Source organism: Ensifer sp. 4252 (assembly GCF_050434565.1).
Lineage (GTDB): Bacteria > Pseudomonadota > Alphaproteobacteria > Rhizobiales > Rhizobiaceae > Ensifer.
On sequence record NZ_JBNDIU010000006.1, the window covers coordinates 169,334 to 227,004 of the forward strand.

The 57,671-nt window shown below is 62.0% G+C and carries 47 protein-coding genes and 1 pseudogene (2 of these 48 running past the window's edge); 32 read left to right on the top strand and 16 right to left on the bottom strand.

Features of this window, described 5'->3' with window-relative positions; all coding sequences use genetic code 11:
- From ABIE33_RS15230 to ABIE33_RS15290, 13 genes and pseudogenes are all read left to right on the top strand, one after another.
- Positions 1–163, top strand: the final stretch of a protein-coding gene (locus ABIE33_RS15230) for a hypothetical protein (protein WP_429126283.1). Its footprint begins 170 nt before the window's first position; 163 of the gene's 333 nt are visible here — the last part of the coding sequence; its start codon lies beyond the left edge, outside the window; its stop codon occupies positions 161–163.
- Positions 156–1,235, top strand: a complete 1,080-nt coding sequence (locus ABIE33_RS15235) for a CobW family GTP-binding protein (protein WP_429126285.1) — start codon at positions 156–158, stop codon at positions 1,233–1,235. The genes ABIE33_RS15230 and ABIE33_RS15235 overlap by 8 nt, the downstream gene beginning before the upstream one ends.
- On the top strand, positions 1,232–2,452 hold the full coding sequence (locus tag ABIE33_RS15240; protein ID WP_429126287.1) for an ABC transporter substrate-binding protein: 1,221 nt from the start codon (positions 1,232–1,234) through the stop codon (positions 2,450–2,452). The genes ABIE33_RS15235 and ABIE33_RS15240 overlap by 4 nt, the downstream gene beginning before the upstream one ends.
- A gap of 12 nt (positions 2,453–2,464) precedes the next feature.
- On the top strand, positions 2,465–3,832 hold the full coding sequence (locus tag ABIE33_RS15245; RefSeq protein ID WP_429126289.1) for an amidase: 1,368 nt from the start codon (positions 2,465–2,467) through the stop codon (positions 3,830–3,832).
- Positions 3,833–4,071: 239 nt separating this feature from the next.
- Entirely contained in the window at positions 4,072–5,043 is a 972-nt protein-coding gene (locus tag ABIE33_RS15250; protein ID WP_429126291.1) for a helix-turn-helix domain-containing protein, read from the top strand.
- Positions 5,044–5,168: 125 nt separating this feature from the next.
- Entirely contained in the window at positions 5,169–7,208 is a 2,040-nt protein-coding gene (locus ABIE33_RS15255; RefSeq protein ID WP_429126293.1) for a hydantoinase/oxoprolinase family protein, read from the top strand.
- Positions 7,201–9,156 carry a hydantoinase B/oxoprolinase family protein gene (locus ABIE33_RS15260; RefSeq protein ID WP_429126295.1) on the top strand — a complete coding sequence of 652 codons (1,956 nt, stop codon included), beginning with the start codon at positions 7,201–7,203 and terminating at the stop codon, positions 9,154–9,156. Before ABIE33_RS15255 ends, ABIE33_RS15260 begins: the two co-directional genes overlap by 8 nt.
- Before the next feature lie 55 nt (positions 9,157–9,211).
- Positions 9,212–9,655 (top strand): N-acetyltransferase family protein, encoded by a 444-nt coding sequence (locus ABIE33_RS15265; protein ID WP_429126297.1) that lies wholly within the window; start codon positions 9,212–9,214, stop codon positions 9,653–9,655.
- Positions 9,656–9,696: 41 nt separating this feature from the next.
- Complete coding sequence (locus ABIE33_RS15270) at positions 9,697–11,052, top strand: aspartate aminotransferase family protein (RefSeq protein WP_429126299.1); 1,356 nt, start codon at positions 9,697–9,699, stop codon at positions 11,050–11,052.
- 306 nt (positions 11,053–11,358) lie between these two features.
- Positions 11,359–12,245: pseudogene (locus tag ABIE33_RS15275) on the top strand (ABC transporter ATP-binding protein).
- Between the two features lie 23 nt (positions 12,246–12,268).
- Positions 12,269–12,745 (top strand): GNAT family N-acetyltransferase, encoded by a 477-nt coding sequence (locus ABIE33_RS15280; protein WP_429126301.1) that lies wholly within the window; start codon positions 12,269–12,271, stop codon positions 12,743–12,745.
- An 11-nt stretch (positions 12,746–12,756) separates the two neighbouring features.
- Complete coding sequence (locus ABIE33_RS15285; RefSeq protein WP_429126303.1) at positions 12,757–14,787, top strand: beta-N-acetylhexosaminidase; 2,031 nt, start codon at positions 12,757–12,759, stop codon at positions 14,785–14,787.
- A gap of 144 nt (positions 14,788–14,931) precedes the next feature.
- A complete protein-coding gene (locus tag ABIE33_RS15290) occupies positions 14,932–16,554 on the top strand; it encodes an ABC-F family ATP-binding cassette domain-containing protein (protein WP_429126305.1) in 1,623 nt (540 codons plus the stop codon).
- Positions 16,555–16,684: 130 nt separating this feature from the next.
- On the opposite strand, the gene pepT is transcribed toward ABIE33_RS15290, so the two are convergent.
- Both pepT and ABIE33_RS15300 read right to left on the bottom strand, forming a co-directional pair.
- Complete coding sequence (pepT, locus tag ABIE33_RS15295) at positions 16,685–17,917, bottom strand: peptidase T (RefSeq protein WP_429126307.1); 1,233 nt, start codon at positions 17,915–17,917, stop codon at positions 16,685–16,687.
- 197 nt (positions 17,918–18,114) lie between these two features.
- Positions 18,115–19,650: an MFS transporter gene (locus tag ABIE33_RS15300; RefSeq protein ID WP_429126309.1), complete on the bottom strand. Its 1,536-nt coding sequence runs from the start codon at positions 19,648–19,650 to the stop codon at positions 18,115–18,117.
- 169 nt (positions 19,651–19,819) lie between these two features.
- Here ABIE33_RS15300 and ABIE33_RS15305 point away from each other — a divergent pair, with 169 nt between their 5' ends.
- On the top strand, positions 19,820–20,728 hold the full coding sequence (locus ABIE33_RS15305) for a LysR family transcriptional regulator (RefSeq protein ID WP_429126310.1): 909 nt from the start codon (positions 19,820–19,822) through the stop codon (positions 20,726–20,728).
- Positions 20,729–20,831: 103 nt separating this feature from the next.
- Here ABIE33_RS15305 and ABIE33_RS15310 read toward each other — a convergent pair whose 3' ends face one another.
- The 4 genes from ABIE33_RS15310 to ABIE33_RS15325 form a co-directional block, all read right to left on the bottom strand.
- Positions 20,832–21,083 (bottom strand): hypothetical protein, encoded by a 252-nt coding sequence (locus tag ABIE33_RS15310; RefSeq protein WP_429126311.1) that lies wholly within the window; start codon positions 21,081–21,083, stop codon positions 20,832–20,834.
- 367 nt (positions 21,084–21,450) lie between these two features.
- Positions 21,451–22,692 (bottom strand): saccharopine dehydrogenase NADP-binding domain-containing protein, encoded by a 1,242-nt coding sequence (locus ABIE33_RS15315; RefSeq protein WP_429126313.1) that lies wholly within the window; start codon positions 22,690–22,692, stop codon positions 21,451–21,453.
- Between the two features lie 143 nt (positions 22,693–22,835).
- On the bottom strand, positions 22,836–23,933 hold the full coding sequence (locus ABIE33_RS15320; RefSeq protein WP_429126314.1) for a carboxynorspermidine decarboxylase: 1,098 nt from the start codon (positions 23,931–23,933) through the stop codon (positions 22,836–22,838).
- Between the two features lie 62 nt (positions 23,934–23,995).
- The gene (locus tag ABIE33_RS15325) at positions 23,996–24,814 is read right to left on the bottom strand and encodes a hypothetical protein (protein ID WP_429126316.1); all 819 of its coding nucleotides are present in this window, start codon (positions 24,812–24,814) and stop codon (positions 23,996–23,998) included.
- 857 nt (positions 24,815–25,671) lie between these two features.
- On the opposite strand from ABIE33_RS15325, the gene ABIE33_RS15330 reads away from it, so the two are divergent.
- The 9 genes from ABIE33_RS15330 to ABIE33_RS15370 all read left to right on the top strand — a co-directional run bounded on the left by ABIE33_RS15330 (position 25,672) and on the right by ABIE33_RS15370 (position 36,738).
- Positions 25,672–26,718, top strand: a complete 1,047-nt coding sequence (locus tag ABIE33_RS15330; protein WP_429126318.1) for a LacI family DNA-binding transcriptional regulator — start codon at positions 25,672–25,674, stop codon at positions 26,716–26,718.
- 3 nt (positions 26,719–26,721) lie between these two features.
- Positions 26,722–27,699, top strand: a complete 978-nt coding sequence (locus ABIE33_RS15335; protein ID WP_429126319.1) for an ABC transporter permease — start codon at positions 26,722–26,724, stop codon at positions 27,697–27,699.
- Positions 27,699–28,595, top strand: coding sequence for a carbohydrate ABC transporter permease (locus ABIE33_RS15340; RefSeq protein WP_429126321.1), 897 nt, complete (start codon positions 27,699–27,701; stop codon positions 28,593–28,595). The genes ABIE33_RS15335 and ABIE33_RS15340 overlap by 1 nt, the downstream gene beginning before the upstream one ends.
- Positions 28,596–28,644: 49 nt before the next feature.
- Positions 28,645–30,069 (top strand): extracellular solute-binding protein, encoded by a 1,425-nt coding sequence (locus ABIE33_RS15345; protein ID WP_429126322.1) that lies wholly within the window; start codon positions 28,645–28,647, stop codon positions 30,067–30,069.
- Positions 30,056–31,240: an ADP-ribosylglycohydrolase family protein gene (locus ABIE33_RS15350; RefSeq protein WP_429126324.1), complete on the top strand. Its 1,185-nt coding sequence runs from the start codon at positions 30,056–30,058 to the stop codon at positions 31,238–31,240. The genes ABIE33_RS15345 and ABIE33_RS15350 overlap by 14 nt, the downstream gene beginning before the upstream one ends.
- 17 nt (positions 31,241–31,257) lie before the next feature.
- On the top strand, positions 31,258–33,366 hold the full coding sequence (locus ABIE33_RS15355) for an ADP-ribosylglycohydrolase family protein (RefSeq protein WP_429126326.1): 2,109 nt from the start codon (positions 31,258–31,260) through the stop codon (positions 33,364–33,366).
- A gap of 86 nt (positions 33,367–33,452) precedes the next feature.
- Positions 33,453–34,508: an ABC transporter ATP-binding protein gene (locus tag ABIE33_RS15360; RefSeq protein WP_429126328.1), complete on the top strand. Its 1,056-nt coding sequence runs from the start codon at positions 33,453–33,455 to the stop codon at positions 34,506–34,508.
- Positions 34,505–35,713, top strand: a complete 1,209-nt coding sequence (locus tag ABIE33_RS15365; protein WP_429126330.1) for a CaiB/BaiF CoA transferase family protein — start codon at positions 34,505–34,507, stop codon at positions 35,711–35,713. Before ABIE33_RS15360 ends, ABIE33_RS15365 begins: the two co-directional genes overlap by 4 nt.
- Before the next feature lie 683 nt (positions 35,714–36,396).
- Positions 36,397–36,738, top strand: coding sequence for a hypothetical protein (locus ABIE33_RS15370; RefSeq protein ID WP_429126331.1), 342 nt, complete (start codon positions 36,397–36,399; stop codon positions 36,736–36,738).
- A gap of 140 nt (positions 36,739–36,878) precedes the next feature.
- Here ABIE33_RS15370 and ABIE33_RS15375 read toward each other — a convergent pair whose 3' ends face one another.
- The 3 genes from ABIE33_RS15375 to ABIE33_RS15385 form a co-directional block, all read right to left on the bottom strand.
- Positions 36,879–37,262, bottom strand: coding sequence for a hypothetical protein (locus ABIE33_RS15375; protein WP_429126333.1), 384 nt, complete (start codon positions 37,260–37,262; stop codon positions 36,879–36,881).
- Positions 37,263–37,436: 174 nt separating this feature from the next.
- Positions 37,437–37,844, bottom strand: coding sequence for a VOC family protein (locus ABIE33_RS15380; protein WP_429126335.1), 408 nt, complete (start codon positions 37,842–37,844; stop codon positions 37,437–37,439).
- Between the two features lie 2 nt (positions 37,845–37,846).
- Positions 37,847–38,863 carry a threonine ammonia-lyase gene (locus ABIE33_RS15385; protein WP_429126337.1) on the bottom strand — a complete coding sequence of 339 codons (1,017 nt, stop codon included), beginning with the start codon at positions 38,861–38,863 and terminating at the stop codon, positions 37,847–37,849.
- An 86-nt stretch (positions 38,864–38,949) separates the two neighbouring features.
- Here ABIE33_RS15385 and ABIE33_RS15390 point away from each other — a divergent pair, with 86 nt between their 5' ends.
- The gene (locus ABIE33_RS15390; RefSeq protein ID WP_429126338.1) at positions 38,950–40,284 is read left to right on the top strand and encodes a PLP-dependent aminotransferase family protein; all 1,335 of its coding nucleotides are present in this window, start codon (positions 38,950–38,952) and stop codon (positions 40,282–40,284) included.
- 120 nt (positions 40,285–40,404) lie between these two features.
- Here ABIE33_RS15390 and ABIE33_RS15395 read toward each other — a convergent pair whose 3' ends face one another.
- Positions 40,405–40,842 carry a hypothetical protein gene (locus ABIE33_RS15395; protein WP_429126340.1) on the bottom strand — a complete coding sequence of 146 codons (438 nt, stop codon included), beginning with the start codon at positions 40,840–40,842 and terminating at the stop codon, positions 40,405–40,407.
- Positions 40,843–41,064: 222 nt separating this feature from the next.
- Between ABIE33_RS15395 and ABIE33_RS15400 the strand changes: the two genes are divergently transcribed.
- Positions 41,065–41,400 (top strand): hypothetical protein, encoded by a 336-nt coding sequence (locus ABIE33_RS15400; RefSeq protein WP_429126341.1) that lies wholly within the window; start codon positions 41,065–41,067, stop codon positions 41,398–41,400.
- A 183-nt stretch (positions 41,401–41,583) separates the two neighbouring features.
- On the opposite strand, the gene ABIE33_RS15405 is transcribed toward ABIE33_RS15400, so the two are convergent.
- A complete protein-coding gene (locus tag ABIE33_RS15405) occupies positions 41,584–41,976 on the bottom strand; it encodes a hypothetical protein (RefSeq protein WP_429126343.1) in 393 nt (130 codons plus the stop codon).
- Positions 41,977–42,625: 649 nt separating this feature from the next.
- Here ABIE33_RS15405 and ABIE33_RS15410 point away from each other — a divergent pair.
- The gene (locus ABIE33_RS15410; protein ID WP_429126345.1) at positions 42,626–44,572 is read left to right on the top strand and encodes a hypothetical protein; all 1,947 of its coding nucleotides are present in this window, start codon (positions 42,626–42,628) and stop codon (positions 44,570–44,572) included.
- 32 nt (positions 44,573–44,604) lie between these two features.
- Complete coding sequence (locus ABIE33_RS15415) at positions 44,605–44,823, top strand: hypothetical protein (RefSeq protein WP_429126346.1); 219 nt, start codon at positions 44,605–44,607, stop codon at positions 44,821–44,823.
- 381 nt (positions 44,824–45,204) lie between these two features.
- Here the strand turns inward: ABIE33_RS15415 and ABIE33_RS15420 are convergent, their stop codons facing one another.
- Together ABIE33_RS15420 and ABIE33_RS15425 are read right to left on the bottom strand one after the other, a co-directional pair.
- A complete protein-coding gene (locus ABIE33_RS15420; protein WP_429126348.1) occupies positions 45,205–45,681 on the bottom strand; it encodes a GNAT family N-acetyltransferase in 477 nt (158 codons plus the stop codon).
- A gap of 597 nt (positions 45,682–46,278) precedes the next feature.
- Entirely contained in the window at positions 46,279–47,595 is a 1,317-nt protein-coding gene (locus tag ABIE33_RS15425) for a dicarboxylate/amino acid:cation symporter (protein ID WP_429126350.1), read from the bottom strand.
- A 358-nt stretch (positions 47,596–47,953) separates the two neighbouring features.
- On the opposite strand from ABIE33_RS15425, the gene ABIE33_RS15430 reads away from it, so the two are divergent.
- Positions 47,954–48,385, top strand: a complete 432-nt coding sequence (locus ABIE33_RS15430) for an OsmC family protein (RefSeq protein ID WP_429126352.1) — start codon at positions 47,954–47,956, stop codon at positions 48,383–48,385.
- 87 nt (positions 48,386–48,472) lie between these two features.
- On the opposite strand, the gene ABIE33_RS15435 is transcribed toward ABIE33_RS15430, so the two are convergent.
- A complete protein-coding gene (locus tag ABIE33_RS15435; protein WP_429126354.1) occupies positions 48,473–49,495 on the bottom strand; it encodes an LLM class flavin-dependent oxidoreductase in 1,023 nt (340 codons plus the stop codon).
- A 156-nt stretch (positions 49,496–49,651) separates the two neighbouring features.
- Positions 49,652–50,623 carry a GlxA family transcriptional regulator gene (locus ABIE33_RS15440; RefSeq protein WP_429126355.1) on the bottom strand — a complete coding sequence of 324 codons (972 nt, stop codon included), beginning with the start codon at positions 50,621–50,623 and terminating at the stop codon, positions 49,652–49,654.
- 126 nt (positions 50,624–50,749) lie between these two features.
- Between ABIE33_RS15440 and ABIE33_RS15445 the strand changes: the two genes are divergently transcribed.
- Positions 50,750–51,370 carry a cysteine hydrolase family protein gene (locus tag ABIE33_RS15445; protein WP_429126357.1) on the top strand — a complete coding sequence of 207 codons (621 nt, stop codon included), beginning with the start codon at positions 50,750–50,752 and terminating at the stop codon, positions 51,368–51,370.
- Positions 51,371–51,519: 149 nt separating this feature from the next.
- Here ABIE33_RS15445 and ABIE33_RS15450 read toward each other — a convergent pair whose 3' ends face one another.
- Positions 51,520–52,719: an MFS transporter gene (locus ABIE33_RS15450; protein WP_429126359.1), complete on the bottom strand. Its 1,200-nt coding sequence runs from the start codon at positions 52,717–52,719 to the stop codon at positions 51,520–51,522.
- Between the two features lie 110 nt (positions 52,720–52,829).
- On the opposite strand from ABIE33_RS15450, the gene ABIE33_RS15455 reads away from it, so the two are divergent.
- The 3 genes from ABIE33_RS15455 to fdxH all read left to right on the top strand — a co-directional run.
- The gene (locus ABIE33_RS15455; RefSeq protein ID WP_429126361.1) at positions 52,830–53,768 is read left to right on the top strand and encodes an AraC family transcriptional regulator; all 939 of its coding nucleotides are present in this window, start codon (positions 52,830–52,832) and stop codon (positions 53,766–53,768) included.
- Positions 53,769–54,108: 340 nt separating this feature from the next.
- A complete protein-coding gene (gene fdnG, locus ABIE33_RS15460) occupies positions 54,109–57,204 on the top strand; it encodes a formate dehydrogenase-N subunit alpha (protein ID WP_429126363.1) in 3,096 nt (1,031 codons plus the stop codon).
- A protein-coding gene (gene fdxH / locus ABIE33_RS15465) for a formate dehydrogenase subunit beta (RefSeq protein WP_429126365.1) crosses the window boundary here: on the top strand, positions 57,204–57,671 show its 5' portion. 501 nt of this gene lie beyond the right edge of the window; 468 of the gene's 969 nt are visible here — the first part of the coding sequence; the start codon lies at positions 57,204–57,206; its stop codon lies beyond the right edge, outside the window. Before fdnG ends, fdxH begins: the two co-directional genes overlap by 1 nt.

Consider the following 57,671-nt stretch of genomic DNA (forward strand, 5'->3'; position numbering starts at 1 on the left):
TTGGCAGGGCGCATCCTTCGTGCTTGCTACTCGCACCGGCAAGAGCGAGATCATCGAGGACCTCGGCCATCTCTGGCCGACGGCCGAAAGGCTTTGCGGCCGGCCCTGCGACCCGCTCGACTTGGGCCTGATTGACGCCGCTGAGGCCGCGATCGATGGCTGAGCTGCAGATCCCGCTGCTGACCCCGATCAACCTGCTCACCGGCTTCCTCGGCTCCGGCAAGACGACGCTGCTTGCGCGCCTGCTCGCCGATCCAGCACTTTCGGACGCTGCCGTTCTCATCAACGAGTTCGGGGAGGTTGGTCTCGACCATCATCTGGTCGAGCGCATCGACGACACCATGGTGCTCCTGCAATCCGGCTGTCTCTGCTGCACCGTGCGCGGCGAGCTTGCCGAGGCGATCAAGGATCTGCATTCGAAGCGGGAGCGCGGGCTGGTCCCGCCCTTCCGCCGTATCGTCGTTGAAAGCACCGGGCTCGCCGATCCGTTCCCGGTGCTGTCGACAATCAAATCCGACCCGGTTCTGCGCCACCATTTCCGCCCCGGCAACGTCATCACCACCGTCGATGCGGTCAACGGTCTCCGCCAGCTTGAAACCTATGTCGAATCCAACCGCCAGGCCGCGGTTGCCGATCGGTTGGTCATCACCAAGGCCGACCTGGCGCCAGCCGGCGACGTCGTCAGTCTTGTCGAGAAACTGCGCGGCATCAATCCGGATGCGCCACTTCTGACGACGACCGATCCGTCTTTCGATGTCAGCGACCTCGTCGACGAAAATCTCAGCCTGCGCGCAGCGGCGCTGCAATCGGCAAGCGGCTTTTATTGCGAGACACCTGTGCAACTGGCAACGGCGGACGGCGCCGTTCATCAGTCGGCGGTGACATCCTTCGTGATGACCGTGGAGCGCGCCGTCGACTGGACGGCCTTCGGTATCTGGCTAACGATGCTGTTGAACCGCCACGGCGAAAAGGTGCTGCGGGTGAAGGGCATTCTCAATATTGCCGGCGAGGAGCGCCCGGTCGCCATTCATGGCGTTCAGCATCTGGTTCATACGCCTGTTCATATGGAGCGCTGGCCGGACGAGGATCGCCGGTCGCGCATCGTCTTTATTGTTGACGGTCTGGATGTCGAGCTGCTGAAACGATCGTTCGAGGCCTTCGCCCTCGATCGGTCGCCCGTCGGAACGGTGGCCGTCCCGAAACACAGTCTGCAGGAACGTCAGTCGTCTTCATGAGCAAACACCAGCCTGACCAAGCGACAACAGCGACACCATCCCTTCATCTCGCAGGTCGCCCACGCCTGCGCGTGCTCGGCACGGCGATCTCGCTGCTCGAAGAGTTGCGGGTCCGCGCCGAGGCGGATCTCGGCATCGATGTCGTGTTCGACAACAACGATTTTCTGACGACCCAGCACAAGGCGGCGCAGGAGCCGGATAGTTACGACATCTACGACCAGTGTTTCCACAATCTGGATATCGTCTGGTATTGGCGGGCGATCCAGCCGATCGAGATCGGCCGCATCGCGCTTTGGAACGAGATCAACGATCTGACCAAGACCGGCCATATCGGCCCGAATGCCCGCCTGGGGCAGGGGGATGCGCCGGTCAAGAAGCTGTTCGTGCAGCCCAATCTCGAACTGGGCGACACGCCGTCGAGCACCATTTCGATGCTGCCGACGACGCATAATTTCGACAGCTTTGCCTACCGAACCGATGTTGCCCCCAATACGGTGGCGATGAACAGCTGGGCGGCGCTGCTCGACGAACGCTGGGCTGGGCGCGCTGCGCTCGTCGACGAGCCGGCGATCGGCATCTTCGATGCGGCCCTTGCCGCCCAGGCTTCCGGGCTGATGTCGTTCGACAATATCGGCGCCATGACGGTCGACGAGATCGACCGGCTGATCGGGCTGCTCGAAGAGCGCAAGAAGAACGGTTATTTCCGCGCCTTCTGGCGCACGGCCGAGGATGCAGCGCGGCTGATGGTGCGCGGCGAGACCGATATCCAGAGCATGTGGTCGACCGGCATTAGCATCCTCAACGGCCAGGGCGTCCCTGTGGAACAGGCGGTGCCGGCCGAGGGCTATCGCGCCTGGCATGGCGGACTGTGCCTCGCGCGTCATCTGTCGGGCCGCATGCGCGACGTCGCCTACGACTATCTCAACTGGTGGATTTCCGGCTGGCCGGGCTCGGTCGTCGCGCGCCAGGGCTATTACATCTCGACACCGGAGCGCTCGCGGCAATTCATGTCGGTGGCCGAGTGGGACTATTGGTATGGCGGCCTGCCGGCGACCTGCGATCTGCCGGGGCCTGATGGCACCATGCGCATTCGGGCCGGATCGGTCCGCAGCGGCGGTTCCTACTGGCAGCGCGCCAACTGCATCGCGGTCTGGAACACCACCATGGACGAACACAATTATCTGGTCCGCCGCTGGATGCAGCTGGTCGAGCGATAGAAGGACGACGGCATGACGCAGGATCTGGGTGGACGGTCGGTCGCACAGCTGTCGGCGTTGCTGCAATCGGGTGCGCTCGATCCGCGCGACCTGACGGGCTGGACGCTTGACCGGATCCGCAGCCACGACGATCAGGCGATCTTCACCGTGGTCCTGCCGGAGCGTGCAATGCGCGAGGCGGATGCTTCCGCCAGGCGCATTGCCGCCGGGCGTCCGCTCGGCCTTCTCGACGGAATTCCCGTTGCCTGGAAGGATCTGTTCGCTATGTCGGGCGTGCCGACGACGGCGGGATCGGTCGTCCTCAAGGACACGCCGGCCGCACAAGACGATGCTGCGGTGGTGACGGCGCTCAGCCGTGCCGGCATGGTCAGTGTCGGCCTCGTCAACATGAGCGAGTTCGCCTTTTCCGGGCTCGGCATCAACCCGCATTACGGCACGCCGCGCAATCCGCGGGCACGGGATGTCGACCGTTTGCCGGGCGGCTCGTCCTCCGGTTCCGGCGTCGCCGTTGCCGCCGACCTCGTACCGGTATCGATCGGCACGGATACGGGCGGGTCCATCCGCATCCCCGCCGCCTTCAACGGCATCGTCGGCTACAAGGCGACGCGTGGCCGCTATTCCATGCGCGGCGTCTTTCCGCTGGCCAAGAGCCTCGATTCGCTCGGTCCCCTTTGCCGAACGGTACAGGACGCCGTCTGGATCGATGCGGCGATGCGTGGCCTGCCCGCGCCGGAAATCCGTCGCGGCAATCTCGAGGGCCTGTCGATCGTGGTGCCGACGACAGTGGTGTTCGACGGTGCCCAAGACGGGGTTGTTTCCGCTTTTGAAGCCGGCGTCGGCCGGCTGCAATGGGCGGGCGCCCGTGTACGTCGTCAGCCGTTTCCCGCATTCGAGCGCATCTTCGAGGCCATGGCGCAGCATGGGCCGCTGGTGACGGCCCAGGCCTACGCCCTACATCGAGACCGGCTCGAAGGCCCGCAGGCGGTATCGATGGACCGGCGCGTCGTAGCGCGGGCCCGGCTCGGGCAAAAGATCAGCCTTTCCGATTACATCGCCACGCTTGAGATACGCGAGGCGCTGGTCGCCGAGATCGCCGCCAAGATCGGGCCGAACGAGCTGATCGCTTATCCCACAGTTGCGCATGTCGCGCCTCCGACGTTGCCGCTTCTCACTGACGATGCTTTGTTCGTCGAAACCAACGCCAGAACCTTGCGCAACACGTCGATCGGCAATTTTCTCGACTGGTGCGGCGTCTCGCTACCCTGTGGCAGCGGGGATGCCGGCATGCCGGTCGGCCTGCTCCTTTCCGCCCAACCGCATCATGACGCGCACCTGTTGTCGATGGCGCTTGCGGCGGAAGCAGTGGTGCGCGCCGATTGAGGTGCTCATTGCCGTGCGAACACGCCCAGCGACAAGAGCGAGCGCACTTTGCGACTAGCCGGAGCGGCAAAGGCATAGTCTACTGCTTGTAGACCTCCGGGAACGCCGGTTGCAAAAGCCCTTAAGAGGTAGCGACGTTCAAGGCGACCGGTCAGGAATAATGGGCCGCAATCGGCCGTCGCTTCGGCAACATGGGAACAGCCGAAGCGAACGGACGGCGGACGGGATGGGAGCTTCGCATGGACGTGAGTTATTCCACGGCAGGCACGGCTGCGCTCGAGCGCAAGCGGTATTGGGACGAGGCGGTGTCGAGCACCTATTTTCCGCTCGACCTGCGCTTCCAGAACGCGGCGGAGTTTTCCGGCGAGCTGAACGTCTGGGACCTCGGCGCCGTCTCGCTGTCGCGGCTCGATTCCGACGGGCTTCTCTACCGCCGACAGAAACGGCATCTGCTGCATGAGCGCGAAGAAAGCTACCTGATCACCGTGCCGGAGAAGGCGGAGATCAGCTTCGAGCAGAGCGGCAAGGCGGTGCGCTGCAAGCCGGGCGCCTTCCTCGTCGAGCGCAGCCATCTGCCTTACGAGTTCAGTTACACCACCAAGAACACGCTCTGGGTGCTGAAGGTGCCGATCGCCACGCTGCGGCCGCGCGTCGGCCTTCCCGAACGTATCGCGTCGCTGAGCTTCGATTCCACCCGGGGAACCGGCGCATTGTTCGTCGACATGATCCGGCTGATCGCGCCACGGCTTGTCGAAATGGATGCTCCCGCCCGAGACATGACCGGCAAGCATCTTGTCGACATCCTGGCGATGTCGCTCACCTCCGACGAGCGCATGCTGATGTCGGGTGCCGGTTCGGTGCAGGTCGGCCACCTGCACCGCGTCGAAAGCTATGTCCGTGCCAATCTTGCCCGGGCTGACCTCGGGCCACAGGCGATTGCCGATGCCTGCGGCATCTCGGTGCGTTATCTGCACCAGCTGATGAAACGGCAGGGCACGTCCGTATGCCACTGGATCCGGCTCCAACGACTTCTGCGCTGCGACGAGATGCTGCGCGATCCGTGCTGCCGCAAGCTGGTTTCGGAAATAGCCTACGCACTCGGGTTCAGCGACCACGCTCAGCTCAGCCGTCACTACAAGGCGCATTTCGGCTACAGCCCGAGCGAAGCGCGCGAGCGCTACAGCCTGACGAGCCCGAGCGGCTCGGGCTGAGCCGGCAGCCGGCAAACTCCAGACAGACATGAGGTGAGCGCACGCCCGACCGGGCGAGGGGCGAAGCCTTGCCCGATTTTCAACGGATGCCCGCTTTTCAGCGGAAGATAGACAGGAGACGGATTTTGCAGAACCTTCGCGTAGCGGTCGATGTCGGTGGTACTTTTACCGACATCTGCATTATGGACGAGACCACGGGCCGGATCCGGGTCGAGAAAACCTCGTCCTCCGTCGATCCGATCGACGGCATCATGTCCGGCGTCGAAAAGGCCGGCATCGACCTGTCGAAAGTGGCGCTGTTTTCGCACGGCACCACCGTTGCCACCAACGCCCTGATCACCCGGCGGTTGCCGCGTACGGCAATGGTCTGCACCCGCGGCTTCCGCGACGTGATCGAAATCCGCCGCGCCAACAAGGAAGACCTCTGGGATACCTACAAGGACGTGGTGCCGCCCTATGTTCCAAGGCGCGACCGGTTGGTGGTGACCGAGCGCGTCGACGCCCAAGGCGGGATCGTCGCCTCGCTTGACGAGCATGAGGCCCGTGAGGTGGCGCGCATTCTCAAGCGCCGCAAGGTCGCGGCTGTGGCCGTCTGCTTCATGAACGCTTTCATGAACGGCGCGAACGAGCGCCGGATGAAGGAAATCCTGATGGAGGTGATGCCCGGCGTGCCGGTTTCGACCTCGTCGGAAGTGCTGCCCGAGATCTTCGAACACGAGCGTTTCTCGACAACGGTCGCCAATGCGGCGCTCAGCCCCGTTGTCGTCGACTACACGTCGCGGCTCGGCAAGCGGCTGCAGCAGGACGGCTATGAACGCGACCTTTTGCTGCTGCACACCGGCGGCGGGGTGATGACCCCGAAGAGCGTCGAGGACTTTGCCGCGCGCCTTGCCGGCTCCGGCATCGCCGCCGGCGCCATCGCCAGCAAATATATCGCCGAACTCTGCGGCTTCCGAAACTCGATCGGCCTCGACATGGGCGGTACCTCGACTGACGTGTCGCTCGCCTATGACGGCCAATCGCGCATCACCAAGGACTGGTTCATCGAGTTCGGTTATCCGATCCGCTTCTCCTCGATCGAGGTGCTGACCATCGGCGCCGGCGGTGGATCGCTCGCCTGGACCGACGAGGCAGGGTCGCTGCGCAACGGGCCGCAATCGGCCGGCGCCAATCCGGGACCGGCCTGCTATGCCAAGGGCAACCGCCAGCCGACCAACACCGATGCCAATGTCGTGCTCGGTCGTCTTGGCACCAGCCTTGCCGGCGGCAAGATCACGCTCGATGCGGATCTGGCGCTTCAAGCCGTTCGCGAGGGCGTGGCTGAGCCGTTCGGGCTGGAGCCGCATGCGGCCGCCGATGCCATCATCCGCGTCGCCAATGCCAATATGTCGGACGCGGTGCGGCTGATCTCGATCAGCCGCGGCTACGACCCGCGCGATTTCGCGCTCGTCGCCTTCGGCGGTGCAGGCGCCCTGCATGGCGCGGCGATCGCCCGCGAACTGTCGATCCCGGCCGTCATCGTCCCGCCGAACCCCGGCGTCACCTCGGCGCTCGGCTGCCTGCTCGTCGACATGCAGCACGATTTTTCCGAAAGTTACCTGAAGGCGGCAGCCGATGCCGATGCAGGGGCGATCGAGGAGGCTTTCCTCCGCCTTGAACAGGAAGCCTCGGAACGGCTTGCCCATGAAGGGGTCGCGGCCAAGGACGTGGTGCTCCAGCGTAGTATCGACATGATGTATCTCGGGCAGTGGCGATCGCTTGCCGTTGCAGCACCCGCGCCGGTTACCGATATCGCACCGCTGGTTGAAGCCTTCCACCGCGAACATCAGCGCGAATACAATTTCCGTCGCGACGAGACGCCGGTCAGCCTGTTCCGCATCAACCTGAAGGCGGTCGGCATGGTGCCGAAGGCGTCGCTTGCAAAGCACGAGCCGACCGGGCTCACGCCCGAACCGAAGACGCGGCGCAGCGTCTGGTTTGCAGCCGATGCGGCGCTCGACACGCCCGTCTACGACCGCGAGACGCTGCCTACGGGCTTCGTCTTCAAGGGCCCCGCCATCGTCGAACAGCTCGATTCCACCGTCGTCGTCCCGCCGGGAACGACTGCGGAAGTGGACACCTATCTCAACATCATCATCCGCATCGAAGGTGAAGCGAATGTCTGAACATCAAAACCTTGACCCGGTGACCTTCGAAGTCCTGAAGAACTCCTTCATCACCAGCGTCGATCAGATGGCTGAGCAGATACTGAGAACCTGCTATTCCTTCGTCATCTACAACCGCGATTTTTCCAGCGCCCTTCACGATGCCGAAGGCAATTCGGCAGCCCAGGGCAACCAGGACATCGCCGTCCATGTCGGCACGCTGCATTTCACCTGCAAGGACGTCATCCGCGCCTTTGACGGCGACATGCATCCGGGCGACGTCTACGCGATCAACGATCCCTATGCCGGCGGCACCCATTTCAACGATGTCCGGCTCATCCGGCCGATCTTCGTCGACGGCAGGATCATCGCCTTCAGCCAGTCGAACGGACATTGGTCGGATCTGGGCGGCAGCGTGCCCGGCTCCTTCGATGTCGCCGCCAAGGAGATGTTTAGGGAGGGGATGCGGATCACGCCGATCCGGCTGTTCGACAAGGGGCGGTTCTGCAAGGACGTCGCCCACCTGATCGCCTCCAACACCCGCGACCCCGCCTCGATCATTGGCGACATCCATGCCCAGGCCCAGGCGACCCAGGTCTGCGAGCGCGAGACCCTGCGGCTCGTCGCCAAATACGGCGAGGGCACGGTGAAGCGCGGCCTTGGCGCCGTGCAGGATTATGTCGAGCGGGCCATGCGCCAGCGCATCGCGGCACTGCCGGACGGCGAATGGGAAACGCAGGACTTCATCGACCGCGACCCGGCCGGCAACGAAGGCATGATCCCGATCAAGGTCAAGCTGACGATCAAGGGTGACCGGGCGATCTACGACTTTACCGGCAGCCATCCGACCATCGGCTCGATCTATAATTCGGCCTTCGGCGCGACCTTCTCTGCGGTCGCGGCAGGCATGAAGACCTTCTTCCCTGATCTACCGCTCAACAGCGGCTTCTATCGGGTGTTCGAAATCATCGCGCCGGAAGGCTCGATCGTCGATGCCAAATGGCCGGTCGCCGTCACCGGCTTCCTCATGCCCTTCGAGAAGATCATGAACGCGATCTACGAGATCTGGTCGAAGATCATCCCGGAGCGCGCCATCGCCTGTGCGTTTAACCTCGAATATCTCCTGACCGGCGGGCGCGACGCACGGGCGGGAGAAAAGCCGATCTTCATGTTCTACGACTGGCTGCCCGGCGGCTGGGGCGGTCGCAACGGCAAGGACGGCTGCAATGTGACGACGGCCTGCTTCGGAACCGGCCTGATGGCCCAGCCGGTCGAGGGACAAGAGCGGGCAAACCCGATCCTGACCACCGAGTTCGAGGTGTTGACGGATTCGGCTGGCCCCGGAAAGTGGCGCGGCGGCGCCGGAGTGCTCAAGACCTCGCGCATGCTCGAAGCCGAAAACACCGTCATTTCCTATATCTGCGACCGCGAGCGCGCCATCGTCTGGGGCATCGAGGGCGGGTTGCCGTCGATGCCCCACGGGCTGACGCTGACACGGGAAAAGACCGGCAAAAAGGAATGGCTCGGCGCTACCTTCTCCGATGTCGCAATCGAGGCAGGCGACGTCTTCTCGCGCCCGACCGCAGGCGGCGGCGGCTTCGGCGATCCGCTTGAACGCGATCCGCGACGGGTGCTTGCCGATGTGATCGACGACTACGTTTCGGTCGAGCGGGCGGCCAAGGACTATGGTGTCGTCATTGACCCCATCGATCCGGAAATCTGCGCCTACGAGATCGATGCCGCCGCGACGGCCGCATTACGGAGAGAGATCCGGGCTGACCGCTTGGCCTGGCTGGAAGCGGATCCAGCCGAGGTCTCGGTGAAATTCAAGACCGGGGAGATCGATGCGCTCGACGCGGTGCGCCGCTATGCGGTGATCCTCGACTGGGACACCGGAGATCTGTTACCCGTCTCCACCGAACAGTTTCGCGACATGTATCGCAAACGCTCAGCGGCTGCCTGGCAGTAAGGACGGACATGCTTGGCCGGTGGGCGGCGCGCCCACCGTGAAACAGGGGAACGGTATGGCAGGTATAACCATCGTTGCGGCCAGCGAGAGCGACAGGTCCGCATGGAATGAACTTCATGCGGGATTTGCCGCCTTCTATGGCGTTGAGCAGACCGACGCGATGCGGGACCGGGTGTGGAGCTGGATCCGCGACGGCGAGCTGGAATGCCGGCTGGCGCTCGATGGCTCCGGCCGCCCGATCGGGTTGACCCATTTCCGCGAGTACATCCGGCCGCTGATGGCAGCGCGGGGCGGTTTTCTCGACGATCTCTTCGTTGCGCCTGAGGCCCGCGGAAGCGGCGCAGCACCCGCCTTGATCCGCGCCGTTGCCGATATCGGGCGCGAACGCGGCTGGTCCGTCATCCGCTGGATCACGCGCGACAACAACTACAGGGCGCGCAGCCTTTACGACCAACTGGCCACCAGAACGGATTGGCTGACCTATGATATTGCCCTGTGATCACGCATCAGAATGATCACGCATCGAAACAGGAGACGCCGATGACCGCACAGCCTAATTCCACCGAAGCGCGGGACATGGCCTACCACCTCCATTCCTACACCAACCCGCGCAAGCTGGAGCGGGAAGGGCCGCTCATAATCGACCGGGGCGAAGGCATCCACGTCTTCGATAACAGCGGCAAGCGCTATATTGAGGGTATGGCCGGGCTCTGGAGCGTGGCGGTCGGCTTCGGCGAGCAGCGGCTGATCGAGGCGGCGCGCCGCCAGATGGAGAGACTGCCCTACTATCATACCTTCTCGCAGAAATCGCACGGACCGGTCGCCGATCTCGCGGAGAAGCTGGTCTCCATGGCGCCGGTGCCGATGTCAAAAGTCTATTTCGCCAACTCCGGATCAGAGGCGAACGATACCGCGATCAAGCTGGTCTGGTATCGCTCCAACGCGCTTGGCAAGCCGGAAAAGAAGAAGATCATTTCGCGTATCAAGGGCTACCACGGGGTAACGGCGCTCAGCGCCAGCCTGACGGGCCTGCCCAACAACCATCGCTCCTTCGATCTGCCATTTCCCAACATCCTGCACACGACTTGCCCGCACTACCGCACCGGTGCTGAACCGGGTCAGGACGAGCTTGCCTTTTCACGCTGCTGCGCGGAGGAACTTGAAGCGCTCATCCTCGAGGAGGGACCGGAGACGATCGCTGCCTTCATCGGCGAGCCGGTCATGGGGGCCGGCGGCGTCATCGTTCCGCCGGAGGGCTACTGGGCGGCCATCCAGGAGGTGCTGCGGAAATACGACATCCTACTGATTGCCGACGAGGTGATCTGCGGCTTCGGGCGCACCGGTACCATGTTCGGGTCCGAGACCTTCGGCATGCGCCCTGATATCATGACGCTCTCCAAACAGCTGTCCTCGTCCTATCAGCCGATCGCCGCCCTTATGATCAATGACAGCGTCTACGAGCCGATCGCCAACGAGGCGGACCGAATCGGAGCGCTCGGCCATGGCTTTACGGCCAGCGGCCATCCGGTCGCCGCAGCCGTGTCGCTCGAAAACCTGGCCATTATCGAGGAGAAGGATCTGGTCGGCAACGTCCGCCGTCTTGCACCGCATTTCCTTGGCCGGCTCAATGCGCTCGAACGGCATCCGCTTGCGGTCGAAGCGCGCGGCATCGGCCTCATCGGCGCGCTCGAACTCGAGCCGGCGGATGGTGCGGCCGCTGGCGCAACGGGCGCGCGGGCGGGGGCGATCCTGCAGAAGAACGGCCTGATCTGCCGCAATATCGGCGACTCGATCGCCTTTTGCCCGCCGATGATCATCACGGCGGCCGAGATCGACGAGATGTTCGACATCGTCGAGGCGAGCCTTGCCGAACTCGGTCGGCAAGCGGCGGCATAGGCAGCCTTGCGTCGAGCCCGCAATCCTGGCGCGATCGGTTTAGCCTTTGCCAAGCTAATCATCTTTTGCGAAATGTTTCCAAACATTGCGGCTCCGCTTGGTCTACTCCTCCAAAGATGCTGCAGCCGGACATATGTTGGTGGCGTTGTTGAGCCGGCTTCCAGACCTTGGCGCTCGTGCAGCGGGCGAGCCTCGAGAATGGCGCCTGTTCCCGGTCGCTTCCTCATCCCTAATCGTAGCCAAAACATGCCAATTGACACGCCTTCAATCCTGGACATACATTAAGTCAAATTACTTGACTTATTAATGCGTCATCGAAACCTGGAGGGGAGTTCGTCATGTCGGCAGTCGAGGAAATGCGGTATCTCGCTGGCCCTGCGGCCGGGCCGCGCGCTGGCACTGATCGGCGAATCCGGCTGCGGCAAGACGACAAGCGCCCGCATTATTGCGCGCAAGGACGCGCGGACGGCGGGGTCGATGCAGTTTCGCGGTCGCGATATCACCGCCATCGGAAGCGCTGCTGCCGAGAAGGCCTATCGCCGCGCCGTGCAGATGGTGTTTCAGGATCCGTTCGCCTCGTTCAACCCGGTGTTCACCGTTTATCATCACCTGGCAAGGCCGCTTGCCCTTCACGGTCACCCCAGGGGCAGGGCGCAGTTGCGTGAGGCCGTCGACAGGCTCTTGAACGATGTCGGGCTCGATCCGGCCGTGACTGCGCACAAGTTCCCGCACGCGGTTTCCGGCGGGCAGCGCCAGCGTGTCAACATCGCCCGTGCGCTCGCCGTTCGGCCCGACGCTCTCGTTGCCGACGAGCCGACATCGATGCTCGACGTCTCGATCCGCCTCGATATCCTTGAGTTGCTCGCCGGTATCAAGCGCGATCGCGATCTCGCCATGCTCTACATCACCCCTGATATCGCCACCCCGCGCATATCGCCGAAGAGGTGGTCGTGATGTTTGCGGGCCAGATGGTCGAGTGGGGCGCGACGGAAGCCGTCATCGGCGATGCGCGCCACCCCTACACACAGCTGCTGCTCTCCGCAGTGCCCGATCCCGACCGTCCCTTCGTACCCGGCGGCAGCGCCCGCTTTTTCGACCATGCCGAGGAAGTTCGCTGCATCAGCCGCCCGGTCTCCAGCGTGGTCGACCAGGTCGGCCCCAAGCACTTCGTGCGCGCGCTCGGCGCCGCCTAACTCCCAGCACAACAGGTTTGCTCATGGATTATCTCGTCAATCTATCGCGGCTTCGCCCAAAGCCCGACCTCGATCAGCGTATGAGTGAGGCCGGAGTGACGATCAGGCGCGCTTTGGCGCCCGAGTTCGAGTTGGTGACCGCGTGGGTGCGGCAGAAGTTCGGTTCGGGTTGGGCCGGCGAGACCGCCGTCGCGCTCGCCCGCCAGCCGCCAACCTGCTTTCTCGCTACGCGCGATGGAAGCCTCATCGGCTTTGCCTGCTACGAGTCGATCGCGCGCGGGTTCTTCGGCCCGACCGGCGTCGACGAAGCGGCGCGTGGCGAAGGTATAGGACACGCCTTGTTGCTTGCTTCTTTGCTCGATTTGAAGACGATGGGCTACGCCTATGCCATCATCGGCGATGTTGGTCCGTCGGAATTCTACGAGAGGACCGTCGGCGCCATGCCGATCCCCAATTCCGCGCCCGGCATTTATGCCGGCATGCTCAAGATCGACGACTAACCCTTCTGGAGATGATGATGACAATCGCTACAAAACCGGAATTCCGGCTGGAAACACTCTGGACGCCGGCAAAGGCGGATACCCAAGCGGTTTATTCGCTGACACTGACGAACGCCTCCGATCGCCCGGTTCGGGATTTTCGACTTTGCGTTTCGGGACCTGCACGCATCGACCCTGCCGCCGTCGTCGAAGGCGGCGTGTTGTTGAGCCGGCTTTCCAACTATTCCGAGTTCGCGCCGCCGGCCGACCTGGTGCTTCAGCCGGGAAGTGTGTGGACCGTGAAAGCTCACGGAATGAGCTTTGAGCCGCAGCACTGGACCGACGGCGCCAACTCCGCCTATCTCGTTCTTGCCGATGGCAGCACCGCGCCGATCTCCGTCGTGCCGTCGCGCGCCCACGGCGACAATGCCGAGCTGAAGCGCGGCGCCGTCATCTATCCGGTGCCGAAGGTCGCACCGGTCGCGGTTTCGGTCGTGCCCTGGCCGCAGGAGGTGTCCGTCTCCGGCCGCCTGACGCCGCCGCTCGGGTTCGATCTTGCGCCGGAAGGGGCGGAAGCAGAGGCAGCAGCGCGCTCCTTTGCGGCGCTGACGGGCAGCTTGTTTCCGATTGAAGGCCTTGTCCGGCCGGTGTCGGAAGGCGGTCTTCCGGCAACGCTATCGCTCTCAGGCGACCTGGCCGAGGAAGCCTATGTTATCCGCTTTTCGCCAGCCGGCGTCGCGGTGACTGGCGGCACCCGCACCGGTCTCCTCTATGGCCTGATCACGCTCGGGCAGATCCTGCGCGGCGCGCGGCTTCATCCCGGCACATTCCTGTTTCCGGCAGGCGGCGAGATCAGGGACGAGCCGGCGCTCGGCTGGCGCGGCACGCATCTCGACGTCGCCCGGCAGTTCTACAGCACCGCCGAGGTTTCGCGGTTCCTACGGCTGATGGCCTGGAACAAGCTCAACCGCTTCCATTGGCACCTCTCCGACGACGAGGCCTGGCGGATCGAGATCGACGCCTATCCGGCGCTGACCGATATCGGCGCGTGGCGCGGCCATGGCCGCAAGATCCCGCCGCTGCTCGGCTCCGGCCCGCAGGTGACCGGCGGCTACTACACCAAGGCTGCCGTTCGCGAGATCGTCGCATTGGCGGCGACCCTGGGTATCGAGGTGATGCCGGAGATCGATGTTCCCGGACATTCCTTTGCGATGCTGCAGGCCATTCCCGAGCTGCGCGATCCTGATGAGGCCGGCAGCTATTATTCCGTGCAGGGTTTCCCGGACAATTGTTTGAACCCGGCGCGCGAGGAAACCTATCGGGTGCTCGAAGTCGTCTTCGACGAACTGATCGAGCTCTTCCCCTCGAAGATCATTCATGTCGGCGCAGACGAGGTGCCGCTCGGCGCCTGGTCGGGTTCGCCGGAGGCGCTTGAGCGCTTGCGCGCGGTGGCCGGCGATGAAATGGCGACGACCCACGCCAAACGGCTGAATGTGGTCACCAATACCCATGGGGCCGACGAGATCGACGGATCGGGTGCCGCCGTGCTGCAGGCGGAGTTCCTCGCCCGTGTCCAGGGGTTCCTTGCCAGCCGCGGCTGCGTCACCGGCGGGTGGCAGGAGGCCGCCCACGGCAACGTCATCGATAAGGAAAAATCGCTGCTGTTCGGCTGGCGAACGGTGGAGGCCAATGCGGAGCTTGCCGGCGAAGGCTATGATATCGTCGTTTGCCCGGGGCAGGTCTATTATCTCGACATGGCCAACAGCCCGGCCTGGTCGGAGCCCGGCGGCAGCTGGGCCGGTTGGTCGGACCCGGAAAAACTGTACCTGTTCGATCCGATCGAAGGCTGGACCGACAGCCAGAAAAAGCATCTGCGCGGATTGCAATGCTGCATCTGGTCCGAGCCGATGACCGATCGCGGTGTGTTCGATCGTCTGGTGTTCCCGCGGCTGTCGGCTCTCGCCGAAACCGGCTGGACCCGCCCTGAGCGCAAGAACTTCAAACGCTTCGAGGCGCTGGTCGGGCTGATGCCGGTTCTCTACGGCTTCTACTCCGAGCAATAGTCCTTGCTGTCGAACGAGACATCAAAGCAATGTGCTGCCTCGTTTCCCGTGCGTTTTTGAGGGGGCAGACGCCGCGAATCAACGTTTGCGGCGCGGCCGTTCCCCGTGACATAAGGGCGCCGCAACGTTTCGGGCCCCTAAGATATGATTCGTATCGAGAATATCAGCAAGCAGCTCAGCCACCGGATTCTCTTCATCGAGGCATCCGCAGCCCTCAACAAGGGTGAGAAGGTCGGCCTTGTCGGCCCCAATGGTGCGGGCAAGACGTCGCTCTTCCGGATGATCACCGGGGAGGAGGTTCCGGACGAAGGCCAGGTCGCCGTCGATAAGGGCGTGACGATCGGTTACTTCAACCAGGACGTCGGTGAGATGTCGGGCGGCAGCGCCGTGGCCGAGGTGATGAACGGCGCCGGCCCGGTGAGTACCGTTGCCGCCGAACTGCATGCGCTTGAAGCGGCCATGGTCGATCCCGATCGCCTCGACGAGATGGACGCGATCATCGAGCGCTACGGCGAGGTGCAGGCACGCTACGAAGAGCTTGACGGCTACGCGCTGGAAGGCCGCGCCCGGGAAGTGCTGGCGGGCCTGAGCTTCTCCCAGGAGATGATGGACGGCGACGTCGGCGCACTTTCGGGCGGCTGGAAGATGCGGGTCGCGCTCGCTCGCATCCTTTTGATGCGTCCTGACGTGATGCTGCTCGACGAACCGAGCAACCACCTGGATCTCGAAAGCCTGATCTGGCTTGAAGCCTTCCTCAAGGGCTACGAAGGCGCGCTCTTGATGACCTCGCACGATCGCGAGTTCATGAACCGGATCATCACCAAGGTGATCGAGATCGATGGCGGCTCACTCAACAGCTATTCCGGCGACTATGCCTTCTACGAGCAGCAGCGGGCACAGAACGAAAAGCACCAACTGGCGCAGTTCGAACGCCAGCAGGCGATGCTCGCCAAGGAGATCAAGTTCATCGAGCGCTTCAAGGCGCGCGCCTCGCACGCCGCCCAGGTGCAGAGCCGGGTCAAGAAGCTTGAAAAGATCGACCGGGTCGAACCGCCCAAGCGCCGCCAGACCGTGACGTTCGAGTTCCGGCCGGCGCCGCGCTCGGGCGAAGACGTGGTCAACCTCAAGAACGTGCACAAGAAATATGGCGAACGCAGTATCTATGAGGGCCTGGATTTCATGGTGCGCCGCCGCGAGCGCTGGTGCATCATGGGCATCAACGGCGCCGGCAAATCCACGCTCCTCAAGCTGGTGACGGGCTCGACTGACCCGGACGTGGGCAGTGTCGCGCTCGGCGCCAGCGTGAAGATGGGCTATTTCGCCCAGCACGCCATGGACCTGCTCGATGGCGAGCGCACGGTGTTCCAGTCGCTCGAGGATGCATTCCCGCAGGCGGGTCAGGGGCCGCTGAGGGCGCTTGCCGGCTGCTTCGGTTTTTCCGGCGACGACGTCGAGAAGCGCTGCCGGGTGCTGTCGGGCGGTGAGAAGGCGCGGCTGGTGATGGCGATGATGCTGTTTGATCCGCCGAACCTGCTGGTGCTCGACGAGCCCACCAACCACCTCGATCTCGACACCAAGGAAATGCTGATCAAGGCTCTTGCGCAGTACGAGGGCACGATGTTGTTCGTTTCGCACGATCGCCACTTCCTGGCGGCGCTGTCCAATCGCGTGCTGGAGCTGACGCCCGACGGCGTGCATCAATATGGCGGCGGCTATACGGAATATGTCGCGCGCACCGGCCAGGAAGCGCCGGGTCTGCGCAGCTGATTTCGATCGGTCGCGGTCTTGCGGCGACAATAGTCCGAAACGACAAGGGCCGAAGCGCGTAATGTGCTTCGGCCCTTTCGTTGTTGATGGCTCTATCTCGAAACCGCTGCGCCCGTTCGGGCGACCGGTATCAGGCGCGCTCTTCCCAGACCTTGGCCAGTTCCACCAATGTCTTGACGGCCCGCTCCATATCCTGGCGGCTCACCCATTCCAGCGGCGAGTGGAAGGCATGGCCGCCGGCGAAGATGTTGGGGCAGGGCAGACCCATGAACGACAGGCGCGAGCCGTCGGTGCCGCCGCGAATGCTGCCGCGCACCGGCGTCATGCCGGCCCGGCGTACCGCCTCGAGTGCATTCTCGGCGATCTCGGGGTTACGGGCGAGGATGGCCTTCATGTTGCGGTACTGCTGCTTGACCTCGAAGGTGTAGGAAGAGCCCGGATAGGCAGCGATCACGTCCTTGACGATGCCCTCGAGCATGGCTTCCTTGGTCGCCAGGCCCTCGTCTTCGAAATCGCGCACGATCAGGCTGAGGCTGGCCTTTTCCATCGTGCCGGTGACGCCGGTCGGATGAATGAACCCTTCGCGCCCTTCTGTGCTTTCAGGGGCGATGTCCTTCGGCAGGCGATCGATGATGGCGCCGGCGATCTTGATGGCGTTCTCCATCTTGCCCTTGGCAAAGCCCGGATGGATGGCGACGCCGGCGATGATGATCTCGACGCCGTCGGCGGAAAAGGTCTCGTCCTCGATATGGCCGGCGGTCTCGCCGTCGATGGTATAGCCGAACTGGGCGCCGAGCTTTTTCAGGTCGACCTTGTCGGCGCCGCGGCCGACTTCTTCGTCGGGCGTGAAGAGGATACGGATGGTGCCGTGCCTGACATCCGGATTGTCCATCAGGAATTGCGCCGCCGACATGATTTCGGCAACGCCGGCCTTGTCGTCGGCACCCAGAAGCGTCGTGCCGTCGGTGGTGATGATGTCGTTGCCGATCTGGTCGAGCAGCACAGGGTGCTCGCTGACGCGAATGACCTGCTGCGGTTCGCCGTTGAGCCTGATGTCGCCGCCCTGGTAATTCCTGACGATCTGCGGCTTGACGTTGGTGCCGGTGAAGTCGGGCGCCGTGTCCATATGCGAGCAGAAGCAGATGACCGGAACCGGCTTGTCGACGTTCGAAGGAATGGTGGCGTAGACATAGCCGAACTCGTCGAGATGCGCGTCCGTTACGCCCATCGCCAGCAGCTCTTCGACCAGCAGTCGGCCGAGCGTCTTCTGTTTTTCGGTGGTTGGCGTGGTCTTCGACTTGGCATCCGATTGGGTGTCGATAACGACGTAGCGAAGGAAGCGATCGATAACAGTGTCGGTCATGGGCAAAGCGTCCAATATATCTGCGTCAACGATGGCCTCGATATAGCCTTCGCCGGCGCGCCCGTGAATGGACTTTTCGCCTCGCCGACGCGTTTTGTCGGCGAGGCGGAGGTCGGGACGGCCGCAAGAACCGCTTCAAGCCAGTTTATTTGGCCCGATACTCTGCTTTGCCCTCAGTCACTGGCCGGCCGTGTGTGTCATGAGGATTTCGCCGTCGAACACTCAAGCGCCGTTTCAGCTTTGGCGCGGAGACCGAAGACGAGCAGGCTTGCCGCCGCCGACAGCCAGACGCCGATTGCGCCATAGAGCATGACCCAGCCAAAACCCTCGCGCAGCGCCGTATGGATGACGGTTTCCGGCAGGCCGTAGTCGGAGTTCAACATGCCGCCTGCCGAAATCTTTTCGGCGAGCATGCGCAGGTCGGCGCCGGCCGTCTGTCCAAAAAGCGAGCTTTGCAGCGAAGACAGCACGCCTTCGACCAAAATCAGCCCCATCAGCGCGATGTTGATCGCCAGCGAAATCATCCGCGCACTGGTGTCGATGCCCGAGGCCATGCCTGCGCGCTCAGAGGCGACCGCACCGGTCGCGGCGTTGGTGACCGTGGTATTGGTGAAGCCGAGGCCGATGCCCGCCACCACGCATCCAGGCAGCATCGTCAGCCAACTGGCGTTCTCAACGCTGCTGCCGATCTTCATCATGAGAAAGCCAAGGCCGATCGTGAACAGGCCGGCCGGGATGACGATCCCTGGGCGAAAGCGAAGCATCAGCCGTTCGGCAAATGGCGGGACGACGAGCGGGGGTAGCGTGTAGGCAAGCAACGCGATACTCGCGGTCACGCCGTCGTAGCCAAGGCCCGCCTGAAACCAGATCGGCAGATAGATCATGAAGGGCCAGAAGCTGATGTTCATGCCCATCGAACCGAACAGCGCGCCGGAGAAGTTACGGATGCGGAAAACCGAAAAATCGAACATAGGCCGCGCGCTGACTTTTTCAGCAATGACGAAGCCGATCAGGCTGACGATGGCAATGCCGAGGATCGACAGTGCGGTCGGGCTGGCAAAGCCGAGTTCGGGCCCTTGCGTGATGAAATAGGCGGTGCAGAAGACCGCGGCCGACAACGTCACGATGCCGGCGACGTCGAGACTCTCGGCACTTGGATCGCGCGATTCCTTGACGCCTGCGAGCGCAAGCGCCATCGTCACGCCCGAAAGCACGACGTGGACGAGGAACACCCACTCCCAACTCAAGAGCGCGACGGTTGTGCCGCCGACGATCGGGCCAAAACCGAGACCGATGCCGAAGATGATGCCCCACCAGCTGAACGCGATCCCGCGCTGGCGGCCGGACTGGAACTGGTGCGACAGGACGGCGATCTGGCAGATGAGCATCACGCCGCCGGCCATGCCCTGGAGAAAGCGGGCGACGATCAAGACCGAGGTGTTGTCGGTCAACCCGCAGATCAGCGAGGCGATGCCGAAGGCGACGATACCGGCGACGAAGACGCGCTTGCGGCCGTAGCGGTCGGCCAATGTGCCGGCCGCCATTAGTACCGCCGTGACGGCGATGGTGTAGGCGTTCATGATCCATTGCAGCTGTTTGAAATCTGCGCCGAGCACCTGCTCCAGCGTCGGCAAAATTGCCGGAATGCTCGAAATCTCCAGGCCGAACATCAGCGAGGAGAGGCAGACGGCTGCCAGTGCCAGCGCACTGCGGCGGGTTATGGGTTCGTTCATGCTCACGGTCTTTCGATGCTGCGGCGGGCTTCAGAAAGATCCGGTACCGGCCGTTCCACACGCTCCGCCCGAATTGATATCGCTTGGGCCGGGGCACCATAGTCGGGCCTTGATCACAACTGAATTGGATGCTTAGGTATTTCAGAGATAACAAATTCGGATGATTGGGATGACGACGCTGGATGTGGACGCGGTTCAGGCATTTGTCGCGATTGCCGATTTTCAGAGCTTTACCCGCGCGGCGGAATTCCTCGGCAGCACGCAAGGGGCGATCAGCGTCAAGTTGAAGCGGCTCGAAGATCGGATCGGAGTCAGGCTGCTTGAGCGGACGCCGCGGCAGGTTCGGCTCTCGGCGCAAGGCGCCGTTTTCATCGAGGGTGCGCGCGAATTCCTCGCCGCGCATGAGCGGGCTCTGGCCGGGCTGTCGTCCACGCGCCGCCGCTTCGGCCTCGGTATCGCTGCCCATGTCGCCGGTCCGGAAGTGCCGACATTGCTGGCGCGCCTTTATGCCCATGACCCGGGACTGTGCATTGAGGTCAGGCTCGAAACATCGCGCAACCTGCTCGGCGCCTTCGACCGTGGCGAGCTCGATGCGGTCATCATCCGGCGCGACGAGGACCGGCGCGACGGCGAGACGCTTGGGCCGGAACATTTCGGCTGGTTCGCTTCACCCGGCTTTGCTCGCGCGCCGGGCGAGCCGCTTCGCCTGGCAGCGCTTGCGCCGCTTTGCGGCGTGCGCGATATCGCCACCCGCGCGCTCGACGCGGCCGGCGTGCCCTGGGTGGAGGTGTTCGTCGGTGTGTCGACTGCGGTCAATGCGGCCGTTTCCGCCGGGCTTGCCGTTGCCCCGTTCTCCTGCCGCCTGGCGCCCTCCGATACGGTCGAAGTCAGCAAGCGGTTCCGCCTGCCGCCGCTTCCGTCCTCGGAAATCGTTCTGCATTCGACCCTCACCGATGCGCGATCCCGCAAGGCCCTGCAAACGCTTGCCGCCGCTTTCAGGGAGCGACACGCAGCATCGATCGAAACTGAGACGCCGACGCAAAGGACGTGGCCGAAGATCGAGCTTTCGGCGTCCTGAGTGCAGCGGGCGTGACACATGGATGTCCTGCCCGCTGCCGTCACTCAGTCTGAGGCGAAGCTCCCGAAATCAAAACGATTTCGGGGACGCCGTGGGCGGAAAATTACCGGGTGGTACCGAACCGCCGCTGGTCCAAACCCACCCTGCGCGCCGGCGCCGCTGGCGCCTTGACCCAGCCTTGGCCGGTCGGCGTCTTTCTGTCGGGTTTGCTGGCGCTCGGTCCCTTCAGCCAACGGATGATGGCCTCGAAGCCGTGCTTGGCGAGGCGTTTCGTGACCCGCAGACTGTCGTCGTCGAGATCGCAGGCGAGGCCGATTTCCTTCCAATCGAGTTTGTTGCCGGTCTGAGGTGGCATTGCGCGCCGGGTAACGAAATCAAGCATGTAGTGACGGAGGTTGTCGTAGTCGTGCTTGGGAAGGGCGCGGGCGAGACGGAGCTCGCAAAACGATGCAATCTTTTGATGAAAACTGTGAACCGGGGCAGTCGATGGGGGCATGTCACTTGCAACTCATACGTGGTTAGCCGGCGAGACGCCGGGGTACGGGCAGCTAAGTGAATCGCGTTAATGAAGCGTTTCGCTAGCCGGGCGGGTTCATCGACGTGCGGAGCCGAAGAACCGAAAAACGATGGAAGCCCAATCACCTTGCGATGATTGGGCTTCGTCCATGCTTCAGTTGGCCGCCCGATATGACGACCTACCGGAGATGGTTCGGCTTATTGCTTCAGGAGAACGTCAACGCGCGGTCGCCGTCTGCATCCCTGATGCGGGTGGGAAGCCCGATTCGGTTGAGAATGTCGAGGAACGGGCGCGGCGGCAGTTCCTCGACGTTGACCATCTGCTTCACATCCCATTCGCCCGATGCGATCAGCATGGCGGCTGCGACCGGCGGCACGCCGGCGGTGTAGGAGATGCCCTGCGATCCGACTTCTTCGAAGGCTTCGCTGTGATCGGCGACGTTGTAGATGAAGACTTCGCGCTCCTCGCCATTCTTGATGCCCTTGACGAAATCGCCGATGCAGGTCTTGCCCTGATAGTTCGGCGCCAGCGAGGACGGATCCGGCAGGACCGCCTTGACCACCTTCAACGGTACGACCTCGAGACCTTCGGCTGTCTTCACCGGCTGTTCCGACAAGAGACCCAGGTTCTTCAAGACGGTGAAGACGTTGATGTAGTGATCACCAAAGCCCATCCAGAAGCGGACGTCGGCGCCGTCCATGTGCTTGGCCAGCGAATGAACCTCGTCGTGACCGGTCATGTAGGCCTTGCACTTGCCGACCACCGGCAGGTCGTATTCCTTGCCGACCTCGAACATCGAATTGGTCTGCCACTGGCCGTTCTGCCAGGAATAGACGACGCCGGTGAATTCGCGGAAGTTGATCTCCGGGTCGAAGTTGGTGGCGAAATATTTGCCGTGGCTGCCGGCATTGATGTCGACGATGTCGACGGCGGTGACCTTGTCGAAATACTCGTCCTTGGCGAGACGCGCATAGGCGTTGACCACGCCCGGGTCGAAGCCGACGCCGAGGATGGCGGTGACGCCTTTCTCCTTGCATTCCTGCGCACGCTTCCATTCGTAGTTTCCGTACCACGGCGGCGTCTCGCAGATCTTCTTGGGATCCTCATGGATTGCGGTGTCCATGTAGGCTGCACCCGTGTCCATGCAGGCGCGCAGGACCGACATGTTGACGAAGGCGGAACCGACATTGATGACGATGCCAGCCTTGGTGTTTTCGATCAGCGCCTTTGTCGCCTCGACATCCATGGCGTCGAGCGCATGCGCCTCCAGCGTCACGTCGGTTTTGAGGCTCTTCTTCTCGCGCACGGAATCGACAATCGCGCGGCACTTTTCGACCGTTCTGGATGCGATATGGATGTCTCCCAGTACATCGCAGTTCTGTGCGCACTTATGCGCCACGACCTGAGCCACGCCACCGGCGCCGATGATGAGAACGTTCTTTTTCATTTCGGGGGATTTCTCCTTTTCCCTTGGGGGTATGAAGAGCCTGGGGCGCCGTACGTTCAGAAGAACACACTGACGACGCTCTAGGCCTTTGATTCCAAAACATCTTATCCGCCTTAAGTGATTCCACTTGAAGGCGGGATGCTCTAGGAGAGGCTCTGTTCGTAGTCGGCGAAGGAAAATTCGCGGACAAGCCTGACGCTGCCGTCAAGATCTTTAATGGCGATCGACGGCATGCCGACGCCGTTGAACCAGTTCTTCTTGACCATGGTGTAGCCGGCCGCGTCCTGGAACGAGACGCGGTCGCCGACCTTCAGCGCTTCGGGAAAGCGGAACTCGCCGAAGATATCGCCGGCAAGGCAGGATTTGCCGCAGATCATGATGCTGTGCGGGCCTGCGTTCGGCTCGACCTTGGCGCTTTCGCGGTAGATCAACAGATCGAGCATGTGCGCCTCGATCGAACTGTCGACGATAGCGAGATCCTTGCCGTTGTTGAGCGTGTCGAGAACGGTGGTTTCGAGCGTCGTGCTCCGGGTGACCGCGGCTTCGCCCGGCTCCAGATAGACCTGAACGCCATGGCGGCCGGAAAAGGCCTTCAGGCGCTCGCAGAACGCATCGACGGGATAGTCTTCGCCGGTAAAGTGAATACCGCCGCCGAGGCTGATCCATTCGGCTCGTGCAAGCAGCGCGCCGAATTTTTCCTCGATCTCGGACAGCATCCGGTGGAACAGGCCGAAGTCTTTGTTCTCGCAGTTGTTGTGGATCATGAAGCCGCTGATGCGGTCCGTGATCGCCTCGATCCTGGTCGCATCCCATTCGCCAAGCCGGCTGAACGGACGGGCGGGATCGGCAAGGTCGAAACTGGACGAGCTCATTCCCGGATTGAGGCGCAGACCGCAGGCAATGCCGGATGCCTTGTCAGTGAAGCGATCGAGTTGGCCGATCGAGTTGAAGATGATCTTGTCGGCATGGCCGATCACCTCGTCGATTTCGTTGTCGCCATAGGCGACGCTGTAGGCGTGGGTTTCTCCGCCGAATTTCTCGCGCCCGAGCCGCACCTCGTAGAGTGATGAAGACGTCGTGCCATCCATGTATCCGCGCATCAGATCGAAGACCGACCACGTGGCGAAACACTTGAGCGCGAGCAGCGCCTTGGCGCCCGATCTTTCGCGCACATAGGCGATCTTCTCCATATTGCGAAGCAGCTTTGCCTTGTCGATCAGGTAATAGGGGGTCTGGATCATGATGTGCCTTGCGTCTTCAAAGTGTTTTCAAATGTTGGGGCTGCCGGTGGAAAGGCGGAGGGCTATCTGACGGTCAGCCCGAGGGCCCGCCGTTTCATGGCGCGGGCGGCAAGCGAGATATTGACCGAGTGCTTCGAGCGATAGCTCGTGGCCAGCGTGGCGACATTGCTGGCCTCGTCGATCATGGGTGTCGAGGGCAGGCGCTCGGGCAGCCAAGAGCTGTTTGCTGCCGGCGTGGGGCAGAACAGCTCGCCTCTGACCGAGCCCAGCCAGATCATTTCGTGCTCGGGTGACCGCCTGACAACGGCCGCAGCCTCAAGAAAATCCGCTTGTGCGGCCGCATCCTGCGGGTCGAGGCGAAGCCGTTCCTGGCTGGCATGGATTGCCGTCGCAATCCTGTGCGGATCGCATTTCGGCCTTCGCCACAGCAGATATCGCCCGTCGATCAGGTCGATATATTCATCGAGCATGGCGACTGGCAGCGGTTCTTCGGCAAACCGGCCGAAGAACTGGAGAGGGTCCGCGGCGGGGGCCGGTTCAAGGCGTGCGCCGATGTCGTTCGATGTGTCAGGCTCGAAGTCGACAATGCGGGCGACCGAAACGGCGATCTGCGGCCAGTTCAAAAGCGCCTGCTCGGCAATGCGAGGCGCCAAGCCGACGTGGCACCGGAGCGAATGGATGATGGCGAGGCTGGTGCGCGCCGTCGCGTTGAGTTCGAAATGCTCGGCCTTGCCTGCGCAGGCCGCCTGCCGTGTGCGCTTCAGCGTGTCGCAATTGAAAAGGCCGGCAAGCGCCGCCGGGCTTTCGCCGAGTGCGGTTGCGATGTCGAACGCGGTGAACAGGCCCGAGCGCCAGCTGTCAGTTTGCGGGAGATTTTTCATTGCATGCTGTCGAGAACTAAGGGCCTGCTCGCTATCAGGAAGTCCGCTTAAGGCGGCGCGAGGCGGCAACCGGTTTCATCGTCTCAGCTGGGAAGAAGATAGCTGGGATGGAGTGACAAACCCCGGTCGCGCACGATGAAAGCCGCGGCCGGGTTACGATCCCGCTTTGAGGCGCACGGGTTCTCGAAGGGCATATGAAGTCACGATCAGCATGCCACTATCGTAAATGCGACGGCGCATATGTCAAGGCGATGCGCCCGGTGTGCGCAACCGCCGCACTCACCCGGACCCTTCGGCCGTTGCCGGCAGCGGCCTTTGTCCGGTTTCAGCCGCGCACGGTCAGCGACCGCCGTGCAGTGGTCGAATTGAACGGAAACCGGCGAACTCTGCCCCGCGAACTCTGCATTGACCGTCGCCCGGATCCGGGGTGGTTTCGAGCCGGAACGTCTTCCTTCGATCCAAAACAGCTGATGCCTTCGCGTGTAGGAAAAAATCCCGGCCGGTGAGCGAATATTGGAAGAGCGATCCCGCTCCGGCTTCACTTCTGGTTTTGCATTGATTGAGAATAGGGTGCCAAACTGTCACATTAGCAGGGTCGCTTGACGTGTAGCCATCCTCCCGGCTGCGATAGCGATGTTCCCTCTGGAGGTTGCACCTCTCATTTTGCAGAGAGGTTAGATCTCTCACTTCGAGTGGAGGTTTTACCTCTCGCTCCGAGGCCGCCGTTCGAACGGTGGCCTTTTTCTTTTCCACGTCTCGAGACTGCCGGCAAAGACGCATCCGTAATGGGCGGACTTGCGGACTCGAAATGCTCGTGGTAACGTTCCCACGAGTTCATGCCATGGGAGGGCGTGTTGATGCAGCGGAGGCGGCCGACGATCATTGACGTCGCGCGCAAGGCAGGGGTGTCCAAGAGCACCGCCGGCCGGGCACTCTCTGGCGCGTCCAATGTTACGGACGAGGCGCGCGCGCGGGTTCTCGATGCGGCTCGTGCGGTGGGCTATGAGCGCAACGATCTCGCCGTCGGCATGCGGTCCGGCCGCACCGGTTTGCTTGGTCTCGTCATCCCCGACATTACCAACCCGTTCTGGGCCGAGGTGGCGCGCGGCGCGCAGGATCGCGCGGCCGAAAACGGCACTTCGCTCCTGGTGTTTTCTTCCGATTGGGATCATGGCCGTGAGGCGAGCCATTTGCGCGCCTTGAGGCAGGCACGGGTCGATGGCGCCATCATCAATCCGGTCGCCGACAGCTTCGACGACCTCGACAGGTTCGGGCTGCCCTTCGTCTTGATCGGTTCGAGCGCCGAGCGTTTTCCGGCAAATTCCAGCGTCGGTTCCGATATCGCCCAGGCGGTCAGGCTGGGCATGGACCACCTGGTTTCCAAAGGGCATCATGCGCCGGCGCTGATCCTAGGGCCGAAGTCGCGTATCGCGCGCGCCCGGTTTCTGCGGACGTTCCATGAACATTGCGTTGATCGCGACATCGACCCGGCAGCGCTGCCGATGGAGGATGGCGAATACACCGTCGAAGGCGGGCGCACGGCGATGATGCGGCTCCTGCAACGCGACCGGGTCGGGCATCTCGCGGTTTTCGCTGCCAACGATCTGATGGCGCTCGGCGCCATGGTGGCCGTGCGCGAGGCCGGGCTTCGCTGTCCCGAAGATGTGTCGATCCTGGGCTTCGACGGTATTCCCGCAGGCGCATTTTCCTGGCCGGGCCTGACGACAGTTGCCAAGCCGGGGCGTGAGATCGGCGTGCGTGCCGTCGACTGCCTATTCGATGAAATCGCCGGCCGCCCCGAGCATGGCCGGGTGTTCATGCCGTGCCGGCTAATCGAGCGCGGTTCGCTGGCCGACCTGTCGCTCGATCAGCCCAGACGCGCAGCAAGCTCCGGGAGGGGGTAAGGAATGACCAATCGTGACGAGGCGGTGATCTCGCCTAAATTTGGGAACGTTCCCAAATTGAGCGCACGCCGCAGGCAGGGGCGCCTTGCCGTCGCCGCCGATGGCTGGCGTCGCTGGTGGCCCTATTACGTCATGATGGCGCCGGGCATCCTGTTCTTCCTCGTCTTCCATTATCTGCCGATCTGGGAAGCGCGCATCGCCTTCGAACAGGTCCGGATCGTGCCGCCCAACATCTGGGTGGGCATCAAGCATTTCCAGGTGCTGTTCTCCTCACCGGTTTTCTGGCAGGTGCTCGCCAATACCCTGATCATCTCGGCCATGAAGATGGTGTTCTTCCTGCCGGTGCCGATCATCGTCGCGCTGCTCTTGAACGAGGTTCGCGGCGGGTCGCTGCGCAAGTTCATCCAGTCGGCGATCTACCTGCCGCATTTCCTGTCCTGGGTGGTGATCGCCGGTATCTTCATCGCGGCGCTGTCGCCGACCGACGGCGCCGTCAACAATCTCCTGGGCATGGCCGGCATGGCGCCACGGTCGTTCATGACCGATACGGGCGCTATCCGCTGGGTGCTCGTCTTCACGGAAATCTGGCGTTCGGCCGGGTGGGACAGCCTGCTCTATCTCGCCGCCATCATCGCCATCGACCAGCAGCTCTATGATGCCGCCGAGATCGACGGCGCCAACCGCTGGCAGAAGATCCGTCACGTCACGCTGCCCGGCATCGTGCCGACGATCGCGACGCTGTTCATCCTCAACGCCGGCATGTTCCTTAACGCCGATCTCAATCAGGTGATCAACCTTTCCAACGACGTGGTGCGCAGCAAGATCGATATCGTCGACACCTATGTCTACCGCATCGGACTGCAGACCGGGGAGTACTCGCTGGCGACGGCAGCTGGCCTGTTCAAGGCCGTGCTCGGCACGATGATGATCGTGATCGCCCATTTCGTTTCCAAGCGTCTGACCGGAAAGGGAGTCTGGTAATGGCCCTGTCGCGCAAGACCCCGATCGAACGCATCGAATATGCGATCATTGTCTCGACGCTGCTGCTGCTGGTCGTCGTCACGGTCCAGCCGATCCTCAACCTGCTCGCCGTCTCGCTGTCCGAGCCGGCAAGGGTGCCGGGCATGAGCGGGCTGACGATCATACCCCGGGGGTTCTCCTTCGAGGTCTGGAGCGTTCTCCTGCAGCACCCCAACGTTCAGCGCGGCATCTTTAACTCGATCTTCATCACCGCCGTCAGCACCGTGATCGGCGTGGTCGGCACCGCGTTGATGGCCTGGGGTCTTTCGCGGCCCGGGCTGCCCGGACGCAAGGCGCTGTTCATCCTGGTTCTCGTCACCATCGTATTCGAGCCGGGCATCATTCCCGATTACTTCGTCAACAAGCGCCTCGGCCTTCTCGACAGCTATTGGTCGGTGATCCTCTTCAAGGCGGTCAATGCCTGGTACCTGATCATCCTCATCCGCTTTTTCGAAGAGATCCCGAAGGAGCTGCTGGAGGCCGCCGAACTCGATGGCGCCAACCCTTTCCAGGTCTTCTGGCATTTGGTTCTGCCGCTCGCCAAGCCGGCACTCGCGACCATCTCGCTGTTCTATCTGGTCTTTCATTGGAACGAGTTCTTCCGCGCCATGATCTATCTGAACGATCAGGACAAATGGCCGTTGCAGGTGGTGCTGCGCCAGTTCGTCATCGACGGCGACAAGGTCGCGATCGTCGGTGCCAACAACGCCAGCAACAATACGGGTGCAAGCCAGATCGATCTCAGGTCGCTGAAAGCCGGCATGATCCTTCTGACCATCGTGCCGATCCTGGCGATCTACCCGCTGATCCTGAAATTCTTCACCAAGGGAACCATGAGCGGCGCGCTCAAGGGCTGACGACGACACGACATCCAACCAAGAAGCCTATCTAAACGGAGGAGATGAAATGCTTAGAAAAATGGTCCTGCTGGCATCGACAGCCCTGGCGCTCAGCCTTGGTGCTGCCGCCCCGACAATGGCCGAACCGATCAAGATCCGGGTGGTGTCCAAGGACTTCACCCCTTCCAACCCTGACGACGTCAAGCATCTGCAGCGCATTGAGGAGGCGCTGCGGGCGCAGGGCACGGATCTTAACATCGAACTCGTCGACCTGCCGTCTTCCGGCTATGCCGACAAGCTGTCGGTCATGCTGCTCTCGGGCGACATCCCCGACCTGATCTATTTTCAGGGCGGCGATGCCAAGATGGTCGAGCAGGGCGTGCTTGAAGACCTCGGCCCGATGCTGGCCGACACGAAGTACCTGAAAGACGCGCTGTGGCCGCACAATGTCGAGCGGCTGAAGAATTATCCCTACCTGCTCTACGTCTATCCGGTGCGTGGTCCGCAGCCGGTGATCCGCAAGGACTGGCTGGAAAAGACCGGCCTCAAGGCGCCTGAAACCGTCGAAGACTATGTGAGGCTGTTCAAGGCCATCAAGGACGGCGATTTCGACGGCAACGGCGTCGCCGACAGCTATGGCGTGACCACGGCCGACAACACCAACGAGCTCGATTCGATCTTCAACCAGGCCTTCGGCATTACCGGCACCTGGATGAAGAACGCAGGCGGCGAGTGGGTCCATTCGCGCACGACAGCCCAGGAGAAGGACAAGATCGCCTTCTACGCATCGCTGCGCGAGCAGGGCCTCTACGATCCCGAGTACATCACCACCAAGTTCGACGTGAAGGAGGACAAGTTCTACACCGGCAAGGCCGGCGTGATCTTCGGTTCTTCCGGTGAGGTCATCGACATCTATGGCGGCAAGATGCGGCAGGTCCATCCGGGTGCCGAGCTCGTGCTATTGCCGCCGCCGAAGGGACCGGGGGGCCAGGGCCTCGCAGCCGTCGACGTGTCCAAGGAATCGCGCGGCTTGGCGATCTCGAGCATCTCCGAGCACAAGGCCGAGGTGATGAAGCTGCTCGACTTCATGGCCAGCCCCGAAGGCCAGATGTTCGATCGCCTCGGCTTCGAGGGCCAGGAATACACCAAGGACGGCGACGCCTATAAGGTCACCGACAAGATTGCGACCTGGTACGCCCGCTTCATGGTCGCGGCCAACTGGACCCCGCCGGTCGTCTGGCAGTCCGAAGCGGCCGAGCAATCGCTGGCGACGATCCAGAAGGACTTCAAGCCGGACAACACCTTCGTCTGGCCGGCGGACTACGCCGCCGATCTCGACGCCACCGAAAACGTCTACCGGTCTTGGGTCTACAAGTTCATTTCCGGCGCCGCCAAGATGGATCAGTGGGACCAGTACGTCGCGGAGTGGGAAGCGGCCGGCGGAAAACGTCTCAACGAGTATGCAAGGACGGTTCTCGATGCAGAAAAGTAGCGTTCAAGGGCTCTCCCTGAGGGGGAGGGTCCGCGCGCTCATCCATGGCGTCGCTCTCGGCGACGCCATGGGGGCGCCGGTCGAAAAACTGCCGGCCGCGGAGATCGCGGCCAGATATGGGCGGGTCACGTCGCTCGACACTGAATGGCACAAGATGTCGCTGGACGCCACGGCGCGCAACGGCCGGGTGCGCGGCAACGGCATCGTCACCGACGACACGCTGATGACGCTTTGCCTGATGGATATCTATGGCGAGGTCGGTAGGCATCTCGATGCCTGGGACATGGCCGACGGCATGGTCAAACAGATCGCCTGGGTGCCGCGCTATGTGCCGGAGTTGCAGCGTGAAGCGATGCTGATCGAGCGGCTGTTCTATCCCGAAAAATGGATCTTCCAGCGCCACCAGCTCACCTCGTGCGACCCGCGCCAGGGTGGCATCGGCAACATGGTCAATTGCGGTGCGGCGATGTACGTGGCGCCGATCGGCGCCGTCAACGCCTGCGATCCGAAGGCTGCCTATGACGAGGCGATCGCGTTCGCCTCCGGTCATCAGGAAAGCTTCGGTCTTGAAGCTGCCGGTGTATTCGCCGCCGCTGTTGCCGCGGCCTTCATTCCCGCCACGGATATCGAAGGTGTGATCGAAGCCGTTCTGGCGCTGGCCAAGGACGGCACCCGCAACGCCATTGCCGACATCGCTGAAGTGGCCCGCAAGCTCAAGGCACAAGGTGCGGACTATCAGACGGTTGTCGCCGCGTTCCACGCGGCCATCGCGCCCTATTCTCCCATGGGCGACGAAGTCAACCATACGCCGGCCAAGGCGGGTCGCCTGACTGCCGCCTATCAGCCAAACCGCCTCGGCTCGATCGAGGAACTGCCCTTGGCACTCGGTTTCTGCCTGTTCAACGACGGCGACTTCCGCCGCTCGATCGAGGACGGCATCAATTCCGGCCGCGATACCGACTCCATCGGCGTCATGGCCGGCGCGATCCTCGGTGCGATGCACGGCGAAGGCGTCATCGACGCCGCTGACGGCGCGCTTCTCGACCAGGTCAACAAGCTCGACCTCATCGCCGCCGCCGATCGGTTCACCGAGACGGCAACAGCGATCCTGGCCGCCGACCAGGCGGCAGCCGAAAGGCGGACCAGCTTCCGCGCCGCCCTCACATTTTGATTGCTAACGAAAGACGCATGATGCCCGAGCTCAGCAAAGAGACGATTTACGAGAAGATCTATGCCGGTTTCATCGGCAAGGCCATTGGCGTTCGCCTTGGCGCACCTGTCGAACCGACGATCTGGAGCTATGAGCGCGTCCAGAAGACCTATGGCGAAGTCACCCAGTACCTGCGCGATTTCAAGAACTTTGCCGCCGACGACGACACCAACGGCCCGGTTTACTTCATCCGGGCGCTGCGCGACTATGGCCTCAAGGCCAGTGCCGCCGATGTCGGCAAGACCTGGGTGAATTACGCCGCCGAGGAGCATGGCATGTACTGGTGGGGCGGTTTCGGCGTGTCGACCGAACACACCGCCTATCGCAACCTGCGTGCCGGCATTCCCGCGCCGCAATCCGGCTCGATCGCCCAGAACGGCGCGACCGTCGCCGAGCAGATCGGCGGGCAGATCTTCATCGACAGCTGGGGCTGGGTGCATCCGGGCGAGCCGCAGAAGGCAGCTGATGCCTCTGCCCGCGCGGCAAGCGTTGCTCACGACGGCGACGGCTTGAATGGCGCCAGGTTCTGCGCCGCTGCCATCGCCAAGGCATTTGAGGCGACCTCGATCGCCGAGGTGATCGCCGCTGCCATGGCAACCATCGACGCGAAATCCACCTACGCCCGCGTGGCGCAGGCGGTGATCGACTTCCACAAGGCCAATCCCGGCAACTGGCGAGCCTGCCGCGACATGCTGACGGCCGATTGGGGCTATGACCGCTATCCCGGTGTCTGCCACATCATCCCGAATGCCGGCGTCACCGTGATGGCGATCCTCTATGGCGAAGGCGACCTGCCGCGCACTGCAGAGATCGCAACCATGGCCGGCTGGGACACCGACTGCAACGCCGGTAATGCCGGCGCCATCGTCGGCACGTTTCAGGGGCTTCAGCCGAACTGGGACAAGTACAGGAAGCCGATCAACGATTTCATCGTTGCCTCCGGCGTCGTCGGCTCGATCAACATCGTCGACATCCCGTCCTTTGCCCGGGAGCTGACGGTGCTGGCACTGCGGCTGCGCGGTGACGAAGTACCCGCCCTCTGGTTGGAAGACTTCACCCGCCGCGGCGTCCGCTTCGATTTCGACTTGCCGGGATCGACCCATGGTTTCCGCACCGAAGGCTTCAACCAGATCAGCCTCAAGGGCTCGGCAGAAAAGCCGGCCGAAGGCTCGCGCGGCTCGCTCGAAATCCAGCTCGACCGGCTCGAGCGCGGCCAGGGCGGACGCATCTTCTGGAAGCCCTTTTATCGCCGCTCCGATTTTGACGATGAGCGCTATCGCCCGATGTTCTCGCCGCTGGTCGACGCCGGGCAGAAGGTGTCGTTCAAGCTGTGGCTCGACCCGTGGAATGGCGACGGCAACCTGCGCGTCGCACCCTATATCCGCCGTGCCATGTCAGGCGCGATCGAGGAGGCCGGCGCGTGGCACGTGCCCAACCACGAGGGCTGGCAAGATTATGCCTTCACGGTGCCGGAAGGTGCCGAAGCGATCGATGAGATCGGCATTCAGGTCGAATATTTCGGTCGTCTGAAATTCCTCGGCCGCCTGTTCCTCGCCGATTTCAAGGTCGAGGGCGCTGGCCACACCGTCATCGATCCCAAGGGCGAAGTGCAGGAGTGGGGGGCGATCTCCCGCTTTACCTGGAACCGCGGCCACTGGACCTTGCAAGATGGCCGCATTCACGCCCATACCGCCAATGATGCCGATCTGTGGACGGGCCATTATTATGTCCGCGACGTCGAGGTGCTGGCCGATATCAAGCCGCTCGCTGGGCCGTCGCAATTGGTGACGGCGCGCGTGCAGGGCACCAGTCGGTTCTATGCCGCGGGCTTCGACGGCGACGATGTGGTCATCCTCAAGGAGGATTTCGGCACCACCGTTCTCGCGCGGGCCCCGTTCAAACGGGAGCTCGGAAAGAGCTACGGTTTCGCGTTTTCCGTTAAGGGCAATGCGCTGTCTTTCGCGATCGACGGCAAGCCGCTGATCGAGGCGAGCGACGACCAGTTTGCCTATGGCATGGCCGGCCTTCGCCTCGGGGCGCTCGGTCGCATGAGCGTCGGAACGATCGAGATTGTCGAAACCGCCTGAGCGACTTTGCTCTTTCTGCCGGTGCGTTACGCGGGCCGGCAGGAGGGGTAAGACAGCATCGGCGTATCAATTGGGAGGAGGAGACCATGTCCGAGATTGAACTTCGGAATGTGGGCAAGAGCTACGGCAGCCTGTCGGTGCTCGACGATATTTCGCTGGACATGGGCAGCGGCGAATTCGTGGTCCTGGTCGGCCCGTCCGGCTGCGGGAAGTCGACGCTGCTGCGGATGATCGCCGGGCTGGAGGACATCAGCGCCGGCGAAATCACCATCGGCGGCCGCATCGTCAACGACATGCCGGCAAAGGAACGCGACCTTGCCATGGTGTTCCAGAGCTATGCGCTCTATCCGCATATGAAGGTTGCCGACAATATGAGCTTCGCGCTGAAGCTTGCCGGCGTGTCGAAGAGCGAAATCAATCGCCGCGTCAACGAAGCCGCCGATATCCTCGGGCTTGAGCATTTGCTCGAACGGCTTCCGCGAGAGCTGTCGGGTGGCCAGCGGCAGCGCGTCGCGATGGGCCGCGCCATCGTGCGCGATCCGCGCGCCTTCCTTTTCGACGAGCCGCTTTCCAACCTCGACGCCAAGCTCCGGGTGAAGATGCGTGGCGAGATCAAGAAGCTCCATCAGCGCCTGGGCAAGACGACCATCTACGTCACCCACGACCAGACCGAGGCCATGACCATGGCCGACAAGATCGTGGTCCTGAACGGTGGTAAGATCGAGCAGATGGGGCCGCCGCTGGAGCTCTACAAAAACCCGCAGAACCTGTTCGTCGCCAGCTTCATCGGTTCGCCCGAGATCAACCTGCTGCGCGGCGAGGTCGACGGCCAGACGCTGCGCCTTGCCGACGGCGCCCGTCTGCCGTTGCCCACAGGCCATGGGCTCGCACAGGGGCGCAAGGTCGTCTACGGCATCCGCCCACAGCACATCCAGCTTGCCGACAGCGGCATCGCCGCCGAGGTTGTGCTGGTCGAGCCGACCGGGGAGGCGCAAGAGGTGACGCTTCGGCTCGAAACCACCGATATCACCGTGGTTCTCGGCGAAAGTGCGCTGTTGCAGCCAGGCGCGAGTGTGACGATCGGCTTCGACACCGCCAATGTCCTCTTGTTCGACGACAAGACCGGCGGGCGCATCCAATGAACGAATTTACCAGGAAGCACTGGGATCCGAACGCCGAAGGCCCGCTTGAAGGGGTCAAGGTTCTCGACCTTTCGCGTCTGGTCGCCGGCAACATGCTGTCGCTGCAGCTTGCCGATTTCGGCGCCGACGTGATCAAGATCGAGCCGCCGGCTGGCGATCCGCTGCGCGAGTGGAAGGACGAAGGCCTGTCGCTGTTCTGGAAGACCTATGGGCGTAACAAACGTTCCGTGGTCCTCAACCTGCGCGAAACCGCCGATCGCGAGGCGCTCTGGGCGTTGGTCGAGAGCGCCGATGTCCTCATCGAGAATTTTCGCCCTGGAACGCTCGAGCAGATGGGTTTTGGCCCGGAAGCGCTGCTCGGGCGCAATCCCGATCTCGTCGTCGTGCGCATTTCCGGCTTCGGCCAGACCGGGCCCTATGCGGCATTTCCGGGCTTCGGCACCATCGTCGAAGGCATGAGCGGCTATGCCTATCGCACAGGGTTTGCGGACCGCGAACCTGTGTTGCCGCCGCTCGCGCTTGCCGACATGATCGCCGGCGTTTACGGCATGTCTGCGACGATGACGGCGCTGTTTGCCCGCGAACAGGGCAGGGCGCGGGGACAGGTTATCGACCTGTCGCTGCTGGAGCCGATCTTCTCGGTGCTCGGTCCCGAGGCCGGCATCTATGCGCTCAACGGAACCATCAAGGAACGCATCGGCAGCGCTTCGAACACCGCATGCCCGCGCAACGTCTACCGCTGCGCTGACGGCAAATATGTCGCGCTCTCCGGTTCGACGCCGGCCGTCGCCCGGCGGATATTCGAGATCATCGGCCGGGCCGACATGAACGAGGATCTGCGCTTCCGCTCCAACAGCGAGCGCCTCAAGCACCGGGACCTCGTCGATGGGGCAATCGGCGCCTGGTTTGCCGTCCGCTCTCATGACGAGGCCCTCGCCATCATGCGCGACAGTGGCGCAACAGTCGGACCGATCTACAACATAGCCGACGCCGCCGAGGACGCGCATTTCGCCGAGCGAGAGGTGATCGTGTCGCTCGACGATGCAGAGCACGGCGCGCTGCCCATGCACAATATCGTGCCGCGCCTGTCCGAAACACCGGGGCGCTTCCGGCGACCGGCGCCGGCGTTAGGCGAGCATACGGCCGAGGTGCTGGCAGAGGTGGGGATTTCTGCATTGACGGTCGCTGTTGCCGCAAATCAATGAGGAGGTTGTCTTCATCATGAATTCCCTGCTGGAATCGCGTGACAAGGGACATTTCGGCCGAGCGACGGGAAGTCTCATCCGAGGCGGTCGCGGAGAACGAAGGTTTGGTGCGGCGAAGACCGCTGCACGACATCTCCAGATCGGATGAATGGAGATGTTTACGATGGGCTTCGGAAGGCATCCGGGCCTCCCTTCGTTGTGGGCAGCATTGCGTGCCCTCAGGCAACATACCCGTCTGGGTGGTTGCCTCCCAAGACCATGCGCCCATCGCTTGTGTTTCGCAATCCTCCAAATTGACCGACATCCCTGCGGGTTTCGCGCATGCAAATGTATTCGTATCCACGCCGTTAGATCATTTATAGTAATGAGTCATAGAATTATTGCATCAATCTCGATTTATGATGTGCGTATGATGAAGCGTGTCGGCTAAAATATTTACTGCGATTGATAGCGTTGTGATGCTTGTCGACCTATGGGAAACATCAATAAATCTCTGAGAGTTCGCATAGCTATTTCGCCGAGGTAGCATTCTACGAACGCATATATTTTTGATGACGGAAAAGTTAATATTTACTTACAATCTTTCAAGGCGCAGAATAAACGATCTGGATTGCCATTGGCTCAAGGTCCGAGCGCGGGCCCGTTACGATCCCGATAATCACCTGATTAGAGGGAATGAAATCATGACATTCGAACAAAGCACGCAAAGGGCGAAGCCTTACATAACAGGGTTTGTTCTTGGGCTTGTCGCGGCGCCGATCGTTGCGTTTAGTGCAGGTTGGATTACTACCACAGGAGCAAGTACTCTTGCGGTGGAAGCCGCTCGCATCGATACGTTGGCCGGCATATGCACAACGACGGCCGGCCGAATGGCAACGGCGAGCAATACCGATCTTGCAACGATCAAGGGCTTCGACAATCGCGCAAAACGCGACGAACTCGTTGCAGCCGCTTTGGCCGAGATCCAGATTCCGGATGGCCTCGTCGGCAAGGTCAGCACGAACTGCAGCCGCACTTTGTCTTGAGGTCTCGCGCTTGAATTTTGACGCCGAACTGCCGTAGTCAGACGAGAAGCAGGACCTTGGAAATGCTCTAGCTGTTTCCGAAGGTCCTGCCATTGATCGGACCGCGGGCGGTTACCAAAGTCGCTGAACGTGCCGTGACGTTATTGCGGAAGCTGATCTGCTTGCGATTTTAGGGCCTCGCCAGTTTGCTTGCACCACTCTTCGGCGCCAAGCGGGCTGGAAGTCAGTTCGACCTCGTTGCCGTCCAGGACCAGCCTGCCAGCCAAGCCCTTGGCTTCGGCTGCGTTACCGCCGCTCTTATCGACATCCGGCGTGTCCGTCATCTTGACGAGCGCGGAAATATGGCCGTCGCTTTCGGTGCCGAGGTACCCGCTTTTGATGCAGAACGTTATCACGCCCTGCATGTTGCGCGAGGCTTCATAAACACTCTTGAGAGCGGCAGCCGAGCTTTCCTCGGCCGATGAGGACAGTGGGGCGGCGAACGGCAAGCACACCATAAGCAGGCAGATTGCAAGACGCTTCACTACATTTTTCCTTTGCTTTTCAGAGTCGTACCGAACCGTCACGTTGATTGCGGATAGGCGCGGCCTGTACGGTTTTCCGGCCGTGCAAGCTGCGACGCGAACTGCTGCGCATTCGCGTTGGTGGTGAACGGATGCGGGTAACGGAGGCTATGCCGGCTCGCTGCGACGTCGGTGCTATGCGGGCAGAAGGTCGTCTCGACAGACGACATGCACCTTGTTGCCGTCGGGGTCGCGCAGATATGCACCGTAGTAGCCGTCTCCATAGTGCGGCCTCGCACCGGGAGCGCCCTCGTCCGTACCGCCGGCCGCAAGGCCTGCAGCATGGGCCCGGTCGACCGCCGCAGGTGTGGGCGCAAGAAATGCGACCATGCTGCCGTTTCCCACACTGGCAGGCTTCTTGTCGAACGGCTCATAGACGTAGAAGCGCGGCAATGCCTGTCCCGGTGTGATCCAACACGCTGCGGCCGGTCCGCCATCCGGAGTGACTGTTCGCCTGACAAGACCAAGAGGCGCGAGAACGGCGTCGTAGAAGAGGGCGGCACGATTGAGGTCGCCGCAACCAACCGTGACGTGGCTGAACATGTTCATGCCCTGCCGACCGTTGGCTCGCCACTCGCCAGTATGGCGCCAGCAAGGTCCAAATCGACGTTCCGGCCGGACAGCGTGACGGCAAACGTACGTCCTTCCAGCGGTATCCGGCGGGCGAGCACGGCCGCCAACGCGACGGCGCTTCCAGGCTCCAGAACGAGGCCGAATTCGCTGAAGGCCACGCGCATGGCCTCCTTTGCCTCGTCATCCGTGACAGCAAACGTACCGGCCAAATCAGGTCTGATGATCTCGAAGGGAATCTCTGCCATGTAGAGCCCGCTGATGGCGTCGCAGATCGAATGGCCGCCCGGTGCAAGATTGATGCGTTTGCCGGCGGCGAGTGATTTTGCCATCTTCTCGAACCCAACGGCCTCGACGCCATAAACCTTGGTGGACGGAGACAGCTTGCTCAACCCCAGCAGGCAACCGGCTGTCAGTCCGCCGCCGGAGCAGCAGGTAAGCAATACATCGATCCGGGCATTCAGCCTCGCGGCCTGTTCTGCCATTTCAAGCGCGACGGTGCCGGCGCCGGCAACCACCCAGAAATCGTCGGCCGGCGGAATAAGCACCCGGTCCTCGCGTTGCGTGATTTCGGCTGCGACGTCGGCGAGGTCCTTCATCGGAACCTTTACGACGCGTGCCCCATAGGCCGCGATCCGTTCGGCCTTTGCCGCCGGTGCGGTCTCGGGTACGACGACCACGGCTGATGTGCCCATCAGTCCGGCGCAATAGGCAATCGCAAGGCCGTGATTGCCGGAAGACCGGGCGACGACGCCACGCCGCCGTTCGTCGTCGGTCAGCGACCCGACCCTGTTGACCGCTCCACGCAGCTTGAACGAACCCGTGACCTGCAGGCTTTCAGCCTTGAGCAGCAACCGGCCGCCATATTTCCCGTTGAGATAGGACGATTCGAGCAGCGGCGTCTCGATGCAGTAGTTGCTGATGCGGTGGGCTGCAGCTTCGACGTCCTGCAGGGTTGGCAGGGAAGCTGTAGGGGCGGTGGAGAAGCTCATGACATTGATCCGGTGCTACAATTTGATTTACAAATGCACCGATGCCATAAGAGTTCAATTGGTTTATTGCCCTCGGAGCAATTGAGATGCTGGATTACCGCGCCGTTGCCGACGTTGTCGCCGGCGAGATCGCCTCTGGAAAGCTGTCGCCCGGTACGCGGCTGCAGCCGCAAAGAACCTTTGCCTATGAGAGGGGAATAGCGGTCTCGACCGCGAGCCGCGTCTATGCCGAACTCGTTCGGCGCGGTCTGGTTGTCGGCGAAGTTGGGCGCGGGACTTTCGTCAGGACGCCGGACCGGCTGCAATCTGCGCGGATCAGCGAGATCGCCGATGCGCCGATCGATTTGCAACTAGCGACGTCGGGTTCTCTGGAGCAGGCGGCCCTGATGGCGCCTGCGTTCAAGAGCATGGCCAACCCGGCAGCACTCTTTGACGCCATGGACGCCCTCGGCCCCTTCGGGACAAAGGGCGCCGGTGAGATCGTCGCGCGCTATCTCGCGCACGATCATTGGTCCCCGAGGCCTGACGGCATTCTTTTTGCCGGTGGTGGACGTCAAGCGATTGCATGCGCCATGGCAGCTGTCTGCAAGCCTGGCGATCGCATCGGCGTCGAGCCGTTGACCTACCCTTCGGTCATCCGCATGGCGGCTCGGCTCGGCTTGCAGCTCGTGCCGCTTGAGATCGATGGTGACGGCGTCGACGTTGCGGCGTTTATCAGGGCGCATCGCGCGAAGCCGCTCGATGCGATCTACATCCAGCCGACCATCCATAACCCGCTCGGTTTTTCGATGTCGCACGCACGACGAACTGCCCTCGCCGAGGTGCTTGAGGAGACCGGGCTGCTCTGCATCGAGGATGCTGCCTTTGCGTTCCTTTCCGACGCGGCGCCCCTTGCCGCCTATGCGCCGAACCGTGTCGTCTACGTCAACAGCATGCAGAAGCGGCTTGGGCCGGGCATCGGTGTTGGCTTTGTCGTCGTACCGCCGCAGGTCAAAGATCGCATTGCCGCGGTGATGCGTGCCGGGGGCTGGATGGCGTCGTCTCTATCAATGCAGTTGGTGCTATCCTGGATCTCTGACGGCACAGCCGCCCATGTTTCGGACCTGAAGCGGAAGGACGGCCGCGATCGGCAGCTGCTGGCGGCGTGCATTCTTGGCCACGCGTCGCCGTCGGCAGAAAGCAACGCATTTCATATCTGGCTCGAACTGCCGGAGACCTGGAGTGCTGAGGCGTTCGTTTCGGCGGCCGCTCTACAAGGCGTGGCCATCACGCCGGCGGGCGTGTTTAGTGCCACCCTGGGGCGTGCACCAAACGCGGTCCGCGTCGCGATCTCCGCTCCGCCGCTCACTGACCTGGAGCGCGGGCTTCGCGTGATCCGATCCCTGCTGGCCTCGGTTCCTGGCGACGCCGAGATCGAGTGACGAAGGCTTGAAGCAAGCGGGCGCATAGCCCCGCGCTTTTTACCCCGCCAACATCTCTACAACAGTGATCTGCCATCTTGCCGACGCCGCATCTCACAACATGGTGAAATGCGGCTCGCGTCAGCCAACGAACAGAGCGCGCAGCCGGGCGAATAAGCCGCTGCGTTCGCCTGTCGAGATCGACCTGACGAGTTCTGCGGCCGTCTGGGCGTTCACCGTTGCACCGAAGTGGCAATAGCAGATCACGCCGTGCAGCTGCCAGTCGCGCAACTCGAAGAACCTGAGGGCCTCGCCGTAGGTGTCGTTTTCCATGCCTGCGGCACGCAGCATGGTATCTTCGAACGCGACCGAGATCGGCGAGCCGTCGCTGCGCAATGCATCGCGCACGGCAGCCGACTGGTGTTCGGTTTCATACAGCGTCGCCAGGTGTCGGGACGGGCTCTGCTCGAGAAGCTCCGCCCAGCGTTCGAGGCGTTCCTTGCGAGACATGCTCGGCGGCCGGTAGTCCGGTTCGATCTGTGCAAAGACCTGCAATTGCTCGCGTGTATGGTGCTTCATTGTCGCCTCCATTTAGACGATAGATGCTCTGCGCCAGCCCATTTCTCCCCGCCGAAGCGTGACTCTTGTTGGGCGCGAAGTCCAATCACGATGATGCTTCGTGACCCGCTGCCAAACCGGCGTCGCGGCAATCCGTCCACAGGCAACACGCCCGGATGGCCGAAGCACCCAGATTTTGACATCTTGTGGGATCACTCAGGCTGCGTTTTGAGGGAGGCTGCCATGAAGACAAAGGCACGCGACCGCGAACTCATCGATGTGATGAGACGATATTTCGCGGCAAAAGCTGAGCTATCCGAGGTACGAGCGCTTCTGGAGCAGGCCAGGCGCGCCGCCGGCGCGGAGATCAGTAGCTTTTACGATCCGCGCACCAATGTCAGCCATGCCGACGACATCATGCGCTCGCATGCTCTTAACAGCGAGATGCGCTCGCTGATGGATCGAGCCGAAGCCTGGGGCAGGCTGGAGGTTGCGACATTGAGGAGAGATCTGGTGGCGCAGGAGCAGGAATCCGAACCGGTGCCAACGGATGAACCGGCCGCACGCGGTACCGAATAAACGCGGCCCAAAGTGGCGTGCCGAAAGCCTGCGCGATTGCCCGGGTCGCGGTGAGGTGCCGTCGGCGCTGCGCCAAGCACCCAAGCTTCGCTGAGGCATTGGGTGCTTTCGATGAAAGCGTAATGAGCGATTACCGCACTCAACTGGCCCTTATCGTCTCCTGCCGGGCGCTATTCTCGACGATCACGCGATGAGCGTCGATCGAATGGTGCGGGCAGCCGTGGCCGCGCTGACCGTAGTTCCGAAGTGACAATAGCAGATGACCTCGTGCAACTGCCCATCGCTCAGCTCGAAGAAGCGTTTTGCTTCACCATAGGTGTCGCTCGCCAATCCAGCGGAGCGCAGCGCCGTATCTGCGAAAGCGACGGAGATCGGCGAATTGTCGCTGCGCAACGTATCGCGGACCTCGACGGGTCTGTACTCGGTTTCGAAGATTGTTGAGAGAAGCTGCTGCGGTATCTGCTCAAGAAGTGCCGCCCAGCGTTCCAGACGATCCTTGCGAGACATGCTTGCTGGCTGCAGGTCCAGTTCGACCTGCGCAAGGGCCAACAGTTGCTCGCGCGTATGGTGCTTCATTTTCGCCTCCATTCAGACGATAGATGCTTTGCGCCAGCCCATTTTCCGTCATCAAACCTGACTCCGCAACACGGCGAAGTCCAATCACGATGACGTTGCGCGGGCGCGAGCGTCTGTCGCTGCCGGAGGCGAAGGGCACACCCAATGCCACGACCGCTTGCCTTCCGGCGTTGGCAAGCCATCGATGATGACCACCTGTTCGCCACGGGGTGTTGAGCTCGCCCGCAAGGTCTGATGTGAGCAAGGCTTTCGCCGCCGGATATCGGCCGCGAGAAAGGAATAGCCTTTCGCTGAGTGGTACGTGCCGGGGCGGATCCAGTAGATCGAGTTGTGATTTCCGATACGCTGCATTCTCTGATTTTTGCAGAAGTGGGTTCCGGTCGTTGCGTCGCAAATTGGAATAAAACCTGGAGTGGAGCGTAGAATAGATGCTCTGCGGTCCACTCGTCGGCATCGGTGAGTTATGTAAACTCCCTTCCCTCACAGTAAATTCCCGGTTGAATTCTGTGAGCTATTAAGACAAACTCCGTCGCGCAATCGTTTGTCCAATCGTTTCCTAGATTAGTGGCCGAAGGGTCTAGATGCTGCTGTTGAAACTTTTTCGACACGCGGATTCTTATAAATATTGGCGGATGGCCTAAAGGTACAAATGGCTTTCTTTCTGCAAACCTTTGGGGGCTTGAGGCTCGTCGATTCAGAGCGAGGGCAAGTTGCCTATCCCGAGAAAGGTTTGTTACTCCTCGCTTATTTGCTCACGACCAAGGAAGGAGCCGAACAACGAACGGTGATGGCCGCATTCTTGTGGGGCAACGATGGCAATGCCGTTCCCCTCGTGAACATGCGCAAGTTGATCTCCAGGATAAAAGTCCGCCAGGACGAACTTGGAGCGCAATTCCTCTCGTTTACCAGTAACATGATCCACATGGATCGCTCGTCGTTGTCATCGGATATGGATTCGGCGACCGATACCGAAATAGCCGATCCCTTGCCCCAGCTCCACAGCCTTGCAACGCTGATGCATCGGTCTTTCCTGGGGCCGGTCGACTGTCAGAGCCGCGCTTTTCATGGCTGGCTCGCGGAACAGAAAGACCGCCAAAATACCCTTCTCAAAGCTCTGTTGAGAAAAGCGTCGCGCGCGCAGCGCTCGGAGGAAGAGGCTGAAGTTCTCAAGGATGCGGGGATATTGCTCATCGAGGCGGAATACGCGGATCCGGATACGTTGCAGTTGCTCGTCGAAATCTTTCAAGCGGAAGAGCAAGTCGACCACCTCAGGAAAATTCTCGACAAGCGATGCAAGGCGCTTACACGAGGTGCCGATCTCGTGAGCGTCTTGGCGAGCCGAGACGCGGGAACTGGGTCGGGCGCACGGCCGTACGCCCGTCCCGCCAGCATGTCCGAACCTGATTTTCAGACTGAATCTGGACAAACGCACCGTCATGCAATCCCTCGTCTGGTGCTGTTGCCTCCGAGCGACCACGTCGGGCGCCCGGACTTTGGTTTCATCGCGAGTGCCCTGATCGAGGATATCACAATCGGGTTTTGCGCCTTCAACAGCCTGCAGGTGATCGCCCACCATTCTGCCGTCCGGATCGGACACCAGCTTGGGAACCAGGCTGATTTCTTCGAGCGTTTTTCTCTGAACTACATCCTCGACAGCCGGATCAGCAGTCAGACAAGCGAAGGAACGTTGTTCGTCCAGCTCATCTTCTTTCCCGATAATGAGGTCGTCTGGGCGGAAAGGTTCAGCCTGAGCCATCCGGAACTCATCGCTACCCGGCGTGTGATCGCACGAAACATCGCGCTTTCGGTTTCAAGCGAGATCGAGCGGCATGAGGCGGCGCGTCTTTATCGCGAGCTGAATCCGGCAGCGTACCACAGCTATCTCGTGGGACGACGGCACCTGAACCGGCTGACGCTGCCGGACTTGCGGCGCGCCCGCAAGGAGATGAAGACCGCACTCCATGCGAGCGCCGATTTTGCGCCGGCGCTGAGTTCGATCGCCAGGACCTACTCAAAGGAATGGCTGCTGACCGCACGAGGCGACCTCGAGCTACTGAAGTCGGCCGAGGTGTTTGCTATGCGTGCCATCGGTGCCCGCCGGAATCTGGCTGACGGCTATCGTGAGTTTGGCGTGGCCAAGCTGTTGCAGGGGGCCTTCGATGAAAGCGCCGAAGCGATGGAACTGGCGGAGACGCTTGGTCCCCATTATGCCGATATCATTGCCGACCACGCCGATACACTCGTCCATTGCTCGCTTCCCGGCAAGGCGTTGGAAAAGATCGAACGTGCGATTGAGCTCAATCCGTTGAGCCCGGACTCCTATCTCTGGACCGCGGCGGGTGCGAACTACGCGCTCAGCGAATTCGAGACATCGCTGGACTACATCGGACGTATGGCCGATCCGAGCCTGGCCGACAGGCTTTCGGCCGCGAACTGGGCGATGTTGGGCCATAAAGACAAAGCGCGTGTCTTTGTTCGTCGGGTGCGTGAAGCCAACCCCAATTTCGACCTGGATACGTGGCTTGCCGCTGTTCCCAGCAAGGAACAATGGCACAAAGACCTCTACCGAGAAGGCTTGAAGAGGGCAGGATTTTAGACCGAGCAGATCATAGTGAGAGGGGAATACGGATGGCCAAAGTTGTTGTGATAGGTATCGAAGGCGAACAGGGCCTTTGGATTGTCGATCTGAATGCTCGTAGCGTAGAGCCGCTGGATTCGCCGAAGGCCGGTGGACTGAAGACGGTTGCCGATCTACGCGCCGCCGGGGTGAGTGTGATCAGGGGGGCCGACGTGGCGCTGGTCGTCAAGTCGGCCGCTGCCGCATCGTCGGGTCACTACGAAGGGTAGGCTCCGGCTTAAAGAAACGGCAGCGCAATCCCCGTTGCAGGCGATAACAACTGCAGCCAGGACTGTCTCGGCCATGCGACTCATACGAACCTGCGCTGATATTGATCTATTGCGTGGGGCCGTGTGCGGTCATCCGGCGAGGAGCGGACCTAGAGCGACGCCTTGGCATCGGTCGAGGTTTTCTCCTTGCCGGAAGCCAAAATCGCTCCGGCGCAAGAGGTCAATATCGACGCAGGTTGGTATTGGGTGCAGTTGAACGCGGATGCCATGCCTCGGCGTGAGTTGGTACGCCCTGAGTTTTTTCGACTGCTGGCGCTACAGCATGCAGCGCGCAGGATGCCTGGCGATCATTCAAGCGAACTCAGCCACGGGCCAGTTGCATCACAAATCATCAGAGCACTGACTGAGGGCTCCACTGAGCGGCTTTGAATAAATCCTGAGCATAGTAGCCTGATTGTAGCCGCTCGCCTTATAGTATTCGGCAGTGGCGCCCTCGTTTTGCGACAAAAGCCACGCGCTCGAAAAGCCGGAACTCAGGGCTTCAGCCTCAAGAAATCCAAGCAACTGCTTGCCGATGCCACGTCGCTGGTGAGAGGGCAGAACCGCGATTTCAGGAATGTACAGGCCCCTGCCGGCAGCCGACGTATGGGGGAGGCCGATCGCAAAGCCACGCAATGTGCCACTTTCCAATGCCCCGACGCCCAGCCAACCGGGAGTGGTCGACAACTCGCCCATCCGTGCCGCCGCTCTCTCCAAGGTCCACGCCTCATTCCAAGGCGGCTCGATATATGCCTTCACGATGATGGCGGCGGCCTGCAACGCGTGGTCTTCATTTATCCGTTGGAAGATGACCGGCATCCAAACTCCGCTTGTCACGTGTTGTTTTGGCAAAAGTCACGGTCATTCACTATTCCAATCGCTGGCCGATAACAACTCTACGGCATTGTTGATGATAGTCGAAACGCGCTGATTGAAGCGTGAATACGACTGGCAATCCGCCAGTCTTGAGTTCGGAATGGACCTGTCTCGATTTGGGGCAGCCGACCTTCGCGGTCCTGCTTCACCGACGGAATCGACCCGAGGCCGAGGACTGCCGACACCGTGGAAGCCGATGCGCCCGCAGGTTTCTCTAACTGCAACATCGTGGCTGTGCGACAAGCGCTGCTCGTTCTCGGGGTAATGCAGGCAGATTGGGTGGCGCGCGCCAAACCGTCTCGGGGGGAGCTGGAACCAGCACTTATACCAATCCGCACTGATATTGACCTATTTGGTCCGGTTCCGGTTCTCTCCTTGCCCGAAACCAAAATCGCTCCGGCGCAAGAGGTCAATATCAGCGCAGGTTGGTAGTATGTGAAAATGAGGCCGCCGCAATGATCCGTGGCACCGAGCGGTTTAGCCGGGCGATAGAATCAAGAAAGCCGGCGAGATGCCGGCTTCCTCTGGACGTGAACCCAATCACGCCGTCTGGAGGGCAGCAGCCGGTTCGGGGTCCTCGATGGACCTGCCGGCATTGTAGACGGTCTCGTCGAGAATGCCTTCGCGCTTGGAAACAATCGTCGGCACCAGCGCCTGACCGGCGACGTTGACGGCGGTGCGACCCATGTCGAGGATCGGGTCGATGGCAAGCAGCAAGCCCACACCCTCGAGCGGAAGGCCAAGCGTCGACAGGGTGAGCGTCAGCATCACGGTTGCACCGGTCAGACCGGCGGTCGCTGCCGAGCCGAGCACGGAGACGAAGACGATCAGCACATATTCCTGCAGTCCAAGCGGCACGCCGAAGAACTGCGCGATGAAAATCGCCGAGATCGCCGGATAGATCGCCGCGCAACCATCCATTTTGGTCGTTGCTCCGAGCGGAACGGCAAAGGCCGCAAACTCGCGCGGCACGCCGAGGCTCTTTTCGGTCACGGTCTCGGTGACAGGCAGGGTGCCGACCGACGAGCGCGACACGAACGCAAGCTGGATTGCCGGCCAAGCACCGGCAAAGAAGCGCGACGGCTTCAGGCCATGCACGATCAGCAGCGCCGGATAGACGACGAAGAGCACGATGGCAAGGCCGATATAGACAGCTGCCGCATACCAGCCGAGCTGCGCCAGCGTTCCCCAGCCATATTGCGCCACGGCGCGGCCGAGCAGACCGATGGTGCCGATGGGCGTCAGGCGAATGACCCACCAGAGGATCTTGCGGACGATGGCCAGTAGCGACTGGTTGAAGGCGAGGAAGGGCTTGGCCGCTTCACCGGCTTTCAGCGCGGCAGCACCAAAGGCGATGGAAACGACCAGGATTTGCAGCACGTTGAAATTCAGCGACGTGCTGGCGCTTCCTTCCGTCAGCTTGGTGCTTGCCTCGAGACCCAGCATGTTGGCGGGGACCAGGCCCTTGAGGAAATCAAGCCACGAGCCCGCATAGGATGGCGCCTTGGCGGCCTCCTGCGACACGGCAGAGCCAACGCCGGGCTGGATGATGAGGCCAAGTGCGATGCCGATGATGACAGCGATGAACGAGGTGATCGCGAACCAGAGCAGGGTTTGCCAGACCAGTTTCGCCGCATTCTGAAGCGTCGCCAGATTGGCGATGGAGGCAACGATCGCCGTAAAGACGAGCGGCGGAACCAGGGCGCGCAAAAGCTGCACGAAGATGGAGCCGATCGTCTGGAGCGTCACGGTCAGCCAGTTGGGGTTGCCGGCTGCGTCGGCGCCTATGTTTCGGGCGATGAGACCGAGCAGCAGTCCGATGACCATGGCTGCCAGAACTTGAAAGCCGAAGGACATGAAAAACGGCTTCGGGGATTTGATAATAGCTTGGGACACGATTCACACTCGATTGATTTGGAGCAGAGCGTTTGGGAGGAAACTTCCGCAACGCGGGCAAATTAGTCAAGGTTGTGGCTGAGGATAAGCAACCGTTTGGCTCGGGACCAATCATAGGTGGAATAATTTTCCCGGCCGAAGGTTTCGCGTCGGTGCATGGCGGAGGGGCGAAACCGGCAATTCGTTATGTTGCGCCCGGTTGCAAGCGTCGCAAGCCGTGTATTCGAGGGCTGGCGGGTCGCAGTGCAAGCTCTACGCATACCAATCTGACATCACTGCCCTATCTGGAGCCTGTGGATTTCACCCTCAGGAGAAGAGCATGCAGATCAATCGCACAGGATCGGCTAAATGGGCCGGCGGTCTCAAGGACGGTAGGGGTCAGATTTCGACGCATAGCGGCGCACTCAAGGACTATCCGTATGGGTTCGCAGCGCGCTTCGAAGGCGTCGCAGGCACCAACCCGGAGGAACTCATCGGGGCGGCTCACGCCGGTTGTTTTACGATGGCGTTGTCGCTGATCCTCGGGGAGGCTGGCCTGACGGCTGACAGCATGGAGACGAGCGCCAAGGTCACGCTTGAATCCGTCGCCGACGGCTTTGCCATCACGGCTATCCATCTGGCACTGAAAGGCCGGGTGCCGGGAGCGGATCTGGCAAAATTCACCGAGCTGGCAAACAAGGCGAAAGCGGGATGCCCGGTGTCAAAGGCACTCGGGGCGGTTCCGATAACACTCGACGTCAGTCTGGCGTGAGAAGCGCGCGTGCGCCGACCTGGTCGGCGCACGCGCATGTTCGTGCCAGTCGAATTCGAACGCCCGCGAACGAACAGGCCTTGCCGCTTAACGCCAGCCGAGTGCAGGCGCCACGTGCTTCAGGATCGCTTCGATGACGTGCGCGTTGTAGTCGACGCCGAGCTGGTTGGGGACGGTTAAAAGCAGCGTATCGGCCTCGGCCACGGCTTCATCCCCGGCGAGTTGCTTGATGAGCACGTCAGGCTCGGCGGCATAGGACCTTCCGAAGATTGCCCGTGTATTCTCGTCGATGAAACCGATCGTGTCCTGTTCCTTGCCGCTTTGGCCGAAATAGGCGCGGTCGCGATCATCGACGATCGCAAAGATGCTGCGGCTGACGGAGACCCTCGGCGTGCGGGTGTGGCCCGCTTCCTTCCACGCCTGGCGGTAGGCGCGGATCTGCGCGGCCTGCTGAACATGGAACGGCTCTCCGGTCTCGTCGTCCTTCAGGGTCGAACTCTGCAGGTTCATGCCGAGCTTTGCCGCCCAGACGGCGGTGGCGTTCGAACTGGAGCCCCACCAGATGCGGTCGCGCAACCCTTCCGAATGGGGTTCGAGCCGCAACAGACCCGGCGGGTTCGGGAACATCGGCCGCGGGTTGGGTTGGGCGAAACCGTTGCCTTTCAGCGCTTCGAGAAACACTTCGGCGTGGCTTCGGCCCATGTCGGCATCCGATGCGCCGTCTTGTGGCTGGTAGCCGAAATACCGCCAGCCATCGATCACCTGCTCGGGCGAGCCGCGGCTGAGGCCGAGCTGAAGACGGGAGCCCGAAATCAGGTCGGCGGCACCGGCGTCTTCGGCCATGTAAAGCGGGTTCTCGTAGCGCATGTCGATCACGGCCGTGCCGATCTCGATGCGCTTCGTCCTTGCGCCGACGGCGGCCAGAAGCGGGAAGGGGGAGGCCAGCTGCCGGGCAAAGTGATGCACACGGAAATAGGCGCCGTCAGCGCCGAGTTCCTCGGCCGCAACCGCGAGGTCGATGGACTGCAGAAGCGCATCACCTGCCGAGCGGGTTTGCGACTGGGAGGAGGGGGTCCAATGACCGAAGGAAAGGAATCCGATTTTCTTCACGATAGTGCCGCCTGGGGATGTGTCATTGCTACTATCTTAGATGGCATAAGATCGTCTCTGGCGACAGCCTTGGAGGGTCGAACGCTGTGTTTCCGATCTGCTCGCGAACCGCCCTGTTGCCGACCTTGCAAAACGTAAGCAGCATTTTGGGATACTTCACAGAACCGCCTGCGCATCTGGTCTCTTCCTGAACTGCCGGCGGTAGCTTGCCGGCGAGATCGAGAAGGCGCGGGTAAAGTGCTGGCGCAGCGATACCGTGGAGCCGAAGCCGGCCATCTCTGCGACCCGGTCGATCGAGCAGGAGCCGGTTTCGAGCAGGCGTTGCGCGGTCGCCAGCCGCTGGTTCAGCAGCCATTGCGTAAACGTGGTTCCGGTCGCCTTTCTGAAATGCCGGGTGAAGCTGCGCAGGCTCACCCCGGCCCGTGCCGCCAGCTTTTCGAGTGACAATGGCTCGCCCAGATGCTCGATTGCCCAATTGATCGTCGCACCGAGCTGCGCCTCGCCGCCGGCGGAGGGCATTGGCTTCTCGATATATTGGGTCTGGCCGCCATGCCGATGCGGCGCCACCACCAGCCGCCGGGCGATGCGGTTGGCAATTTCTGCCCCATGATCGCGACGTACGATATGCAGACAGCAGTCGATGGCCGCGGCCGTCCCGGCCGATGTCAGGATGTCGCCATCGTCGACATAGAGTGCATCCTGATCCAGGGCGACCTGCGGATAGTTTCGTTGGAAATCCTCAGCCCAGGCCCAATGGGTGGATGCCGGTCGCCCGTTCAGCACGCCCGCTTCCGCCAGTACGAAGGTACCAAGGCAAAGCCCGACCAGCCGCGCGCCGCGTGCGTTAGCGGCCCTAACGCTCTGCAGCAAGGCTTCAGGAGGCCGTTCGTCCGGATCCCGCCAGGCCGGCACGATGACTGTGTCGGCCTGCCCCAGGTGGCTCAGATCATGTGTCACCTCAATGCGAAAGCCGGAGCCGGTGGCAATCGACCCGGTGTTCTCGCCGCAGATCAGCAGGCGATATCGGGGCGCTCCGAGTTTCAAAAGCTCATCGCCGAACACGATGCAGGGCACCGACAGGTGGAAGGCGCTGATGCCTTCAAAGGCGATGACGGCAATGGTGTGCATAGGCGCGGTGATCCCATTTTGATGAATTGGCCAGAACTTAGCACATATTGTCATTCTGGCCACTTTCGCGACGCCGCCGCATGCGGGATTTTCAGCTATCAACAACGATGCGAAAGGACGTCTTCCATGATGCAGCACCCAACCATCCGAACTATGGCCGGAGCCACAGCGCCGCGAAGTCTTGACCCCGCCAAGACCGCCCTGTTGGTGATCGACTTTCAGAACGAATACTTCAGCGGCAGGATGCCGATCCCGGACGGCGAAGAGGCGCTCGCCAACGCCAAGCGTCTCATCGAGCGTGCCGATGCGGACGGGATGAAAGTCTATCACGTGCAGCACGTGGCACCGGCGGGAAGCCCGGTCTTTGCCGAGGATAGCGCGACGTCCCGGTTTCACGACGAAATTCAGCCATCCGCCAGCCATTCGGTGGTGCGTAAATCGTCGGTGAGTGTGTTTCCGACCACCGACCTCGATCAGCGCCTGAAGGATGCCGGCGTCGATACACTCATCATTGCCGGCCTGATGACCCATGCCTGCGTTGCCGGCGCTGCACGCGATGCCGTCCCGCTCGGTTACCATGTGATTGTCGCCGACGATGCCTGCGCCACGCGGGATCTCGACATAGCAGATGGCAAGACCGTCTCGCATGTCACTCTGCACCGCGCAGCTCTAGCCTCGATCGACGACACCTTCGGGGACATCGTCACGACCGAACAGCTCTTGGCTCTGCCACTGACGGACAAATGACACCTTACCGCCCTTGAGGCCCAAAGCCTGAGAGATGGGAGGCAACATGGTGCCTCCCAACGTTCCTCAGTAGCGCTGCGCATGTAACGGATCATTCTTCAACCCCGGTGAAATGCGGGATCTCGGCCTCCAACGGATCGGTTTTTGTCTCAACCTGGCTGGAGCGCCACCTTGCGGGAGACCGCGACGAGCGAGGCGCCCAGCAAGGCGGCCAGTGCGGCGAACATGAAGACGCCGGCAGGCCCCTGCAGTTCGACGATAAGGCCGCCGAGGATTGCTCCGGTGGAGATGGCGATCTGGAATGTCGTTAGTGTCGCCGCCCCGGCGCCTTCCGCCTCGTCGCCGGCGGCCCGGCTGATGAAGGACTGGACGCTGACAGGGAGTGCACCGAAGGCGAAACCCCAGGCTGCCGTGGCTGCGGCGGCAATCGCCGGCAGCATGCCGGCGACGGCGAGCAGGAGTGCGGTGGCGGCAATGCCCGCCGCTGCCAGCGTCATCGACAGGCGCGTGTTGCGTTCTGCCATGAAGCCGCCGGCGATATTGCCGAAGAAGCCACCAATACCGAACGCGAGCAGGATCGCGGTGATCATTTCGACGTCGAAACGCGGTACTTGCTCAAGATAGGGGCGAATGTAGGTGAAGCCGGCAAAATGGCCGGTCACGACCAGCAGGATGGTGGCAAGTCCCAGCCGGATAGCCGGGCGCCTGAGAACCCGTGCGATCGTGGCCAGACCAGTGGTCCCGATCGGCGGTAGCGACGGAACGGTCAGTGCCTGGACGATAAAGGTTACAACCCCGACCGCGGCTGCCAGCAGGAAGGCATAGCGCCAGCCGAGCGTCGCACCTATCCAGGCGCCAACGGGTGCGGCGCAGACCGTCGCGATCGAGACGCCTGACATCACGATCGCCATGGCGCGCGGCATCAGTCTGCCGGGAACCAGCCGCATGGCCAGCGCCAGCGACATCGCCCAGAAACCACCAAGCGCGACGCCGAGCAAAACGCGGGCCGCAAGCAGGAAAGGAAGGTTCGGCGCAAAGCCCGCCATCAGGCTCGATACAACCAGCAGGCCCGTCAAGGCCAGAAGCACCGTGCGCCGGTCGAAGCGGCCTGTGTAAACCACGATCGCCGGGCCGGCGACGGCTGCAACGACCGCAGTGGTGGTCACCGACTGCCCGGCGGCTCCGACGCTGACCCCGAGATCCGCCGACATCGGCGTCAGCAGGCTTGCCGGCAGAAACTCCGCCGTTACCAGGCCGAAAACCCCAAGTGAAAGGGAAACGACAGCGCCCCATCGGGCTCTGCTCTGCTCGTCCGTCGGGGCACCTGATTTCGTCACGACGCCATCCATGATTTTTATCTCCGCGATTGTTGATGACGAAGGTAGGCGTGACCATCCGGAGTTTCTATGCTAGAAAATCCAAAAGACTGTGCCGTTTGTCCAAACTTTTGGAGCGCCTTGTGAGCGATGCGTTGACCGAAATCCTGCGTGGGCTGAGGCTCGACGGTGTCGAATATGGGCGTTGCCAACCCTGTGCGCCCTGGGCGACGGCCTATCCGGCGCAGCAGCCGGCACGGTTCCATTTTCTCGCTGCAGGCTCCGCCCATCTTCAGGCACCGGATGGTGAATGGATAGAGCTCGCCCAGGGCGATGCGGTTCTGTTGCCGAGGGGCGACGCGCATGTGCTTGCCAGCAAGCCGGGCATTCCCGCCGTTTCGATAGCCGACTTGCCGCGGCGGCAGCTGTGTGACGGCATCATCGACGTGCAATGCCCCTCGACGGATAGCAAGAACCTCCTCTTCTTTGCGGTGATGCAGTTCAACGTCGATCGTCTGCACCCTCTCCTGCAACTGATGCCCGCTGTCATGCGCACCAGCGATCTTGCCGCGAGCGAACCTTCCATACCGGCACTGCTCGATGCCATGATGCGGGAAGCCGAAATGCAGCGCGTCGGCTCGGGCGGCATTCTCTCACGGCTTGCCGATGTGCTCACGGCAACGCTCATTCGAACCTGGGTGGAGCATGGCTGCGGCACGGCCACGGGCTGGCTGGCGGCCGTGCGCAATCCGGAGCTCGGACGCGTCCTTGCAGCTATCCACCTTGAACCTGCGCGGGATTGGAGCGTACCCGAACTGGCAAAGCTCATGGGGGCATCGCGGTCGGGCTTTGCCCAGCGTTTTGTCGACACCATGGGCGAGACGCCGGCTCGCTACGTCGCGCGCATGCGAATGCACCAGGCGCATCAATGGCTGCAGGAAGGGCAGCGCGTGGCTCTTGTCGCGGGCCGCCTCGGCTACGATTCGGAGGCCTCGTTCAGTCGCGCCTTCCGCAAGATCATCGGGGCACCACCGAGCCATTACCGAAACAAGACCTCGGCCAGGGGGCAACTGGCTTCCTGAGACGATCCGATAGTCCCTCGATTCAATCGGCCATACCTGCAGCAGGAGTGCTTCGCGCGCGGCCGCTCGGGCGGGTGCATGCCGGTCACCCGCCTGAACGCGTGGTCGAAGCTGGATTTTGTCAGGAAGCCGATGTCGCAGACGAGAGTGGCACGGCGATATCGGTTCCTTTCAGGAACCGGCAGGCCTCCGGGATCCGGAAATCGTTGACATATTGCGAGCGTTGTTGTCGCAAAGGCTGTTGACGGCGCGTCAGGTGTCGCGCAAGCGACGCACCTTGACTTGCAAGCACTTAGCAATAGACTCCAAGCTACGAAGTATCGGGAAAGGGAGGCCATCTATGAACATAGACCTCTCGCGGCGCAGCTTCCTGAAGCTGGCCGGAGCGGGTGTTGTGGCAACTTCCGTCGGAGCACTGGGCTTCGGCGAATCCGAGGCGGCAGAAATCGCGCATGTGCGTGCTTTCAAGCTGAAGACCACGACCGAGACCCGCAACACCTGTCCGTACTGTTCCGTTGCCTGCGGCGTCATCATCTATTCGAAGGGGGACCCTCGAAAAGGCGAGACGGCGGACATCGTCCATATCGAGGGTGACGCCGATCACCCGACGAACCGCGGGACGCTCTGTCCCAAGGGGGCGGCGCTCAAGGACTTCGTCAAGTCGCCGACCCGGCTTCAATATCCGATGCTGCGCAAGCCCGGCTCCGACAGCTTCGAGCGGATCTCCTGGGACGATGCTCTCGACCGCATTGCCCGTCTGATGAAGGACGATCGCGATGCGAACCTGCTTGCGGCAAACGCCAAGGGCGTTCCGGTCAATCGCTGGACGACCGTCGGCATGCTGGCGGCGTCTGCAACAACCAATGAAACGGCCTGGGCGACCTTCAAATTCGCCAAGAGCCTGGGAATAGTCGGTTTCGATAATCAGGCACGCGTCTGACACGGCCCTACGGTGGCGAGTCTCGCCCCAACATTTGGCCGTGGAGCAATGACCAACTCCTGGACCGACATCAAGAACACCGACCTCGTCGTCGTCATGGGCGGCAATGCGGCGGAAGCCCATCCTTGTGGCTTCAAATGGGTTACGGAAGCCAAGGCCCATCGCGGCGCGAAGCTAATCGTCGTCGATCCGCGTTACACCCGCACCGCATCGGTCTCGGACTATTACGCGCCCATCCGCCAGGGAACCGATATCGCGTTCCTGAACGGCGTCATGAAGTATTGCATCGACAACGACCGGGTGCAGTGGGAATACACCAAGGCTTTCACCAACGCAGCCTATCTGGTGAAGGACGGCTTCGCCTATAAGGACGGTCTCTTTACCGGTTACGATGAGGAGAAGCGCGACTACGACCGTTCGACCTGGGACTATGTGATTGGCGACGACGGCTTCGTCGTCACCGATCCGACACTGCAGAACCCCCGCTGTGTCTGGAACCTGCTTAGGGAGCATCTGGCGCCCTATACGCCCGAAATGGTCGAGCGTATCTGCGGAACGCCGAAGGAGAAATTCCTCAAGGTCGCCGAGATGATCTCGGAATGTTCGACGCCGACAAAGACGATGACGTCGATGTATGCCCTGGGCTGGACCCAGCATTCGCACGGCTCGCAGAATATCCGCGCCATGGCCATGCTGCAGCTGATCCTCGGCAATATCGGCGTGCGCGGCGGCGGCATGAACGCTCTTCGCGGCCACTCCAACATCCAGGGCCTGACCGATCTCGGCCTCATGTCGCACCTGCTCACCGGCTATCTGACGGCGCCGACCGAGGCGGACGAGAATTTCGAGACCTACATGTCGACCCGGCAGTTCAAGCCGCTTCGACCGGGCCAGACCAGCTACTGGCAGAACTACCGCAAGTTCATGGTCTCGTTCCAGAAAGCCATGTGGGGCAATGCCGCACGGGCCGACAACGACTGGGCCTTCAACTACCTCGCCAAGCTCGACGTGCCATCCTACGACGTCTTGCGCATGTTCGAGCTGATGCATGCAGGCAAGGTCAACGGCTACCTCTGCCAGGGCTTCAATCCGCTGCTCGCCTTCCCCAACCGTGCCAAGAACACCAGGGCTCTCTCGAACCTGAAGTGGCTCGTCACCATGGATCCGCTGGAAACGGAGACGGCGCGGTTCTGGGAAAACCATGGCGATTTCAACCCGGTCGATACGGCGTCGATCCAGACGGAAGTCATCCAGCTGCCGACGACCTGTTTTGCCGAGGAGGACGGCTCGCTGACGAACTCCGGCCGCTGGCTGCAGTGGCACTGGGCCGGCGGGACGCCGCCGGGCGAAGCCAAGCACGATACCTACATCGTCGCCCAGATCTTCCTGAGAATGCGTGAACTCTACCGGACGGAAGGGGGCGCCTTCCCCGATCCGATCCTGAACCTGTCGTGGGACTATGCCGACGAGAACGAACCGACGGCCGAGGAGCTTGCCAGGGAAATCAACGGTCGGGCCCTGACGGATGTCATGGACACGACCGATCCGACCAAGGTTCTCGTGCCGGCCGGAAAGCAGGTGGTGAACTTCTCGCAGCTTCGCGACGACGGCTCGACCATGTCCGGCTGCTGGATCTATTCCGGCTGTTTTAACGAGCAGGGCAACAACATGGCTCGGCGGGACAATCAGGATCCCGACGACACTGGAACCTATCTCGGCTGGACCTTTGCCTGGCCGCTCAATCGCCGCACACTCTACAATCGCGCCTCGGCGGACCTCGAGGGCAAGCCCTGGGATCCGAGCCGCAAGCTGTTGGAATGGGACGGTGCCAAGTGGACCGGCTATGACATCCCCGACATTGCCCCGACGGCCAAGCCCGGAGATGTCGGCCCGTTCATCATGAACCAGGAGGGCACGGCGCGCCTGTTCACCCGCGGAATGATGCGCGATGGCCCGTTCCCCGCGCATATGGAGCCGTTCGAATCGCCTGTTGCCAACGTCTTCAATCCGAAGATGCGCGGCAATCCGGTCAGCCGCATCTTCGAGGATGACGCCAAACAGCTGGGGCTTTCGGACGAGTTCCCCTATGCGGCCACTTCCTATCGGTTGACCGAGCATTTCCACTTCTGGACCAAGCACAACCGCGTCAATTCGGCGCTGCAGCCGGAGTTCTTCGTGGAGATTTCCGAGGAGCTGGCGCAGGAAAAGGGCATAACCAATGGTGGCTGGGTCCGGGTCTGGTCGAAGCGCGGGGAGGTCAAGGCCAAGGCAGTGGTGACCAAGCGCATCCGGCCGCTCATCTGCGACGGCAAGCCGGTTCACGTGGTCGGCATCCCCTTGCATTGGGGCTTCACAGGTTCTGCGAAAAAGGGTTTCGGCCCCAACTCGCTGGTTCCCTTCGTCGGCGACGCCAACATCGAGACGCCTGAGTCCAAGGCTTTCCTCGTCAACATCGAGCCTTCGACGCCGCCAAAGGACAAGGAGGCCGTAGTGTGATGGATAGCCCGCGCACAGCCGTCAGCAATCCGCCGGTCCAGCCGATGGAGAGCAACCTCACGCAGCGCGATCTCGTTCGCCGCTCCGCCACGAGCGAGTTGCCGCCGCCGGAGCGGCAGCTGACGCCGGTCGCCAAGCTGATCGACGTTTCCAAATGCATCGGCTGCAAAGCCTGCCAGTCGGCCTGCATCGAGTGGAACGACACATTTCCGGATATCGAGGAGAATGTCGGGGTCTACACGAACCCGCATGACCTGACCGAAAACATGTTCACCCTGATGCGTTTCACCGAATGGGTGAACCCCGAGACGGACAATCTGGAATGGCTGATCCGCAAGGACGGCTGCATGCACTGCGCCGATCCGGGTTGTCTCAAGGCCTGCCCTTCACCGGGCGCGATCGTTCAATATTCCAACGGCATCGTCGACTTCATCCATGAGAACTGCATCGGCTGCGGCTACTGCGTG

Bases quoted from the DNA above. Each gene is read 5' to 3' on its own strand.
- ABIE33_RS15340 (WP_429126321.1), top strand. From the start codon at position 27,699: ATGGCCCTGTCGCGCAAGACCCCGATCGAACGCATCGAATATGCGATC.
- ABIE33_RS15280 (WP_429126301.1), top strand. From the start codon at position 12,269: ATGGATTATCTCGTCAATCTATCGCGGCTTCGCCCAAAGCCCGACCTC.
- ABIE33_RS15350 (WP_429126324.1), top strand. From the start codon at position 30,056: ATGCAGAAAAGTAGCGTTCAAGGGCTCTCCCTGAGGGGGAGGGTCCGC.
- ABIE33_RS15405 (WP_429126343.1), bottom strand. From the start codon at position 41,976: ATGAAGCACCATACGCGCGAGCAACTGTTGGCCCTTGCGCAGGTCGAA.
- ABIE33_RS15335 (WP_429126319.1), top strand. From the start codon at position 26,722: ATGACCAATCGTGACGAGGCGGTGATCTCGCCTAAATTTGGGAACGTT.
- pepT (WP_429126307.1), bottom strand. From the start codon at position 17,917: ATGACCGACACTGTTATCGATCGCTTCCTTCGCTACGTCGTTATCGAC.
- ABIE33_RS15360 (WP_429126328.1), top strand. From the start codon at position 33,453: ATGTCCGAGATTGAACTTCGGAATGTGGGCAAGAGCTACGGCAGCCTG.
- ABIE33_RS15245 (WP_429126289.1), top strand. From the start codon at position 2,465: ATGACGCAGGATCTGGGTGGACGGTCGGTCGCACAGCTGTCGGCGTTG.
- ABIE33_RS15265 (WP_429126297.1), top strand. From the start codon at position 9,212: ATGGCAGGTATAACCATCGTTGCGGCCAGCGAGAGCGACAGGTCCGCA.
- ABIE33_RS15345 (WP_429126322.1), top strand. From the start codon at position 28,645: ATGCTTAGAAAAATGGTCCTGCTGGCATCGACAGCCCTGGCGCTCAGC.
- ABIE33_RS15240 (WP_429126287.1), top strand. From the start codon at position 1,232: ATGAGCAAACACCAGCCTGACCAAGCGACAACAGCGACACCATCCCTT.
- ABIE33_RS15385 (WP_429126337.1), bottom strand. From the start codon at position 38,863: ATGAGCTTCTCCACCGCCCCTACAGCTTCCCTGCCAACCCTGCAGGAC.
- ABIE33_RS15260 (WP_429126295.1), top strand. From the start codon at position 7,201: ATGTCTGAACATCAAAACCTTGACCCGGTGACCTTCGAAGTCCTGAAG.
- ABIE33_RS15305 (WP_429126310.1), top strand. From the start codon at position 19,820: ATGACGACGCTGGATGTGGACGCGGTTCAGGCATTTGTCGCGATTGCC.
- ABIE33_RS15395 (WP_429126340.1), bottom strand. From the start codon at position 40,842: ATGAAGCACCATACACGCGAGCAATTGCAGGTCTTTGCACAGATCGAA.
- ABIE33_RS15390 (WP_429126338.1), top strand. From the start codon at position 38,950: ATGCTGGATTACCGCGCCGTTGCCGACGTTGTCGCCGGCGAGATCGCC.
- ABIE33_RS15250 (WP_429126291.1), top strand. From the start codon at position 4,072: ATGGACGTGAGTTATTCCACGGCAGGCACGGCTGCGCTCGAGCGCAAG.
- ABIE33_RS15370 (WP_429126331.1), top strand. From the start codon at position 36,397: ATGACATTCGAACAAAGCACGCAAAGGGCGAAGCCTTACATAACAGGG.
- ABIE33_RS15320 (WP_429126314.1), bottom strand. From the start codon at position 23,933: ATGATCCAGACCCCCTATTACCTGATCGACAAGGCAAAGCTGCTTCGC.
- ABIE33_RS15315 (WP_429126313.1), bottom strand. From the start codon at position 22,692: ATGAAAAAGAACGTTCTCATCATCGGCGCCGGTGGCGTGGCTCAGGTC.
- ABIE33_RS15425 (WP_429126350.1), bottom strand. From the start codon at position 47,595: ATGTCCTTCGGCTTTCAAGTTCTGGCAGCCATGGTCATCGGACTGCTG.
- ABIE33_RS15440 (WP_429126355.1), bottom strand. From the start codon at position 50,623: ATGCACACCATTGCCGTCATCGCCTTTGAAGGCATCAGCGCCTTCCAC.
- ABIE33_RS15310 (WP_429126311.1), bottom strand. From the start codon at position 21,083: ATGCCACCTCAGACCGGCAACAAACTCGATTGGAAGGAAATCGGCCTC.
- ABIE33_RS15450 (WP_429126359.1), bottom strand. From the start codon at position 52,719: ATGGATGGCGTCGTGACGAAATCAGGTGCCCCGACGGACGAGCAGAGC.
- ABIE33_RS15430 (WP_429126352.1), top strand. From the start codon at position 47,954: ATGCAGATCAATCGCACAGGATCGGCTAAATGGGCCGGCGGTCTCAAG.
- ABIE33_RS15330 (WP_429126318.1), top strand. From the start codon at position 25,672: ATGCAGCGGAGGCGGCCGACGATCATTGACGTCGCGCGCAAGGCAGGG.
- ABIE33_RS15420 (WP_429126348.1), bottom strand. From the start codon at position 45,681: ATGCCGGTCATCTTCCAACGGATAAATGAAGACCACGCGTTGCAGGCC.
- ABIE33_RS15290 (WP_429126305.1), top strand. From the start codon at position 14,932: ATGATTCGTATCGAGAATATCAGCAAGCAGCTCAGCCACCGGATTCTC.
- ABIE33_RS15235 (WP_429126285.1), top strand. From the start codon at position 156: ATGGCTGAGCTGCAGATCCCGCTGCTGACCCCGATCAACCTGCTCACC.
- ABIE33_RS15300 (WP_429126309.1), bottom strand. From the start codon at position 19,650: ATGAACGAACCCATAACCCGCCGCAGTGCGCTGGCACTGGCAGCCGTC.
- ABIE33_RS15355 (WP_429126326.1), top strand. From the start codon at position 31,258: ATGATGCCCGAGCTCAGCAAAGAGACGATTTACGAGAAGATCTATGCC.
- ABIE33_RS15270 (WP_429126299.1), top strand. From the start codon at position 9,697: ATGACCGCACAGCCTAATTCCACCGAAGCGCGGGACATGGCCTACCAC.
- ABIE33_RS15400 (WP_429126341.1), top strand. From the start codon at position 41,065: ATGAAGACAAAGGCACGCGACCGCGAACTCATCGATGTGATGAGACGA.
- ABIE33_RS15445 (WP_429126357.1), top strand. From the start codon at position 50,750: ATGATGCAGCACCCAACCATCCGAACTATGGCCGGAGCCACAGCGCCG.
- ABIE33_RS15380 (WP_429126335.1), bottom strand. From the start codon at position 37,844: ATGTTCAGCCACGTCACGGTTGGTTGCGGCGACCTCAATCGTGCCGCC.
- ABIE33_RS15325 (WP_429126316.1), bottom strand. From the start codon at position 24,814: ATGAAAAATCTCCCGCAAACTGACAGCTGGCGCTCGGGCCTGTTCACC.
- ABIE33_RS15285 (WP_429126303.1), top strand. From the start codon at position 12,757: ATGATGATGACAATCGCTACAAAACCGGAATTCCGGCTGGAAACACTC.
- ABIE33_RS15365 (WP_429126330.1), top strand. From the start codon at position 34,505: ATGAACGAATTTACCAGGAAGCACTGGGATCCGAACGCCGAAGGCCCG.
- ABIE33_RS15415 (WP_429126346.1), top strand. From the start codon at position 44,605: ATGGCCAAAGTTGTTGTGATAGGTATCGAAGGCGAACAGGGCCTTTGG.
- ABIE33_RS15410 (WP_429126345.1), top strand. From the start codon at position 42,626: ATGGCTTTCTTTCTGCAAACCTTTGGGGGCTTGAGGCTCGTCGATTCA.